Genomic DNA, 52380 nt, shown 5'->3' on the forward strand with positions numbered 1-52380 from the left:
CAGCCCCAACGAATACGAACGCCGACACCACACCGCTAAACTCACGCTCGCCGCGTGATCAATAACCGCGTGCCCACCTTCACGGGGGAAGGCCCGCGCTCTCAACCAGCAAGGCTGACCACGACCTGGCACCTCCCAAGTCACCGCGGGAAGCATCCTGGCTGCCCATGGCCCAGGGCAAGAAGCGGGAGGTACCCCCACCCCGACCTGAAGGCCGGGGCATCCTCGGAGGAACCCGGTGAATCCCTCGTTCCAGCGATCCCGCTACACCTGTTGCAATCGCTACAGTGAGCCGTACCGGCGCTGAGCTGTGCGAACGCTCCATATGTACGCCAATGCCACACGGGCAGCCCCAGAGAAGCCCCTGTGCCAGTGGTGCATGGCCCCCGTCCAGGAGAACTGGGGCTCCGCCGTCCGCTTCACCAGCACCCGCCCATAGGCGCCTGCTGCGACACAGCCGGCAGTCGGGCCGTACATGTCGGCGGCCGCTGCGCCGCCGACAGACGAGGCGCCCGTCCCCGCGACCAAGCACGCCGACTCCACTGCGGGCGGGCGGGCCCGCGGGCGCTGCAAGCCCGACAGCCACCTGCGCATCCTCGACTGACACCAACCAGAGCCGATGCCACCTCCCCGTTCAGCGGCAAGGCCTCGCCGCGCTCGGGCCTGCGACTGCTCCTAGGCTGAAGGCCTCGGGGCTTGTCACGGAGGTCTCCTATGCCCCGAACCATCTGGTCCGGCGCCATCTCATTCGGCCTGGTCACCGTGCCGATCCACGTGGTCAGTGCCCGGGAGGACCACAGCATCCACTTCCACCAGGTGCATCTGGAGGACATGGGCCGGGTGCGGAGCCGCAAGATCTGCGAGCTCGAGGACCGTGAGGTCGCGCAGTCCGAGATCGGCAAGGGCTACCAGTGGGGCAAGGACACGATCATTCCGGTGCTCGACGAGGAGTTGCGGGAGATTCCGCTGCCCACGGCGAAAGCCATCGAGATCGAGGCGTTCGTGCCCCTGGAGTCCATCGACCCGATCCAGATCGGGGAGGGCTACTACCTGGAGCCCGACGGTCAGGTGGCGGCCAAGCCCTACACGCTCCTGAGGCGGGCCCTGGAGCGCTCATCGAAGGTGGCCGTGGCGAAGTACGCCTGGAGCGGCCGTGAGCGCCTGGGCCTGCTTCGGGTCCGCGACAACGTCATCGTTCTGCACGCGATGCGCTGGTCCGACGAGATCCGCGACCCCGGCGAGCTGAAACCGGACGAGGTGGAGCTCACCGATGACGAGATCGCCCAGGCGGAGCAGCTCATCGACCGGCTGACCCGCGACGACCTTCAAGGTGAGGAGTTCACCGACCGGTACACGGAAGCGGTGGAGCAGCTCATCGACGCCAAACGGGAGAACCGCGAACCGCCCAGGGCTGAGGAGCCCGAGGCGCCGGCGCAAGTCGTCGACCTGATGGCCGCGCTCAAGGAGTCCGTGGCCAAGGCCCGCGAGTCCCGAGGAGAAGACGCCACCGTCCACGACCTGCCCAAGAAGAAGACCGCAGCCAAAAAGACGACGACCACAAAGACGGCAAAGAAGCAGCCCGCCAAGAAAGCAGCCAAGAAGACGACAGCACGCAAACCGCGGCGCAGCGCCTGAACCTGCTCACTGCTCGGTCTCCAGCAGCGTCTCGCTAGCTTGGGCTGGCCCGCGTGGGCGCGCGAGCAGGCCGCCACTGCCTGGCGCGCCCGGGCAGTTGTTCGTCAAGCTCACAACAAGAACGTGATCATGAGGCAGGCTGTCGGAATGTCCCAATCGTCGCCGCCGTGGGCCAGCGATCCCTGCGGTTCGCCGGTTCGGAGCGAACAACAGTCTCTTTCTGGCATTCGGCACCGCGCGTCACAGACCGGCGTGTCGCCAAGGCTGCGCGCCGCACGGGCTAAAGCCAACGTGCGGCGTCCTTGCACGGGAGGCACTCTGGAAGTGACCTGCCCGGACGCGGACGCCCGGCCTGCGGAACTGCTCTGCCCGCGCCGGAAGCGACGCATGGAAGGTGGCCATGGCACCGGATGACGCGCTGCTCGTCATCGACACAGCGGGTCTCATCGTCGGGTGGAGCCAGGAGGCCAGGTCTCTGTTCGAGCGTGGCACGTGCCTCACCATCGGCCGTCCCGTCGTGGAGCTGTTGCCCGCAGCATGGACCCTGGCTGGCGCCGGGCCCAGCGGCCGTTCTGCCACGATGGCGGCGATCCCTGGGCTCGTGGTGCGGCCCGTGACGTTGCGTGATGGCCGCTCGGGTTGGGGCGTCCACCTGCTCCGCTCGGAGGACGAGGATGCACGGGATCAGGCATTGCTGAAGGCGTTGTTCACCCAGTCGCCCATCGGGATGCAAGTGCTGGATCCCGATCTGCGCGTTCTGCGGGTGAACACAGCGGCATCGGGGATGAGCGCATCCGAGCCCGCAGACGTGCTCGGCCGCCGCCTCATCGACGTGCTCCAGCTGTCCGACCCTGAAGAGGTTGTGGCGATGGTGCACGACGTGCTCGCCACCGGCCAACCCGCGCTGGACAGGCTCGTACGCAGCCGCCCACCCAACGACCCCGCTCACGAGCACGTGTACTCCGCCTCCGTGTTCCGGCTCCAAGACGCCGACGGCCGGGTGCTGGGCGTATCCACGGCGGTGGTGGACGTCACCGTCCGCGAGCGGGTCCTCGCCCGCGCCCGCGTCCTCAACGAGGTGCGAGAACGGATGGGGCATACGCTCGAGCTGGACACCACCTGCGGCGAACTCGTCGACATCCTCGTCCCCGCCTTCGCCGACGCCGCGGAGGTCGACCTGTTCGACCCCGTGGTCCGGGGGGAAGACCCGCCGTCGGCACCCGTCGGACCCGGCATACCCCTGCGGCGGATGTCCTTCGCCTCGGCGGACCTTCAACAGAACTCACTGGGCAGCGGCACGGGCCCGTTCAGGTTTCCTGCAGCGTGGCTTCATGCCCTGACCGACACACGACCCCATCTGATCACATATCAGTCGGACGAAACCCCCGACCACCATCCACAGATGTTCCGCGCGCCACGCCCGCCGGGCTCACACTCTGCCATCGTCACCCCGATGACGCTGAGGAACGGCGTACTGGGAGTACTGAGTCTCTACCGTTCCCCCGACCGCGACCCGTTCGTGGACGAGGACCTCGACCTCGCGCTGGACGTCGCCGCACGAACCTCGCTGCACATCGACAACGCGCGCCGCTACGCCCGAGAACACACCATCGCCCTCACGCTCCAGCGCCGCCTCCTGACCCAGCTCCCAGCGCCGCAGGCAGCCGTGGAGAGCGCCCACTTCCACCATTCCGTCGATGCCGGCGGCGGCTGGTTCGACGTCTTTGCGCTGTCCGGCGCGCGCATCGCCCTCACCGTGGGCCGCGTCTCCGGCACAGGCATCCACGCCGCCATGGCGATGGGCCAGCTGCGCACCGCCATCCACACCCTGGCATCACTCGACCTGGAACCTGACGAACTGCTCGCCCGCCTCAACGGGACCGTGGCCCGACTTGCCGCCGAACGCGCCGGCCTGCCGACCAGCGACCCTCTGCGGAGCCAGGCACTGACCGCCGACTGCCTCTACGGGATCTACGATCCCCTGACCCTGAGCTGCACCATCGCCCTCGCCGGCGGTCCGCAACCGGTACTCGCCTACCCCCACGGGATTGCGGAGACAGCCGACGTTCCCGCCGCTCCCCCACTGGGCGGCGGCGAAGACACGTTCGCCAGCACCCGTCTGGAACTCCCCGAGGGAAGCATCATCGCTCTCTACACCGACACGTTCCTCCCCACGAGCGAGGCAGAAAGGAAGGCCGGCCAGGACCGTCTGCAGCAGATCCTCGCCCAATGCACGCACCCCCTGAGCGACCTGCGCGACGAGGCCGTGCACACCGTCCCAGCCCCCTCCCCCGGCACCGACGCGGTGCTGCTCCTCGTGCGGACCCAGACACTCCAACCCAGCCTCGTCGTCACCTGGGATCTACCGGCAGAGCCCGCGGCCATCGCCACCGCCCGAGCCCGCACGCGGCGTCAGCTGACCAAATGGAACCTCGACGAACTCTCGCTCACCACGGAGCTCATCGTCAGCGAACTGGCCACCAACGCCGTCCGCTACGGCACCCCTCCCATCACCCTCCGCCTGATCAATGGCGGCCGTACTCTCACCTTCGAGGTCAGCGACTCCAGCCCCGTCTCACCACACCTTCGCCATGCCCAGACCAGCGACGAGGGCGGACGCGGCCTTTTCATCTGCGCCGAACTCGCACAGAACTGGGGCGTCCGCTTCGGCGAGAGCAGCAAGACCATCTGGACGGAGCAGGAATGCCCCCGCCCGGCATAAGACACGCTCCCCCTCGCCTCCGAAGGCGTCCCTGCTTCTCCGCTTTCTCCGCCGCCCCCATCTGAAGACGATCTGGTGGCCGCCGCCCACCACTCCCTTGGTAAAGGCTCTCCTGCAGTTCTGACCGGCCGGGGTCGAGAACGGACCTGTAGGGGACGGGTCCGGGCCGCCTACCGAGGGGGCTGCGGCTTGCGATGCCTGCCGCTTCCGCTACCGAGAAACTTGGGGGCCAGCCCCTTGGGCTGCTCCGCCTCTCCAGCAGCCTCCGGGTACAGGAGGTGCTTCGCATCGTCCAAGTTCGCCGCGAACCCGTAGGGCTCCCAGGAGTGTCCATTCCACCGTTCGATGGCGCGCGGTGCGTCAGGGTTCACGTGCGCGCCTCTGGGGCCATTACCGGGAGCGATGGGGACGGCACGGAGTCGGCCGATCTTCGCGTCGCGGCGCTCGGCCCAATCCGACAGCGGTTCGTCATCCATCTGGCGTTCCTCACGGTGACGGTGGTTCTCCCGGAATGCTCAAGATCGTTCTTGCTCAATTGAGCAAGAACGATCTTGAGAGGTTCTACTTCCAGTTGTGCTCTACCAGCGTTCCCGCGTCATCGAGGTAGCCGCGCAGTCCGGCCTCGGGGTACTCGATGAGGTCTTCGGGCAGGTCGTGCACGGTGAACCATTCGAGGGCCATGCACTTCGCCGGCTCCCGGTTGACGGGAGTGCCGGTCCACTGGGTGGCCTCGAAGAAGAAGCCGATGCGGCTGATCTCCTTGCTCTGCTGGTGGTGCACGACCTGGACGAGCCGCAGGTGCGCGGGGTCGACCTCGAGGCCGGTCTCCTCGGACAGCTCCCGCGCCGCGCCGTGGCTGAGTTCCTCACCCTGGTCGAGCTTTCCTGACGGCATGTGCCAACGCCCGTGCCCGTATGGACCGCCTCGCTGGGAAAAGGGATCTTGTCGCCGTCGCGGACGATCACGTGGGTGTCGATGACGGGCTGTGCGGGTTCGCTACTTCGCTACTCATGATTCCCGAGGGGGTGGGAGGGCCTGTGAGAGCACCGACGGTAGCCGTCGGTCCGTGATCGCATCAGCAATTCGGCCGGCTACCCCCGATGGAGTGGTGGTCGACGAATCAAGTCGCTGTACATCGACACCGCGCTCTTCGAGGGCCGCCGCGGCCTCTTCATAGAAGGGCAGCTCCTTGGCTGGCCCGGTGCAACGCGGCGATCGTCGTCGCCTTCCCGACGCCCTTATAGCCACCGGAGTCACCCCCTCACAGTGTCGCCCGCTCCAGCGGGTCCTCACTGCGCGCCAGTTCACGGCGGACGCGCATGAAGGGGCGGGGGCGGTCGACCGCGCGCACCGCTGTCGTCCGGCCGGCACGCTCGCAGACGGCGAGGAAGCCGCCCTCGGCCGGTCCGCCGTCCTCGAGGGCTCCCTCGACGATCCGGACAGTGTCCGATTCCTGTCGTCGGCCCGCGAACTGCCGTCGACGGTGACGAAGAATCCACGGGTCACGCAGCGGCCTCCGGGGTCGGCTGGTTCCGCTCGTGCTGCGCGCGAGAGCGGCGTCGAGCCGGTCCGGGGGCTGATGAAGCCCACCAGGAGCGGGGCCGTATCGGAGGTCAGCGCCGGTGCTGCCGGTGCATGTTCCAGACCCGGGCCGCGGCCTGCATCGGCTGCGCCCATTCGTCAGGGTGTTGTTCCGCGATGGAGTCCCACAAGCGCTGTTGAATGCGGGCGAAGACGTCAAGCCCGGCGGGCGGGGCGAGCTTCCACGCCGGATGCGCGGCGGCCACGTCTTCGGCCTGCTTCGCGGTGTGGCCGTAAGCCATCAGCCACAGTAGCCACAGCGCGGGGTCGATCCACGCCGCGCCGGTCGATGCCCACCCCCAGTCGACGAACAGGGCGCCTGCCTCCGTGACGAGGACGTTGTGCGGGTTCCACTCTGTATGAAGCAGGCTGGGTGGATTCAACTGGTCGTCGCAACACCCTGATCTCGGAGGTGTGCGACGTGGCTACGGCGGACTGGAGTTTGAAGACCAGCGATGCCCCGGCGGGGCGGCGTCGGCAGTGGCGCGCTGACCGTGCGTTGCGGCCGGCGATGCGTTCGCCGGGGCGGCCTGATCCGTCTCGGGTCGTGCAGCGCCAGTTCTGGCGACTGATCGCCACGGGGGTCACGACGGTGGAGGCGTCGTTGGCGGTCGGCGTGTCGTGGCCGGTGGGTGCGAGGTGGTTTCGTCACGCTGGCGGCATGCCTCCGATCTCGTTGGCCGAGCCCTCGGGCCGGTACCTCACGTTCGAAGAGCGCGAGGAGATCGCGATCCTCATGGCGATGAGTAAGGGCGTGCGTGAGATCGCCCGCGCCCTGGGGCGAGACCCGGGCAGCAAAGAGCCAACCCCATCGGCATCTGTCACTGTCGCACCGTCACCGGGTCGACGTCTCCAACGATGGCATTGACGCGAAGAAACTCGCCGCGGCCTTCAGGATCTCGTTGGCCCGCTTCAGTTCGGCGTTCTCCTTCTTCAACGCCTTGAGCTGGGCGGACTCCTCCGTCGTCGTCCCCGGACGTGTCCCCGCATCGATCTCGTGCTGCTTCACCCAGTTCCGCAGCGTCTCGCGGGAGCCGATGCCGAGCTTCTCGGCCACCGCCTGCAGGGCGGCCGTCTCGTTCGGGTAGTCGTCGCCTACCTCGGCGACCATGCGCACCGCGCGACGGCGGAGCTCAAGCGGGTATCGGGAAGGTCGTGCCATGACTCGATCCTTTCATGAAATCGAGTCTCCATTCGAACCGGGGCGGTTCAGTCTTCTGGTGGCTGCCGCGGTCGGCCGAGGCTGGCCGCTGAAGGGGGACCGAACAACGGTTGGACGTCCCAGGGTCGGCACACAGCGACTCAACCGAATGTCAATTCTCCGAGGGAATCCGGGCGGCAATCTCACGGACCAACCGGTCGGCCTCGGCGGACACTGCCCCCCTTCTCACACGACCATGAGCAGCAGGCGGAGCACGTCGTGCGCCTCCTCGAGCTTGTGGCCGGGCGACCGCCTGGGGAACGGCCGGGCCCTACGGCCCGGCTCCAACAGGCGAACGACTGCAGGTCGGTGCCGTCACATTCCCCGCGGTGGCCCGTACCGGGTCTCCGGGCGCTCTCCCAGGTCCATGGGCAGCGCCCGCAGAGCTACGGGCCCGGGGTAGAAGGCAGAACCTCCCGGTCCTGTCACTTCTTCGCCAATGAGCCAGAGGTAGAGCCACTGCGCGAATGTGAACGAGTATTCGAAGAACTCTCCCTCGCCGTTCTCGACGAAAAGCAAGCCCGCACCACCATTCCCGGTGGGCGCATAAAAGATCGTCTCTCCTCGGTCGGTGCTCGCGATTGGAATGAGACCGTCCGGGCCGCCGAAGACCAAGTAAGTCAGTCCAAGCGAGTGTCGAGGATCACCTTCGATCTCCCTCCCAGCCCAATCGATCCGCGACCAGTCCTGCGCCGTACTATGCATCCACTCACCGAGATTGAATCGCTCGGTAGCCGGATGGCTCAGATACAGATGGCCGTTGATATGGACGGGAGCGTAGGCGTCGACGATCACTTTATAGTCGGCCGGGAGCGGGACCCCCAGATCACCTTCAAGCCTGAGCCAAGCCTGGGGGTCCCGGTACCGCTGCGACGGCTCACCGAGCATTTGCAGCACGCGGTCAAGATGGTTTTCCCTCATACCGGTCAACGCCTTCTACAGTCGGCGCTGCCGCGGGTGGTCCCCCCAGTAGGCAATTGAGTGATCACACAGTGTTTCATGGTTCCGTCTTCCACAATTCCGTAGTTGTATTCAATTTCCGTGGGGATGCCACTACCGCTGTTCCCGTAATGCGGTGTCACAGAGATCTCCAGGTGTTTGCCTGATTTGATGGCATCCCTGATATCTGCCTCTACCGTGTAATTAATGTATGGGGTGTTCGTTTTTTCGTACTCTGCGACCAAATTCCGCAGATCGATCCCGGACCCGCTCGCTGCAGCGGGGATCAGGTGACCATTAGCAGCCTTGTGCCCCTGATGCTCGATCTCTCTCATCCCGGGAGGCTGCGTGGAGTCGTTGGTGTTGGTCCCTGCTAGCTTCCGGCCCTTGTTGTAGTCGCTGTAGTCGAGCAGGCCGTACACTCCGGTCGCTCGGCACTGGTCGCTCTGCTCAAAAGTGTCGTAGTAGCGCTCACGAGGCAAGTACACCGCGTGTCCCGTCGCGCTCACGCCGGGGCCGACATCGCACCGATTGTCATCTCGTGTGCGGCCGTTGTTCTTTCCTCCGGGGTTGTTCGTCGGCACAGGCAGGGTTTCCAGGCTGTCGCCCGGCCTGTAATCGTCATCGTCGCTGAGGTCCAGCATCCTAAGGGCGCCGAAAATCAGCTGCCAGCCGTCGCCGGGCTTGTAGCCCCCGTTCTTGGGATCCCAATCCACCTTCGGTGCCGGTCGAGTGGGTGCGGGTTCGGGGTTCTTGCCGTTGTTGGGGTTCTGGTCGATCGGAGGCCGCGGCGGAACGACGACGTGTGGCACGGTGCCGGCACTGCTGCATGCGTATACGCAGCTGCGGATGCCCGATCCGGTGTCGACGAGTGCGGAGCTCCCCTGCCAACCGAAGTTGTCGGCCTGCGCAGCGATCCCGCCCGCGGAACCCGCGAAGGGGTTGGGGAAGGAGTAGGAGCCGCCGTAACTGCCTGTCGTCGTTCCTCCTGTCGACCGTGTTGCCTGGTCGATGACAGTGAGGAGGCCGCCGATGGCCGCCGTGATCCCGAATCCCTTGCCCAGGGCTTGGCCAGCGCCCGCGCCACTCCAGCCGCCAGCCGCAAGTCCTCCTCCGGAATCACGATAGGTGATGTGCCCAGTCGGGTCTGTTCCGCGAAGGGGGCTGCTGCCTACGTAGTTGTAACGGTTGGCCTCTCCCGAGGGAACTGGGTCGAGTTGCCAAGTGTCGCGCGAGGTGAAGGAGCCGGTCCCTGGTTGGTACCAGCGGGCCGACATGTTGACGCCGCCGCTTGTGGGGTCGGTCCAGCCGGACTGGTAGCCGAGGGCAGGAGTGGTGCCGGTGGCAGCGGTCTCCATACCAAAGGGGGCGTAGGAGGTCGAGCCGCTGACTTGCGTGGCGTCGGTGGTGAGGCCGGCGACGAGGTCGGTGTGCTGGTCGGTCAGGGCCCACTGCTTGGTAGTTCCGGTGGACAAAGAGAGCAGGCTGCCGTCGGGGGTGCGGTTGTACTTTGTGGTGCCGTCGTTGGCGAGGTTGTTGGAGCCCCCGTCGTAGGTAAATGTTGTACTGCCGCGTTGTTGAATTCTGTCGAGCGAGTCGTAGGCGTACGTCGTACTGCCGTCGCCGATCTTGCGGTCGAAGGCATCGTAGGTCGTGCTGGGTGCGCTGCCAGCTGAGGAGGCGGTCAGTGTGCCCCGTGCACTGTAGGTGAACTGTGATGTGCCGTCCGTCAGTTGCCGGTTTCGGGCGTCGAACGTCGCGGAAACGGAACCGGCCTTCGTGCGGTTACCGGCGGCATCCCATTCGTACGATGTCGCGCTGCCATCCTTCGTCCAGGCTTTCAAACGCTCGGCGTAGTCGTAGCTGTAGGTGTTGTTGCCGGCTCCTGTCGTGCCCGTTGTCTTCTTGGAGGTCAGGTTGTCATCAAGGTCGTAGCCGTATGTGATCGAGGCAGTGGTGACAGTGCCGTCGGGGCTGGTGACGTTGTCGCTCTCGAGACGGCCAAGGTTGTCATAGGCGTAGGTGCGCTTGGCTGTAACGGTGGAGGCTGTGGTGCCGTACTGCGCGAGGCTCAAGCGTCCGGCGGCATCGAAGTCGTACCAGATGCCGTTGTTGGTGATGGAGTCCCATGCCCAGTCGATGCGTCCGGCGCTGTCGTAGCCGTAGTTGGTGGTACCCGCCGTCGTCTGGCGCAGTGTCATTTTGCCATCAGCGTTGTAGGCGTAGCTCGAGGCACCGGTCGGCCCGTCTGCGGTCAACAGCTGGCCACGGTCGTTGTACGTAAAGGTGTTGCGGGTCAACCCATCAGCTGTGCCGGCTGAAGTGAGATGCCCTGCAAGGTCGTACGCCAAGGACCGGTCGGTGGTCTCGGCCTCCGCGCCGGTTCCGGTCTCGTGCGTGAGGCGGCCGAGGGCGTCGTAGGTGCGATCGCGCTCAATCCCGCCAGGCAGCAGATCGGTGACTGCCTGTCCGGCCTGGTCGTACAGGGTCGTCCAGGTGCGATCCGCGGTTGCGGGGTGTGCTGTGGTGGAAGGCTCCACGGTGGATTCGGGCAAGGCCCAGCTGTTGAAGGTGTAGACGGTCTTGTTGCCGCGTCCGTCGGTGAGTCGAGTGCGGTTGCCAGCTGCGTCGTAGCCGAAGGTGGTCGTGATCGACTCGCTGCCAGAGACCGGTTCGACCTGTGTCGTCATATGCCCCAGTGCGTCGTAGGCGAAGGTGGTACGCGCATTGGTCTGGGGAGAGATGACGGCCGTGCGGTTGCCATCAGCGTCGAACTCAGCGGCTGCCGTACGAAGAGCGGTAGTACCGGTGCCGTAGTCGGTGGTGGCCGTGACGTTGCCCAGCGCGTCGTAGGCGGTAGTCGTTCGGAGATTTGTAGCGTCGATGCTCTCGACTCGGCGGCCGAGGCCGTCGTAGCTCTGCCGTGTTGTGCCGGAGGGGCTGGTGAGGGTGTTGACCTCGCCTGCCGGGTTGAAGGTGCCCGTTGTGGTGTTGCCACCTGGGGTCGTTGATGCGGTCTGATTGTTCGCATCGTCCCAGGTGTAACGGCTGGTCAGGTTGGTGGGGCTGGGATAGCGCTCGACCGTGGTCGCGGTGAGCTGTCGGCCGAGCTCGTCGTAGGTGGCTTCGGTTCGGGCGCCTGTCGGGTCGGTGACTGCGAGCTGAAGTCCGGTGGGGGTCCATGCGGTGCGGGTGACGCCGCCGCCGTCGATGCTCGTGGCGGGGCCGAGGAGCAGGTCTGGATCGCTGTTCGTCAGCAGGGCGGTAGCGGCGTCGGCGGCGGGGTCTGTCTTGGTGGTCTGCTGGCCGAACTGGTCATAGCCGTAGCGGGTGATGTGGCCCAGCGGATCGGTGACGGTCTGTGGAAGCCCGAGCGGGCTGTAGCTGGTCCGGACGGTAGCGGACAGCGCAGCTGTGGCCCCTGGTGGGGTGTAGTCCGGCAGTGTTACAGCGACCGGCCGACCCAGCCGGTCGGTCTCTGTGCGAGTGATCTTCCCGCGGGGGTCCTTTGTTTCGGTGGCCTCGCCGAAGGCGTTGTAGCCGGTCAGCGTTGCCGGCTTGGCCGGGGCGGGTGTGGCCCCGTTCTCTTCGACCTGCATCGACGGCGCGGTCTCCTGCACGGGCCGGCCGAGCGCGTCGTACCGGTATGTCGTGGTGTAGGCGGACGGATCGGCACCGGTTACATTGCCGCGGGGGCTGACTTTAGTCAGGGGCAGGCTGCGGTCGTCGTAGGTGGCTGTGGTGGTGTGGGTGCTGGTGCCGTCGGTGATCGTCTGCTTGGTGACGTTGCCGGCCGGGTCGTATTCGGCTGTTGTTGTGAGCTTCTTGGTGCTGGTGATCGACTGCGTCTGTTCCTTGACTCGGTCGTCGTCGTCGTAGGTGAAGGTGTTGGTGCGGTTGAGGCCGTCGGGGTCCAGGACACTGGTCTTGGTGCGTCCGAGGGCATCCACGGTGAACGTCTGTGTGGCCGTGCCTCCGCCGGTAACCTGCTTGGCCGACTGTCCTGCGGGGTTGTAGGTGTTGGATTCCAGCACGATGTCGTGCTTGGTGCCGTCGGGCTGTGTCACCTGTTGGGCGGTGGTGGTGGCGGCCAGCCCGTCGTCGAAGTAGGTGTATGCGGTGGTGGCGCCCATGGCGTCGCTCGTGGAGGCGAGACGGCCGGCGGGATCGTAGGCATTGGACACCACGGTGAGGTCTCTTGTGGTGCCCGAAGGGTCGCCCGTCCAGTTGTTGAGGACGGTTGAGGCGTGCTGGCCGCGCGCCGTGTAGGTATAGGTGAAGTGGGTGCCTGCGGGGTCCGTCATGCCGGTGACGCGGCCCAGCTCGTCGTGTTCGAGCGTGGTGGTGTTCTGTTCGGCATCGGTGACGCTGTCGTTCAGGCCGTACGCGTTGTAGTGGTACGTGGCGCCGCGTTCGGGGTCGCCACCGGTGGTGTCCTTCGTCGACTCGGTCAGCATGTTGCCGTCGTCGTCGTAGGCGCGGGTGATTTGAGCGGTGTGAGTGGTGCCGGTGATTTCGTTCTTCACGGCTGCCCCGGTCTCGGTCACGAGGTGGGACGCCTTGTCGTAGCCGTAACTTGTAACCACGCCGCTCGGGACGGTATCGGAGACTTGGTTCTCGGACTTCTTGCGGCCCAGGCCGTCGTAGGTGTACGAGGTGACCAGCCCGGACGGTGCAGTGGCCTCCGCCATGTCGCCGTTGGCGTAGTACCGGTAGGACGTCCTTGCGCCGCCTGGCGTGGTCTGGGATGCCGCGAGGCCGGCTGGGGTCGTGCCGCCCCCGACCGCAGTCTCGGTACCAGCGGTGTACACGGTGGAGGCTGTGCTGTTGTCCGGACGGATTGTCGTGGTGGGCAGGCCCAGGCTGTTGTAGGAGTACGCGATACGGAACCGGTCGTCCTTGTAGTCGGTCGACCGCTGGTCGCGGTAGGTGAGTGGCTTGTCGTTGCGCGGATCCAGAGGGTCGCTGGCGTTGAGGTAGTACGAGGTGAAGCTCGTCCAGCACGAGTCGGCATCCTGGCAGGTCGTGCTGGACACGGCGTTGCCGCGTGCGTCGTGGCCCGTAACGGTGGTGTGGCCGTTCGGGTCGGTGACCGTGTGGAGGTTTCCGGCGTTGTCGTAGGCGTAGTCGGTGACCGCGCCGGATTCGTCGGTATGCGAGACCACACGCTGGCCATGCAGGGCGTCGTAGCTGGTGCTGCTCGTCTTCTGCCTGGGGTCGGTGACCGTCACGGTTGATGTCAGGCCGGAATCAGCGCCCTCGGCCTGGGCACGATAGTGAGCAGAGACCTGGTCGGCGGTCAGGGCACTTCGGTACAGAGCGACTTCGTCCAGATCACCTTGGAAGTAGTAGGTGTCCGAGGCGAGACCCATCCAACCTGAGCTTGCGTAGCCGCCACCAACGTAGGCGTAGGGACGCGACTGATCGACGATCGTGCCGGCAAGCGAGCCGACCTTGACCCCGTCGAGGTAGAGGGTCTGTGACGTGCTGGATCCGGAGAGCGCGACGTGATGCCACTCGTTGTCCGTGACAGTCTGCGTGGACACGATCGGTGTGGCACCTGAGACGCCGGACAGATAGAACTCGCCGCGGAGTTTGCCCGATCCGTCGATGTTCAGCGCAGGCCGCCAGGAGGTTGGCGTCTGGCCGATCGGCGCGTTCTGAAAACTCATCAGTACGGCGGACGCGGTGGAGGTACGGAACCACATCTCGGTCGACAGGTCAGTCGCGCCGGCGAGAACAGTGCCAGGGATTTGGATGTGACCGCTGTTGCCGAGGTGTACCGCGCGGTTGTCACCTGGCCCGAACACACCCGTTTGGTCCAGGGCGGACTGGTACACAGTGCCGCTGTCGCGGTGGAAGGTCGCGTCGAGGTCCGGGCCGCCGACCTCGCTGTGGAGGTCGGTGTCGTCGGCCTCGCCGATCCGCCAGTACGCGGCTGGAGCGTCCGCGATGACCACTCCCTGGTACTGATCGCCCGTGCCGCTGACCAGGGCTCTGCGTGCCTGGATGTGGCGGTTGGCCGTGTCTGTGTAGCCGGAGTACCGGGCGAACCACGGATAGGTCCAGGTGCTGCCGGTCTTGATGAAGGAAACCAGCGGCTTGTCGTAGAAGGCCGCTTCGTCGATCTGGCCGGTGAAGTTGCGGTAGCCGGACGGCTGGGAGTCCCAGCCAGGGGAGGAGTAGCCGCCGCCGATGAGGACGTGTGAATGGCGCACGGTCTCGACGCCGTCGCTCGACTGACTCTGATACTCGCCGTCCAGGAACAGAGCCTGGGCGCCCTCGTTCCCGGTCAGCAGGACGTGATGCCATTTGTCGTCGGTGACCGCGCCCTTGGACAAGATGCTGCTGGCGGTGGGCGCGAACCTTCCACGCAGTTTGCCGTCCGCATCAATCAGCAGCATCGGCCGCCAGCTGGTTGGCGTATCTCCGAATTCGGCATTCTGATTGGTAACCAACACTCCTGGATCCGTCGTCTTGAACCACAGCTCAACCGACATCGCAGTGGCAGTCCCCAGCGACTCGACCGGGACGTCGACTGCGCCCTTGCCGGTGAAGGTCGCAGCGGTATCGTCCCCGTCCGCGAAGATTCCGGCACCCCCCAAGCGGACGCCGTCCACATAGCTGCCGGCGAGGTCATCACTCAGTGGGCTGACTGCTTCGGCGCCACTGCGGTCGCCCAGCCGCCAGTATCCCGTCGGTCCGCTGCGCTGGATGACGTCCGCGTACGAGGAGGACGCCGTCGAGTATGTGGGCGCCGAGACTTTCCAGGTCCCGCCGTTCTCATCGGTGTGCTGGGTCAGACGCCCGCTGATCGGGTCATAGACAGCGGTGGCGTGTACTCGCCCGGAGGGCAAAGTGACGCTGGTCATCTGGCCGACTGCAGGCCGTGCGGCGTAGTGCTCAGAGACTGTGGCAGCGTCCAGGGTGTGGTTGTAGACGGCCACTTCGTCCATCTGACCCTTGAAGCGGTATTCCGCGTTCGCAAGCCCCATCCAGCCCGTGCTTCCGTAGCCGGCGCCGAGGTAGGCATAGTCACGGGATTGGTCCGTGATGGCGCCATCCAGTGACCCGACCTTGGCGCCGTCCAGGTAGAGGGTCTGGGCGGTGGCACCGGCGGAGAGTACCGCGTGATGCCAGGAACCGTCCGTCACCGTCTGCGACGACACGATGGGCGTCGCTCCTGAGACACCAGCCAGATAGAACTCGCCGCGGAGCTTGCCCGATCCGTCGATGTTCAGCACCGGCCGCCACGAAGCAGGCTTGTCGCCCAGTTCGGTGTCCTGGAAGCCCAGGAGAACACCGGAAGGCGTACTGGTCTTGAACCACAACTCGACCGTCGGGAACGCAGCGGCCTTTAGGGTGCTTGCGGGCAGCTCCACCACGGAGTCCGTGCCATCAAAAGTGGCCGACGTGTCGGCCGTTCCGGAGATCGCCGAGCTAGTGCCCAACTGGACGTCCCGGTAGACGGCCTCGTTCAGGCCAGTACGCGAGGCGGCCTCGCTCGACGCCTTGGAACCCTCGCTCTCGCCCAGGCGCCAGTACGAGGTGGGAGCGGCGTCGAGCACACCACTGGGGTAGACGGAGCCGTCGTCATAGTTGTACACCGTGCACTTGGTGGTCGACGACGGCGGACATACGGTGGCCAGCTGGCCACTGGTGTAGGTGTAGTTCCAGGTCAGACCGGGTGTGCTGGCATCAATAGCACTTGTGGTCACCGTATCGACGTGTCCACCGGCCCAGGTGAAGGCCAAAGAGCGCCCCGACAGATCGTCGGTCACCTTCTTAACCGGGCCGCCTGTCGCGGTGTCGTGGGTGATCGTCTGTCCCCTGCCAGCCACGTCTGTTATGCGGGTCAGCACCCCATCCGACAGGAAGCGATAGGTGGAGCCGGATCGCTCGCGCAGCGTCCAGCTGTCCGTCTGACGAGTCAAGGTGAGGGAACCGCTGGCAGGACCAGCGTAGGTTCCGTCGGTGTTCTTCCCAAAGCGGACCTGGGATCCTTCCGCCAGGGTCACGAGAACCGTCGAGGTATCGGTCTCCTCTCGCAGACGCATGTCCCAGCGAGTCGTCCAGCCGGTACCAAAGGCGCCGTCACGGCGGGGATCGAGAGAGTTGTACGTTCGGGTGAGCGACAGCTCGGGACCCACAGTGGAGATGGCCGCATCTGTGGCCGCAGTGACGTAGTTGCCTGCCCTCGCACCGATTTCCTTGCCGTCGTCCGCGCCACCGAGGTGGCTGGTGACGGCTGGTTGCGGAACCTGCGTGGTCAGCAGCGACGGGCCCGGTTGGACGGAGGTCGCGTCACCGTCATAGACGTAGGCATACCAGGCATAGGACTTCCCCCAGCTCAGCCAGCCGGACGGCACGGCCCACTGCTGTTCGCTGCTGCGAGCACCCTTCTTGCAGTTCTTGCGCAGGTTGTTGCCCTCGACCTCGCAGACCTCGAAGGTGTATTGCAGCGCCGTCTTCGGGTAGCTGTCCGAGTCCGTCCCCTTCGCCCACAGCGTCGGGGTCAGGGAGTCTGCGGTGACACCGCTGCCGGGCGACTCGGCAGTGAGCTGCGGTGGGATGTTCACCGAGGCGATCTTGATAGCCGGTCCCTCGACGCCGGCTGTGGTGAAGCGGCTGATGCCGTAGTCGTCCATCGTCCACTGCACGGTGTACGTGGCGGGAGTTAGCGGCGCAATCTTAGCGTCCAAGGTGACACTCTCACCTGGAGCGACGGCCTCTGGCATTTCCGTCCATGCGATCTTGGAACTGTCGGTGATCTCCGTGCCCTTGGAGTCATACAGGTTGTAGCGCAGCTTGTAGTTGCCGCTCTTAGGCCACGTCTCCTGCCCGCGGTTGGTGACGGTGACCTTCTCCACGCCCTGGGTTGTGGCGGTCACCGGCGCGGTGAAGTCGCCAAGTTTGTAGGTCGCACCGTATTTCGTCCACGTAACGTCCAGGCTCGGCTTCCCGTTCGGGTAGTCGTCCGACCCGAACTGCTTCCATCCCTTGGAATCCGTACTGGACGCCTTCACCGCCAGGCCGTAGTTCTTCTTCCGGCCGTGTGTCCAGTCGTCAACCAGCTTGCGCCCCGCGGTGCCCAGATTGATGCCCTCCCAGGCCGGCCCGCATGACCAGGTCTCTGTGCCTTCAGGACGCCAGCCGTGCGCGAAACTCTTCGACGCCAGCGACGCGCCGGTGGCGGGGCCGGGGTAGTTGGTCGTCGTGGACTCCGACCAGTTCGAGGTGATCGGGTGCACTGTCACCGGACGTGCCGTGCATGACTGCGAGAAAGTGTTGTACATGGCCAGGCTGGCATTCACCACCCAGGCGTTCTTCAGGGTGGTCTCCACACCCGTGAAGCGCAGGAACGCTGCGGCCTTGTGACTGCCTCCGTCATACGTGCCGACCTTCAGCACGGTGTCCGTGGCGAAGTTCTGGTTGTAGGGGTACTCCACGTACGTGCCCGAGGTGGCATCGAACGACTTGACTGACGGATCGACCCGCACGGGGAAAACCCGCTCCGGGGCGCTGAGCCAATCCGCGTCAAGCTTCATCGTCACGACCTGGCGCCCGTTCTCCTCAGTCAGGGTGTAGGTGACACCCGAAGAGACAGCACCTTCCTGGGAGCCATCGAGAGAAGCGGAATCCTGCATCCATCCGGCAGGCATCCATGCGCGCACCGTGCCGTCCGCTTCGGTGAACACGATGCCGCCATCACCGTCGGTCTGCGCGGTCAGGCCCTGCAGGTCCAGGGGGAATCGCCACTCGACGGGGGCGTCCTTGCCCTTAAGGACCACCGTCTCCTTCACCGAGGAGCCACCTGCGACGAGTTCAAGGTCGGAGCTGTCACGCAGATCCGGGTAAGTGACCGTACTGCCGTCGGCCCGTCCGCTGACCGCGCTCGCACCATCCACCGTGTACCCGACAGACAGCCCGTTACCCAACCCCATCTGCACCAGCGGATCAGCATCAGCGGTGTCCGCGAAGGAGATCGGAGACTGCGTCGCCTCCGTTTCCCAGCCCGGATCTTGCACGCTCATGGTCCGTGCACCGCCCGCCCCGTCGGCGTCCTTCGACCGCACCAGCGTGGTGTCGATAGCCTTCCAGCTGCCGCCCTTGGCCCGGAAGTTGACCGGTTCGTCGTAGAAGCGAGTCGTGAAGCTTCCGTCATCGTTGAGATAGGTGCGCTGCCGCGCCTTGCGCTTGGTCTTCAGCTCCTTGCTGTGCTCGGCACTGAAGGCCTTGAGGGCGGCCGCATCGGGCGCCGCGACGCGCTTCACAGGACCAGGCTTCGGGGTCTTCGCAGCACTGGCCAGGCGCACGGGATGTGATCCCCCGGCGGCGGGCAGCTCCCCACGCCCCTTCAACGGGCTGGCGTGTCCACCCTTCGCAGACGCATCCGTGGCATCCGCCGACGCGGTGTGGCGCCGCCCCGAAGCAGAGCCCCACCGCTGGTCCGGGGCCCTGGCGCTCCCCGCCGCCGGTCCGTCAGCGGCCAACGCAACCTGCTGCGTCCCGGCCAACACGGACATGGCCAAGGCAACAGCAACAACAAGCGGACGCGCTGGACGCACAGATTCCCCCACCTCAAACGATCAAGACAGGGGCAAGTTTTAAGCGTTTTCACGAAGAGTTCACAAGATCTCGCAAGGCTCCAAACATCTGAAGTGACATTAGTCATAAGCCATTTGATAACAACTCGCCCAAAGAACACGCGAAGGAGTCGGCACGAGCCGCCGAGCGGAACGTGTGAGACGGGCGTGTTTCGCGTGCAGAGTGAGGCTTCGCTTTTATCCCTGTGAGTGTCGGATCGCAGGTCTTGCGGCTGTTTTGACTGCGGGATGGCGGGTTGCTGGACCTCGTCGGGTGCCTTGTGGACGGCCTGCGGAGCGTCCGCAGGGTTGCGGCGGCTTGGCCGGTGTTCCCACTGCTGCCTGAACGTGACGAAATCGTCGGCGGACGCGGCCGGGTGTGAGCTGGGTCTGCGGCAAAGGCTGTTCCCAGGGCAGCCGATGGTCGGCCACCAGGGAGCGGGCGAGGCGGAGTTGGGTGTAAGTGCGTTGTGGCAAAGGGAGTCCCTGTTCGATGAGCAGGGGCTTCTTCGTGTGCGGGGCATGATCGCAGAGAGGTAGGGGCAGGCAGCGGACGGCTTGTTGTGGATCGAGGAGGGTGCGATGCCGTCGGTGCTGGGGTTGATGGAACAGCGTGAGGCGCGGGCGAGGCAGGATCTGGAGTCCTGGACGGAGGTCCTGGAGCAGGCTCAGGCAGAGGTGGATGCCGCGCGGGAGCGAGTCGAGCGGGCCCGGGTGGGGCGTGAGGAACTCGTGTCGGTGCTGGCTGAGGAGAGCCCGGTGAATACGCCGGTTTCCCTGCCGTCTGGTGGTCAGATGGCTGCCGCCGTGGGATCGAGCGGCTTGGGCGCGGGCCATGGCGAGCGGCCGCCGGTGTGGCGGTCGGGCATGGGCGAGGAGGTGCTCAGCGGCCTCTATCGGGAGGTGTTCGCCGCGGTGGTGGCCGCTCCGGGGCCGGTGAACGGAGTGGAGCTGACGCGGGCGGTGGGCCGGGAAGCGGAGATCAAGAACGAGGTGGAGAAAATCCGGCACCGTGCCTATGCGCTGGAGAAGCGGGGCTGGCTGGTGCGGGCGACGGACGGACGGTTCATGCCCGCGCCTGGAGCAGTCGGCCGGGACGCTTCTCCGGCCAGCGCGGAGCGTCTGCGGCCAGGCGCCGGGACAGCCTGATCGTGGCGGCCCACCACACCATCTGCTGGTGGTGGTCGGGGCGGCGTTCGTGGTCGCGGTTGAGGCGGCGTGAGCGGGAGAGCCAGCTCAGCGTTCGCTCCACCACCCACCTGCGGGCCAGTACGACAAATCCGCGCCGGCCGTCGGATCGGCGCACGACCTCGATCCGCACCCCGTGGCGGGCAAATGCCTTCGCCAGCGCCGGACCCTGGTAGGCACTGTCGACCCACACCAGTTTCAGCAGCCGGCCCGGCTGGTCCATGAACGTCTCCAGCAGTGCGGGGGCGGCCTTGGAGTCGTGCACATCGGCCGTGGTCACGGTGACCTCCAGGAGCAGGCCCTCGGTGTCGGTCAGGATGTGACGCTTGCGCCCGTCGCGTGACTTGCCGCCGTCGTATCCGCGACTGTCCTCGCCGACGGTCTCGGAGGCGTCCACCGACTGACTGTCGATGATTCCCGCACTGGGCTCGGCGTTGCGGCCTGCGCGTTCCCTCGCCGAACGTCAGCAGGCGTTCGTACAGCTCACGCACGTAGTCGCAGGACCGCCAGCGGCGGAAGAAGTCGTAGACCGCCCGCCAGTAGGAAATCGACCGGCATGGCCATCCACTTCACGCCGTTGTCGACGAGGTAGCGCACTGCATCGAGCATCTCGCGGTACATACAACACCCAGTGCTGCGGGGAATGCGGCGTAGCACAGGCAGGGGATGCGCGAACGCTGGCAATCGTTGTGGGAGCGTCAGATGGCTGCCATTTTGCTTGCTGTCGGGCGTGGTCGGCTTCGGTTGGGGCAGCCGTGCGAGGCCGCCCCAACCGAGGGCCCGCGGGCGCGGGTTAGGAGTAGTCGCCGTGTCCGGCCCGGCGCAGGATGTCGCGTTCCCGGCCGGTCTGGGTGTCGAGTGAGTCCTCGTGGTCGATGACCTGGGTGTCGCCGGCCGGCCGGGCTCGTACCTCGGCTCCGTAAGCGTCGGTCGCATGCACCAGGAGGGCATCCTGGTGGGCGGCGGGCCAGCTTTGGATCAGGTAGGACTCCACGATGTCGTCCGCGGTCTGGTCGACAGCTGTGTCCCTGCCGAGCGCGTGGACGCGTAGCCGGTAGGGGCCCGGGCCCTGGGATGCCAGGGAGGGCAGATCGGCGGGGTCGTCCATCATGGGCTTGACCAGCACTTCCCCGGACGGGGAATGGCATGGCATCTCAGCGATCTCTTCCCAGCCCGGAGCGGGGTCGGGTCGCTGGGAGTGCGTTTCGACCGTGACGCGGACGTTGCCGGTGTGGATCCCGGTCGCCACCTCGATGACGCCGCCGACAGCGGAGACGAGCCCGTTGTGGGTTGCGTCGAGGTCGTCGGCCACGGGGCCTTGGAGGTCCGTGATCTGGAAGAGGTGGTACTCGGCGCGTACCAGGGCTGTTGCTCGGGCTGGCTCATCGTTCACGGGGTTTGTCTTCCGGTCTCGTCCGCCTGGGGTCTACCTGATCCATACCAGGAACCGGTCTCCGTCGAGGACGCGGCTGTAGGTGTAGAAGCCGTTGAGCGCCCTGCCCGCATCTGTGTTCTGCGTGGCGTTGATCATCCGGCGGCTGAATGGGCCGCCGCTGTACCGGGCGCCCTGCCACGTGCTGGCGAAGGGGTACTCGTCGCACGATTTGCCCGAGGGGCGGGGCAGGCTGCTGGGGCAGGCTTTCCTGCGGTTCTCGGTGATCTTCGAGCCGTTGGTGAGTCGCGTCAGGTAGTTCGTCGTACCGTATTTGCCCGGCAGGCCGGTGGCCTGGGCGTCCTTGATGTGCTTGGCGAGCTCCGGCCACGGCCCTGTCAAGCTGTAGCTGATCACCGGAACGGCCTGGGTGTTCACGCAGCCGACCTGACGAGGGGCACCGGGCATGTCGTTGTCGCAGCGGACATCGACGGTGGGCAGCTTCGTGGCGCCTGACGGCGCGACCCATTCCGGGTTGCTGAACCGCCAGGACGCGGTGCTCCTGCCGGTCCCCCTCTGCTTGGCGGCAGCTGTGTTGATGGTGGTGTTCATGAAGAACTGCCCGTAGGGCTCGGCGCGCGAATTGATCGCCTGTGCAGGGAAGTCTTTGTGGGTGACTTTGCACTTGCCTGTGCAGGAGGCGCTGCCGTACACCTTGGTGCCGGTCACCGCGCGTCCCCACCGGGACACCTCCAGCATCTGGGTCTGATAGGCCCAAGTCTTGGAGTCCCGGGCGGAGAAGGAGTAGCCGATGACGAGGTACTTGATGCCACCGATCCGGCTACCGGTGCGCACATCGATGGCGTTGACCTCGGCGCGCCAGATGCCGCAGCCGCGGAGGCGTTCGATGTACCACGTCGAATCCACGCCCTCGTCGCGGCACCACTTCGGTTCTTTCCACGGGGACCTGGCCGCCGCGGCGGAGGCGTCAGAACCGTCTTCTGGTGTTGAGTTCGGCGTGGTGTCGTCCGTCGTCTCCTGGAGGGAGGCTTCCTGGTCGGCGGCCTGTCCGGCGTCTGGAACGGCGGCCAGGACAGCCGATTCGGTGGTTGAGGTGTCGGCAGGGGTGTCGCCTCGCGACAGGGCAGCACGTTCCTCGGAACTGATCTCGCCCGCCGGTTCCAGAGGCGTCGCGCAGGCCGTGTACTGGGCTTCGGGAGTCTGTGCGGCAGCCTTCACCTGGTCATCGCACGCGGCCTTCGGGTCGGTCTCCAGTCCGATAGGCTGTCCGTCCTCGGAAGTTGCCGGCGCTGCCGCGGGGTTGCGGACTGTGCCTTCGTTGCCCAGAGCGATGTCCTCTGCCGAGGGTGCGGTCTCCGGGTCGCTGTCGGTCTCGTCCGGTGCGGGTGACGGGTCATCGGTGACTGGATCGGTGGCGACTACGCCCGTGGTCAGGGAGGTGTCCGGAGTTGCTCCGGAGTCGTCCGCCGCCTGAGCACTGCTCAGACAGCTACCCAGCAGCCCTAGCGTGACGGCAGTCGTGGACAGCAGTTTTCTCAATCTCAAGTTATGCCCCCTGTGTTGGTCGCAGCAGCGGGGCTCGCAGCGGTCAACTTGCGTTCACCCCCGCCGCTTTCACGTCATCCAAACACAGCCACCACACAGACTGCATACCAATATGGACGTTTTCAGTCACAGTTGGACGCGCTTCCGTGGAGAGCAGCTGTTGGCCCGCCCACGGAGCACGAAGCTACTCACCCGCCTGGAATCCTGGCGGCAGGCTGGGCCTACGTGCTGGCTCAGCGGCTCACACAGCGCAGGCGAGTGCCTCGGCGTCGGCAGGCCTCCCGTACCGCTATATCGAGGGAATGTTCACCTGGATCGAACGCCTGGTGACGGTCAGGCCACGAGTGTCACGACCCTGTGATCAGGGGCGGACAGGCCCCCGGGGGAGCCGCCTGGCGGTGCATGATCGCGTCTCCGAGTCGCTGAAGGGAGACTTCATATGCTCACCAAATTCCGGGGCGCTTTGGCTGCCGTCGTCATGGCCGGCGCGCTGCTGGCGCCGGTGGCTACGGCCACCGATGCTGCGGCCGCGTCGTGCGCCCGGCACACGACGGGGGTCTGCAAGGCGAACTCGCCTCACCCGCGCGGGGCAATGGCGAAGTGCAAGGACGGCACCTACTCTTATAGCGCCCACTTCCGTGGCACCTGCTCCCACCACCGTGGCGTGAAGTACTGGTATCGGTAGAAAAGCGGGCGTCGCCCCCTAACCGTCGGGGGCGACGCCTAGATTCATGCTCAGAAGGGCGCTTTCGGCTGACAGGGCTCACCTGGCGGGTCTGCCCTCTGGGTGGCCGTCGATCCAGGACAGGCCGCCCATGTCCAGCCGCTGGCGAGTGCGTGTGACGGCTACATAGGCGAGGCGGGCCTCGCCGTCCTCGATCGGTCCGGGGACAGCCTGCCCGTTGTCGTCCCGTTGGTCGCTGTCCTTCGGCGGGGTGAAGTCGTCCGCGATCCTCACACGGTCCCATTCGCGCCCTTTGGCCTTATGGGCGGTCGAGACGATCACCTCGGCCGACTGTTCGGGGACGAACTGGGCGACCGCGTCGAGGATGGCTTCGGCGCCGTGGGTGTCGACGAGGTCGACCAGCGGCTGCAGGTCGCGTCCCGCTGGGTCGTGGGAGGCGTAGTCCTGCAGTTCTCCCCAGGTGGCAAAGAGGACGAGCTCGGGGTGGGTGGTGCGACGGCCGTTCTTGAGGTCGCGGGCGGCCAGCGCCAGGGCGCGCAGGCTGTCGCCTCCCCCGACCACCCCGACTCGTTGGCCGGCGGCGAGGAGGTTCATCGCCTGTGCCATGGCGCCGACGTTGGTGCGGCACAGAACCGCGTCGGGCAGGGCAACGGGGCCCAGGTCGGTGGGCACGGTCTCGGTACCAGTGAGACGGATCGGGGCGTCGGCGATGGCCAGCCACCGGTTGGCTTCCTCTGCGAGCTGAGGGCCGAAGCGGAAGGACTGGGACAGGGCGAGCTGGGTGCCGTCGAAGCCGGTCATGACGTCTTTGGCGCCGCGCCAGTCGTAGATGGCCTGTGCGGAGTCGCCGACCATGACCAGCTGGGCGTGGCTGCGTTGGGCGAGGAAGATCTGTTCGACGACGGGGTTGGTGTCCTGGGCCTCGTCGAGCAGGAGGAAGTCGGTGTCGATTTTCGGGCTCGTGAGGGCCCAGATTTTCAGGTAGTGGTCGTGGTCGAAGCGGACTGCACCGTCGTCCGGGTGTTGGAGGTCGCCCCACGCTTTGTGGGCGAAAGGGACGATATGGGTGGCGAGTTGGGTGTGCAGGGCGTGGTCTTCCAGGCCGCGCAGGCGTGGGACGTGGTGGTGGGTGATGGCGGTATCAGCGGTGTGGCAGAAGCGGGCCACGGTGCGTAGGGCGGCGTTGGAGAGGGTCTTTTGTGACAGGTCGCGTTCGCCGATGCGGATGGCTTTGGTGATGCCGAGGGCGTGTCCGGTCTGCCAGGCGGGGCGGCGGGGTGAGTTCAGGCGGCGGGTATAGCGGTGGCCAATGGCGGCGTAGGCCAGGGCGTGGGCGGTCTTGCATCTGACGGTGGGCGGGAAGCGGGCAGTGGCATCTTGAGCGATGGCCCGGTTGTATGCGAGGTAGCGACCGCGGCGCCGGGTGGCGCGGGCGAGTTGGGCGAGGGTGGTGGTTTTGCCGGTGCCTGCCCCGGCTTGCAGGGCCAGGTGCTCGCCGGCGTGGAAGGCGTCGGCTGCGGCTTGCTGTTCGTCGGTGGGGTTTAGCACGGCACGGCTCCGCAGGTGTGGGTGAGGATGCGCCCGAGGGATGCCAGGAGATGGGTCGGGGTGGTTCCGGTTAGCAGGTGCTGGAGTACGTGGTCGAGGCGGTCGGCTTCCTCGTCGGCGTGTTGGGCCAGGGCCCGGTGGATAGCCCCTTGCACGAAGAGGTGTAGTGGCTGACCCGTGTGTTCGGCGGCGGCGTCGAGGGCGGCATGTGCGGTGGGCGGGAAGCCGACGTTGAGCAGGATCTGCCCGTGTCGGTCGGGGTAGTGCGTGGTGATCACGTCGATGGGGAGCCGTCCGCCCATCTGGTGGCGCAGTTGGTTGAGGGCTTTGGCCGGGGTTTTGGCGCGTACGAGGGCCAGGAGGCGGGTGGCGTCGTGGTTGGCTGCGAGCGGCATCGTGCGGGCGGCCTGGCGGAGTTGGGCCAGCGGGAGGGCTCTGGTCAGGGTGATGTCCAGGGCGTGGTGCGGCATGGTCATGCCCGCTCGCGGTAGGCGGGCGAGGTGTGGGGCAGGCGGGTGTGGAGGTGGGCCGCGTGCAGGATGGGGTCAAAGACCTCCCATCCGGCCGGCGCGAGATCTGCGGCGCCGGGGGTTGCGGCATGGGCGGGGCAGCGCTGGGTGCGCCAGCGCAGCTGCTCGGCATAGGGCAGCCGGCTGAGGTCGTAGACGGCCATGAGCGTTGCCGGCAGGGCGAGTTGGCCACGCTGCGGGCTGGCGGGCAGTAGTGCCCATACGCCTCGGGGGCTGGTGGGATCGAGCACGCGGTGGGGGCAGCGGTGGCGCTGGCAGGTCTGGGCCACGCACCGGATGGCTCCGAGGGGTGCGTCGGCGAGGTAGCGGCCTAGCAGTAGCTGTACGACGGGCCGGGCGGGGTGGTCGCTGCCTGCGGGTGGCTCGCAGGCGGCGGGAGGGGTGGGGGTGAACTGGCCTGTGTCGATCAGACGGCGGGTGCGGACGGCGAGTTGGCGGCGCAGGGCTTCGATGTACGGGCCGGTCTGCACGGTGGGGGTGCGTTCTGGGCAGAGCGCATGGTGCGGGATGCGGCACCAGGGGCTGCCGTCGCCCTGGGGATAGGCGATGCCGCCGCTCAGGTGCCAGCGGCAAGGGGCGGGGATCTGGGAGGCGTCCAGTTCCGCGGGGTGCAGGGCGATGGGTTGCTGGTCGGCACACTGGTACCGGTCGATGCGGTGGCCGCACTGGCGGCAGCGGCTGCTCTGGCCGGTACGCAGCAGGCGGCTCGGACTGGTGGCGGTCACCCGCAGTGGGCGCCGGGGGTGTGTGGTGCGTGGGCTGCCGTCCCAGTGGCAGCTGGCGGAGGCGGTGTTGGGGTGCATGGCGGGACCGTGCCAGGCGACACCCCACGATTGCGGAGAAGGCCGGGCCGGGGTCGCCCGTACAGCCGAACGGCATCGAACATTCAGTCTGGTTGTGGCTGAAGTGTTCGATGCATGCTCGCCGGTTCGGGTGATTCGCGGCCCGGGCGCGAGCGGGTGTTGCGGTGCGGTCAGGGGTCCGGGGTGCCGGGCGGGGTGTGGTCGTCGCAGAGGGTGTTCAGCAGTTGCTCGATTGGCACGTCGAAGGTGTGGGCGAGGGTGTGCCAGGTGGTGAGGCTGCCGGTGGTGCGGCCGTGTTCGAGGTCGATGAGGGTACGGCGGGCTAGGCCGCTGCGGTCGGCGAGTTCATCGAAGGTCCAGCCGCGCTCGCCCCGCAGGCGCGCGAATTCGACGCGCAGCGCGGTGAAGTCGGGGTCGGGCGGCAAGATCGTCACCCCACCATCCGACGGTGCAGGACCCTGCCCTGTCAGTGCAGACTTCTGCACTATCTGCCGGTGCGGGAGTGACGTTCGTAGTGCAGGGATCTGCACTACGGTGCGTGCGTCCTGGGTGTCTCCATCTGGAGCTCCCAGCATGGAGGCGTAGACAGACAGGAGGACGACGGGCCGATGAGGCTTGCCAGCGCGCATCCCGCGGTGCGGCGTATCTGGACGGTGGAACTGTGTTCACGGGCAGGCGGCCCGAGGCTCGTCTGTCCGCACTGCACCGTGCACTCCCCTCCCCTGCAGGCCGCCTCCGCACGGTCTGCCGCCCTGGCGCATCTGGCCCGCCATGCGCGCGCCGACGCGCTGCCGGCGCATCTGCGCAGCTGCCAGTGCCGGGCACAGGGCTGCTCCTGGCATCTGCGCCATCGCGGCTGCGCCGGGCCGGTACTGCTCGCCCTGACCCGCGACCGCAGCGGCCGCGCCTGGCGTCTGTCCGACACGTGTGCGGCCTGTGCGGCCGCCACCAGCCACACCGCCGTCGTCCCGGCCACCCTGCTCGCACCCCGGCGGCCTGAACGCCCCGGCCGCCGCCCCCAACCGCTGGGCGGCCCGGCCGAGCGCACCCGCGTACAGGAGATGCTCACCTATCTGTCAGCCGTACTCCCCCAGTTCACGTCCCCCGCCACCCGCCTGCTCGCGCTGCAGTGCGCCCTGCGCGCCGACACCCGCGGCTGCGTCCAACTGCCCGCAGGCCTGCTGCGCGGCATGCGGCTGCACGACCGCACCGAACTGTGGGAGGAGCTGGAACACGCCGGCTGGCTGCGCCGCACGACAGGCAGGAATCCCCATGTGGGAGCCCAGTTGCTGGATGCCGCATTGCTCTCCCCAAGGCCGGGCGTCCGGGCACGGGCTCGGGCCGCGCAGTGGGCTGTGCGTCCTGTCCCGGTTGCCGTACCGGCCGGGCGTCCGCCCGCCGTGCGGTTGACCGCGCTGGCTCTGGCTTCTCACACCGCGGGTGACGCCGGCAGCACGGATCTCGATGTTCTCGCCCGTCTGTGCGGGCACGCACACGTGCAGACGGTGGAGCTCCTCGACCGGCTTGTGGCATCGCGGACCCTGGCCGCATGGAAGCACAGCCGGGAAACAGGCGAGGTCTTCTGGTGGCTGCCGCCACTGGCCAAACCCGGCCGTTGAGGAAGACCGGTGGGCAGCTGCAGTTCTGGAGAAAAGGGGAACGATGCTGGCAAAGAGGCAGCCCCGAGGAAGTCCGGGCGGCGCTCTCACGAGGCAGCCAGTCAGCCTCCGTGGATTCGGTCCCCCTCCTACTCCTCGATGAGAAGCTTCTCCCGGAGCTGGGCCAGCGTACGGGCCAGCAGCCGCGAGACGTGCATCTGCGAGATGCCGACCTCCTGCGCGATCTGCGACTGCGTCATGTTACCGAAGAAGCGCAGGAGCAGGATCCGCTTCTCCCGCGGGGGCAGATTCTCCAGCAGCGGCTTGAGCGACTCCCGGTACTCCACGCCCTCCAGGGCCGCACCTTCGGCGCCCAGGGTGTCCGCGACCGCGGGGGACTCGTCGTCCGTGTCGGGGACGTCCAGGGACAGTGTGGAGTATGCGTTGGCGGACTCCAGGCCCTCCAGAACCTCCCCTTCCGAGATTGCCAGCTTCTCGGCCAGCTCGTGGACCGTCGGGGAGCGGCCGTGGAGCTGCGAGAGCTCCGCGGTGGCTGTCGTCAGCGCGAGGCGCAGCTCCTGGAGACGGCGCGGCACGCGCACCGCCCAGCCCTTGTCGCGGAAGTGCCGCTTGATCTCGCCGACCACCGTCGGGGTCGCGTACGTCGAGAACTCGACACCGCGCTCCGGGTCGAACCGGTCGACCGACTTGATCAGCCCGATCGTGGCGACCTGGGTCAGGTCGTCCAGCGGCTCCCCGCGGTTGCGGAAGCGGCGGGCCAGGTGCTCGACGAGCGGCAGGTGCATGCGGACCAGCTGGTTGCGCAGCTCCGCGTACTCGGCGCTGCCGTCCTGCTGCTTGCGCAGCTCGACGAACATCGCCCGCGCCCCGCTGCGGTCCTGCGGGTCGTGCCGAATGCTGCGAGCGCCCGCCCCGTGCTGGACGGACGGCTCCTTCTTTACCTGTCGCTTGAGCCTGGCCAGTGCAGATTCGACGTCCTGAGCTGTGGCCAGCGCCTGGCCGACTTCCTGTTCGCACGCCATCAGGGTCTCGCTCAGTGCGGCGGCAGCGGCCTCGTCCCGGCGATCGTCCATCACTGCCTCCCTTCGCCCGTGTCGATGACGCCCAGTTCTCGCAGCTGCTCTCGTACGTCCTCCAGGGCCTGGCGTGCCCGGTAGAGGTGCACGCGGGCTGTGGCCACTTGGATGTGCATCTCCTTGGCGGCATCCCCCAGCGGCTGTCCGGCAATCGCGCAACGGCCCATCACTTCGCGCTGTTTGTCGCTGAGCTGGACGATGCGTTCCAGCACCATGCGGTAGGCGCCGCGGGCATCCATCCAGGACGCCCAATCGATCTCCGGGCCGGCGTGATCGTGTGCATCGGTGTCGAAGCCGACCGAACCGGTTTCCTTCTGCAGGCGCAGGACTTCGCGGACGACGGTGGTGCGTAGCCAGGCGGGCCAGTCCAGTACCGGTTCGAGATGTGTGGCGTGCCAGCGCCGCCAGCAGTGCAGGAAGGCTTCCTGGACGGCGTCGTCGGCTACAGCACGGCGCCCTCCCGAGATGAACATGGCCTGTGCCAGCAGCGGCCGGTACCGCTGGCGGAACAGGGCATCGAATGCCTCTTCGACGGGCGGCGACGTCATGGGAGTTCCTGGGTGCCCAGGCTGACGCGCCAGGTGGTGCCGTCCTGATCGCTCACCTCGGCGTGGCCTCCCCGCGCGGACAGTTCCAGGAGATCTCCTCCTCCTTGCAACTCGCCCTGCTAAGTCCGAAGATTCCGGGAGCGGTTGGGGTGCCGTCGAACCCACTTCAGTAAGTCAGGCCCGCGACCGGATCGGGTGACCGCAGAGTGCTACAAGGGTGGGGCCCGGTGCCGTCAAACGACACCGGGCCCCACTGTGGTTCCCCCAGATGGTCGTCACGTCCTCCAACGCGCTCCATGCTGGCGGCCGCCACTGACAGCAGAGCACCCAGATTCTCTTAACTCCGCTTTTTCAGGCTGAGTTCACACCAGCTGTTGCACGTCCCTGGTCACCGGACGGCACCTGAGCGTGTGTGCTCGCACGGCTGCTCGTGATCTCCGGAACCCGGCCGGGCGGTGGTTTCACCAGGGAGGCTGTCGGCCGGGCCCCGTCGATGGTATGCGCGGGCGGTCCATGCCTGTGGTTGATCACGCTGACGGGCCGCGGCGAATTCCGCCATTCTCCAGAAGTCGACCGCAGGAAAGGGCCGCGACGCCCGCTTCTGCGCTCCGCCGAACGGGTGTGTGGTCACCCCGGCTGGGTGCAGGCCGGGCAGGGTGCCCGGTCAGCTTCGGATGCTGCTGTCGAGGAAGCTCAGGACCATGCGGACCGTGTCGCGGGTGAACCAGGCGGTCTCGGGGTGCTGTTCGAGGATGTCCTGGATGTGGAAGGTGACTTTGGCCCAGTTGCGGAAGTTTCCGTGGCAGGCGGCGTCGTTGATCCACATCAGGTCGTCGGGGGCGACGTTCTGCCACAGGGCGTGGTAGGTCGGCATCAGGGCCAGGACTTCGTCGAGGGTGAGTGGTTGGTACTGCTGGTAGATCGGGATGCGGGAGAAGAGGCCAGAGCAGCTGCGGATGCGCTGGAGGCAGTTGTCGCCGCCGGCAAGGATGACGGTCAGCTGGGTGCGCTGGTTCTCCCAGAGAGTCTGCAGGTACTCCAGGGAGCTCCTGGTCAGGCCCTGGGCTTCGTCGCAGACCAGGACGCGGTGCTGCTCAGCGAAGGCCTGCACGAGGAGTTGGTCGAATGCGTCGCCTTTGGCAGGAGGGTCTCCGGGCAACGCCAGCGCGCGATAGAGGGCTGCTCGCAGGGTACCGAGCGGGGCTCCTTTGCGGCATTCAAGCCAGAGGGTGTTGTCGGGGGCGAGGTCGCGCAGGCTGGTGTTGACGGCGAAGGTCTTGCCGAGTCCGACATCACCGTGGACGCAGAACAGGGCGCGGGCCTTGATGACGGTGGCCAGGTGGCGTTGGGTCAGACGCGAGGCGGTGGTGGGCAGGAGGCGGGCTCCGGCGAGACCGAGGTAGTGGTCGTTGGCTGGGGCGGTGGTGTCAATCGTGTGGTTCATCGGTGGGCTCCTCGGACGGGGTAGGCAGCGGGGCGGGGTTCCAGGAGGCGGTGGGGTCGGGCAGCGGCGGGAGCAGGGGGTCAGTGGAGCCGGGGCGGCTTTCGGCGGGGCTTTGGGTGTTGTTCCAGGTGTTGGTGGGGTCGGGCAGCGGGATGAGGTCGGGGCGTGCTTCGCGGGCGAGTTCGTCCTGGCGATGACCGTCGAGGAATGCGGCCGCCTGTTCCTGGGTCATGTCGCTGACCGGGCGGGGGGTGGTGGCGACGGTGTCGCCTTCGAAGCGTTCCTCACGCTGGTCCTGCGCCTTGTCCAGTGCGGTGCGCAGGCGGTCGGCTTCGCGGTCGGCCGCGCGCCGTACCGCACGCCGTTCCCGGGGGCTGGCTGCGTTCTGCAGGACGGCCGGGCCGAGGTAGGTGCCGTCTTTGGCGTCGAAGAGTTCGACGGTGCGTTCCTGGCGGGGCATGTAGCGCAGCACGACTTTGGTGCCGGCGCGGCCTTGCATGTAGGGGGCGAGGTAGAGGCGTTTGCCCCAGTGGACGCCGTCTGAGTTGATCGTCAGGTGGGTGGGGTGGGTTTCGAGGGTGAAGAGGAGGTCTTCGGGGTCTGGGTCGTAGATGGGGGTGAGGTCGTCGTGCCACAGCTCGTAGGGGGTGCGGTTATCGCGGGTGCGGATGCGGTGCTCGTGGTTCCACTCGTGGACCCATTTGAGGAGGGTGCGGATGAATGCCTCGTAGGTCAGCAGGCGTTCGTCGGGGTCTTTTTTGGTTTGCCGGCTGGTTCGGGGGGCGTGGACGAAGCCGGGGAGGCCGGGGAAGTGCATTGTTTTGACGGCGCGGTTGAGGGCTTCGACGGTTCCCTTGAGTTCTGGGTGTCTGGGGGGCAGGTCGACGACGCGGACGCCGAGGATGCCGAAGGCGGTTTCGACGGTGTCGCTCAGGAAGTCTTTGCCTCTGTCGACCCGGACGAGGCCGGGGCTGCCTCCGAAGGGGCCGTGGTCGCCTCCTCGCAGAACGGCGGCCCGGATGGCGAGGAGGATGTTCTCCCGGCTGGGGGTCTGTGCGGAGACGGACAGGCCGCAGATGGCGTCGCTGGCGCAGTCGATGAACCAGGTGATCCAGGGTTTGCGGCGGTGTCCGTTGACGTTGACCCAGACGCTTGCTTCGACGTGGTCGGCTTCCCAGGCCTGGTTGCGGTGTCCGATGTCGCGGGTGAAGTGGACGTCGAATTTGCGGCGTTCCTTCTCGCCGCCGCGTAGGCCGGCGAGGAATCCGGGGGTGTAGGCGGTGGTGACGGCGCGGTGGAAGGTGGCGTAGGAGACGGGGTCGTCTCCCAGGTGGCCTCTTTTGTGCAAGTCCCGGTAGGCGGCGGCGATGTTGCCGCAGAAGAGGGCGACGGCGTCGCGCATCACCTGGGTGAGGGTGAAGGAGGCGGGGCGTTGTGGGGTGTAGCGGTCGTTGTGCTGGGCGGCGTTGTCGATCCATCGGCGCACACTGCGCGGGTGGACTCCGAAAGTCTCGGCGACGGTGGTGATGTGGTCGGTGGTGAGGCTGTTCTGTTGGGCGAGGAACATGAGCCTGCTGACGGCTGCCCTGCGCAGGCTGGTGTCGCGCAGCGGCTGCTCAATGGTCACGGAGGGTCCTCCCAGGGAATGGGTCTGCCCGCATGCGGTGGTGCTGGTCAGGCGGGGGCGAGGCTGAGTAGGCCCGCGCCGTAGGACTGGGCGCGGCCGATGCCGCGGCAGATGCTCTGGGCGAGGAGGCGGCCGTCGGTGATGCGGGCGTGCCCGTCGAACTGGATGAGCTGGTGGTCGAGGCCCGGCCGGTGGGGGGTGTGCGGGGAGCGTTCGAAGGCTTGGGGGGTGAGGCTGATGTCGGTGAGGGCGAGGCCGGACTGGCTGGCTCTGCGCTGCCACCACAGGGCGGCGTCGTGGCCGTGCAGGGCGGTGGGGGTGCCGCGGCGGCGCAGGAGGCGGCCGTCGGGTCGTCGGCTGCAGGGGGGTCCTGGGAGGTGGCGGACGGGGACGGCGGTGATGCGGTAGCGCACGTGGCGGCCGGGGGTGAGGGCGTGCAGGACGGGGGTGAGGTCGCGGGCTGCGAGAAGGGTTCCGTAGCGGGCGGGCAGGCCGGCCAGGTTGGGTGGCTGGGCGGTCTGGACGAGCAGGGTGGGCTCGTCCTGGTCGGTGTCGAGGCGGAAGAGGAGCCCGGCGTCACGGCGGGGGTGGGGGCTGGGGGTGCCGGGGGTCAGACGCATGAGGGTTTTGTGGAGTTGGACGCGGTCGGCCAGGTCGCGCCGTACGGCGTGGTGGGCGGGGTTGAGGCGGATGCGGGTGAGGGTGGCGGTGGGCGTCATGGCTGCTCCGGGTGCATGTAGTCGGCGAGGGTGGTGAGGGGGTCGGGGCCGGCGTAGAGGGCGGCAGACAGGGGGACGCGGGTGCGCCACACGTTGCGTGGGTGGTAGCGGCGGCGGCCGGGGGTGAAGTCGACGGGCTGGTCGCACAGTTCGTAGTGGTCGATGGCGGTGGTGGGGTCGGGTGGGGGGTCTTCGTGGATGAAGTCGACGTTGACGGTGGTGGTGTGGGGGCGGGGTGGGCGGGCGAGGCTGAGCGGGGTGCGGTGGGTGAGTTCGTCCAGGGGGTCGGTGACGGCGGTGGCCAGGACGAGGGGTTCGGTGGGAACGCAGGTGCGGCGGCCGAGGTAGGGGGCGTTGTGGGGGTGGCGGAGGTGGCCGGCGATGGTCTGCAGGAGTGGGGTGGGGCCTGTGACGGCGACGGTGAAGACCGGGTCGGCGAGGTAGTGGCGGTGGGAGACGAGGGTGGACTGCGCCTCGGGGCGTTGGGGGCCGCCGCTGGTGCGCAGCTGCTTATCGCGCGGGTGGCCGCCGCCGACGGTGTGGAAGTCGGTGTGGGGCGTGCCGGGCCGGTCGATGCGGATGAGGAATCCCAGGTCCTGGTAGCAGGGCTGGCCGGGCAACTCGGTGAAGGGGTCGAGGGCGTGGTGGGGTGCGCGTCCGGCGCAGTTGGCGAACATGCCGATCAGGGCGGAGCGGGTGGGGTGGGGGGCGGTGTCGCGGTCGTGGAAGGCGGCGCTGGTGCCGAAGGCGGCCAGGGGGCCCGCGAGGCGCAGCAGCAGAGCGCTCACGCGGCGTCCGCCGGCGTTTGGCCGGTGGCTTGCGCGGCCGCGTTGGTGAGGGCTGCGGCGATGAGGGCGTCGAAGCTGTCGTGCCGGGTGCCGAGGTGGGCTGCGTCGCCGGTCTGGGCGGTGGCGTAACCGTGGCCGACGAGGTCGCTGGTTCCGGTCAGTCGGTGCGTGATGCCGGCGCAGGTGTCCAGGGCGTGGTAGCTGGGGGTGAGGTAGCCGCCGCCGGGGGCGGCTTGCACGGGTTGTTCGAAGGCGCTGGCGTAGGTGACGGGGCGGCCGTCGCGGACGGCGTAGGCGACGAGGTCGGGCACGGTGTGCGGGGCGGTGGATGTCTGTTTCGCGGGGAGCACGGTCATGATGACGGCGCGCATGAACAGTCCGGTCAGGTGCAGCGCCTGGTTCTGGTCGTCGCCGAGTTTGCGGGTCAGGTCGGTAAGGTTGACCGTGGTGAACCGGTAGAACACTCCGCTGGTCAGGAACGCGGTGTCCATGAAGGCGCTGCCGCGGTCGCCCGCGTCCTGCCAGTCGTCCACTGCGGTCACGAAGTCCGGCTGCAGGTCGCTCTTGTGCGTGGTGAGGGCTGGGGCGGTCTGTACGGCGCTGGGGACGTCGGCGTCTGTCAGGCCGGCGAGCATGCGGCCGAAGAGGTGGATGGTGGCGGTGGGGCGGCTCAGGCAGGCGGCCACCTTGTCGGTGGGCAGCAGGGCGGGCGGCTTGCCGCGGCCGGGCTTGGTGTCGTCGCTGTCGTCGGGCTCCTCCTCCTTCTTCTTCTGGAGGCGGGCCAGGCCCTTCTCGAGGTCGGCACGGTGAGCGGTGCACAGCTCGGCCAGGTCCTCAACGATGGAGCCGGCGGCGACCAGGAGCATGACGTTGGTGCGGTGGTCTTCCTTGGGGTTGGTTTCCAGGCCCTTGGCGGTGGCGGAGCGGGCGATCTGCCCGGCGGCGAAGCGGGCCAGTTCCTCGGGCCAGCCTGCTGCGCGCAGCGCTTGGGCGACCTGCGGGGGGAGGTTGCGGGTGCGGGCGGCGGGTTCTTCGAGCGTGTTCTCCAGTGCCAGGCGCTGGGGGCGTCGTTGGGTCTGGGCGGGGACCATGATGCGTGTGGCGTTGCCGACGGTCATGGTCTTGGGCATGTTGTGCCGGTCCCGGTTCAGGCAGGACGGCGGCCGGTGTTCGAGCACGTGGATGTCGAGGTAGCGGGTGTGCATCACAGCTCCAGGAGAGTGTCGGGGACGGTCAGGTAGAAGGAGTGGCGCCAGCGGCCGGCGACTTCCAGCGGTTCGAAGTCCCATTGGGCGAGGTCTTCGAGCAGCACGGCAACGTCGCATGCCAGGCCGAGGCTGAGGAGGCGTTGGAAGGTGTGGGGCAGTCGGGTGTGCAGCAGGTCGGCGGAGAGCACGCCCATCACTTCCACTTCGCGTTGCCAGCCTGCTGCGGTGTGGGGGTGTGCGCGAGCGGCGTCGGCCAGGGTTTGGCCGAGGTTGGGACGTCGCGCCCAGTTGTCCGGCGGTGCCCCTTCACGCTCCAGCAGATCGTCCAGGGCGAGGCCGGGGCGCGGGAGTGGGACGGAGGGTGCTGTCTCGGTCCAGTCCGGAGCAGGACGTTCCAGGGCGATCAGGGAGGCGGTTGTGTAGTGGGCGCGGCGGGCGCCGAAGCCCTGGCAGGGTTTGACAAGGTAGGCGTCCATGCGCGGGCACTGGGCGGGGGGCCGTCCTCGGCCGTCCTCGAGGAGGCTGCGGATGCGCGGGGTGCGGCACAGACTGCGGACGTGAGCGACGAAGGCGTCGTAGTGGCAGCGGCGTTCGTCACGGCTGGGCATGCGGTCCTTTGGTCGGGCGGAGGGTGTCGTCGGGGGGTGTGCCGGCGCGTCGCAGGCTCTGCACGGCGCGGGCCAGGGCCGGGCCGGCCCTGGGCAGGCGGTTGAGGGCGTCACGTGTGGTCTCGGACAGTGCGGTGATGGCCATAGCGGCGAACACCCCGTAGGCAGACCGTGTGTCGTCGATGAGTTCCCAGAAAGCCTGCTCGGCGCGCGGCCAGTAGCTGGCGAGGGCCTGGCCGGCCCACAAGCTGGTGTCTCTTCTCCCGCCGCCCATAGCCGGGGGCGCGGTGAGGCCAGTGTCCTTCCATGCCTGGTCGGCTTGCCGGCGCAGGGCGGCGCCCAGAGTCTCCGCGGCGGCGCAGCACTCGACGATGCGGGAGGCCTTGACGGGGTCGTTCTCCTGGGCCAGCGGCCAGATCGGCGGGGTCAGGCTGGTGTACCAGATACGGTTGTTGACCTGCCCTTCCTGGTCAAATCCGCCCACCCACACGCGCAGGCTGGCACGCGTGTCCTTCGGAAGGCTGTTGATGGTGGTGAATGCCTCGGGCCGGCAGCCTGGCCGGTGTTCATCACCGGCGAGTGCCAGCGCGGGCAGGGCCCGGAACAGGGCGTGGTCGGCGTCCGCGCGGCGCGGGCTGCGCCGGCGTTCCGCGGGCATCTTGGGGTCGATGTCGTAAACGAGGTAGGGATCGGTGGCCTCCAGGGGCGGGTGCTGGGTAGCCCAGGTCAGGTAGGCGTCGGTGACGTGCTCGCCGCTGGCGTCCGGGACCAGGAGTGCCGCGTGCACGGAGCAGCCGGTCAGCAGCCGCTTGGGCCAGGTCACCTCCGGCGGTGCCTGCAGCGGATCGGCGGCGGGCTGTTCCCAGGGGCAGGCGTCACTGCCAGGAGCCTGGCCGTCACCGCGGTAGGGCGTCTGGTGCAGCAGCAGGGTTTCGTACAGGGTGCGGCCGCGGGGGTGGAAGGAGACGGTGGAGCGCAGCGGTCCGGCTTTCAGCTGGCCGCTTGTGACACCTTCGACGGTGCGGGTGGTGGCCCGCCCGGAGGGTCCGTAGTAGTGGTAGGCGAGCAGGCTCCACAGCGCTTCCCTGGTGGGCACGGGCTGGGGGTCGGTGTCGGTGTGGCGGGGGTTGAACCAGACCAGGTTGCGGCCGGCTGCGCGGCCGTAGACGAGGGAGTTGATCCCGCTGCGTTTGGGGCACTGGATGGCCAGTGCGGCGTCCTGCCACCACGGGCGCGTGGGGTGGAAGAGGTCGAAGGCGCCGGGGTCGGCATCGAAGTAGGCGTGCACGGCATCGGTATCGAAGCCGTCTTCGCATCTGAGGAGTTCTGCGCGGTGGTCCAGCCAGTCCTTGATCGGCTGGTCCGGGTCGTCGAGTTCGGTGACGGCGGCACATATCGCCGCCAGGGCCCGGTAGAGGCCGGACCGGGCGGGCGGCAGGGGCAGGGCCAGGTCGTCGATGCGGTGTGCGTCTGTGAGGAGCTCACGTAAGCCGACGTACTCGATGTGCTTGCCGCAGCGCACCGGGATGCAAGGTTTCAGGTCGATCCGGTAACTCGGCGGTGGCATCGCGAACACTCCCTCTTCGCCTCCTGCCGGGCTGTGCGGGGCCACGGCGAGGAGGCGGAACGACGCGCTCGGGCGGAGCGCTGCGGGCTGGATGCGGCGTGGCGGGGCGCGCCCGGGCTGGGTCCGTGGATGACGGGTGTCTGGGGCGGGAGGGATCGGAGGGGCCGCAGAGACGACAGAAGGAAACATTCCGTGACGCGCGATACGCACCGTCACATGGATCAAGGACAACATCCGCGGTGAACTGCCGTACAGAACCTGCGAACTAGTGTGATCAACGGCTGGCGTACGTGCCGGGCGCACGACGGGGGACGCTGCGCGCCGTGTGCTCCGCCGCGCGCTGTACCCGGATCGCATGTCCCTCAGCAGTACCGGACCTGAACGGGCAGGGTGAGGCCGACTGTGACTGCGTCGGGATTCTGCAGCCTGTGTGACGGCGGGCCTCAGTACGCCGCGGGGGCCGTTTCACCGTGGATGAGGCCGAGTTCGTTGTCCATGTGCAGCTGGTGGCGGCCGAGCTGGACTGGTTGCGGACAGTCCGGGTCGTGCGGGAGGAGGACGAGGTCGGCGAGCAGAGGGTGCTGTTGCCAGGCGTCCGGGCCATGGTGGTCCTGGGTAGCGGCGGCGGCCCAGGCGCTGGGGACCGGCACGGTGTGCTGCAGGACGGTGCGGATGGCGGCTGGGCGCAGGTGAGGTCCCTGGGGCAGAGGCAAGCGGCCTGCTGCGTCGAGGGTGGCCGGGTGGCCGGGGCGCTGGTAGGAGGCGAGGACGCGGCGGGGCCGGTCGTGCGGGCGGGTGGCGGCCTGGGCAGCGGTCAGTTTCTGGCGGTGCAGGTCGGACAGGGAGGTGACCCGGTCGTGTGGGGGGATGAGGTGGGTGTTGCTGGTGTGCTCCTGGGCCAGCTCGGCGGCCAGGTGTTGCTCGTGGAGGGCGGCGAGCGGGCCGGACCAGGTGGCCGGCAGTCCGGACTGGTGGATGAGTTCGACCAGGTTCTGGGCTTGCTCGGGCAGGGTGATCCGCTGGTGGCCGGGCAGGGTGAGCAGGTGGGCGCTGGCGTGCTGGAGGTAGGGGTGGTCGGTTGCGGCCCAGGCGTCGGGCAGCAGGGTGATGCGGTCGTGGTCGACGGGGTGCAGGACGGTGAGGCGGGGGCCGCGGGCCTGGATCCAGGGCGGACGTGGGGTGACGCCGGGGGGACGTTCGTTCTGCCAGGCTTGTTCGAAGCGCCACAGCCGTCCCGCGCGCTGGATCAGCCGGGCCAGCGAGGTGAGGTCGCTGACCACGAGGTCGGCGTCGATGTTGAGGCTGAGTTCCAGCAGACTGGTCGTGACCACCACCAGCCGTTCGGGGCGCGGCCCGAACGGGCCGAGCTGGGTACGGACCTGGGCCAGCGCCCGTTCGAGGCACTGGCCGGGGAAACGGGCGTGGACCAGCAGCAGGTCTTGCGGGCCTGCGGGCCATTCAAGGAACTGCTGCAGGTAGCGGTAGGTGTCCTGGGCATCGGCGACCGTGGCGCACACGATGACGGCGCATCCGCCCAGCCGTGCCACGGGGCCGACTGCGGCCGCGATACGGGCCAGCCGCTCACCCGTTCTGGCCCGGCGTGCCGGAGCCTCGAGGCGCCGGTAGCGCGCTGGGGTCAGCCGGAGTGTGATGGTGCGCTGCTGGGCGGCGGCGTGCTGCGTGCGTACGTCGGCAGGGATGACAGCAGGCTGGGCAGTGGCGGCGTCGGCGAACAGCCAGCCCGGGTAGGGCACGGTGAACTCGTCCTCTCGCGCGATCAGATCGCGTCTGCGATGTCCGGCACCGGTCAGGTAGGAGTACACGAGTTCGCGTGCCGTCTGTCCCGGCAGTGTCGCCGACAGCACAACCACCGGAGTGCGCAGGCTACCGAGCCAGTGCAGCAGCCGCAGCAGGATGCGCCGGCTGAACGCGGTGAGCGCGTGCGCCTCGTCGACGACAACGCACTTGCCCGACAGGGACAACATCCGCAGGGCGCTGTCGCGTACCGGGAGCGCGGCCATCAGTGCCTGGTCGACGGTGGCGACGGTGAACTGGGCCAGCAGTGCGCGGTCCCAGCCGCGTACCCAGCCGTCCGGGAGGATCCGGCGCCAGGTCCCGCTCTTCCCACCGTTGCCTGGCGGCCGGCAGTCGTCGTCATCGTGTTCGTCGGTGTGGGGGTCGTCGCCGGTGCAGGCGGGGACGTCGCCGGGGGCGAGCATCTCATCGGAGTAGGCGGCGTTCAGCCAGCTGTGGTTGTGCACGAGCGTGAGCACGGCCGGGGTAGGACGGTGCGCATGAAGGTAGCCGCACAGCGTGTCGTAGGCGGCGTCCGCGGTGGCTGTGGTGGGCAGCAGGAAGCACAGTCCCCGGCTGCCGCAAGCGTCGTTGAGGATGCGGGACGCCTCCAGGGCGGTGACGGTCTTGCCCGCGCCGGTACCGTCGGTGACCAGCACAATCCCAGCGCCCCGCGCACCGGCCAGCCGGGGAAGACTGTCCAGGATTGATGCCTGAAGGGGATTCGGGGCGCGCAGGTGGGGATGCGCGACGGTAAACGGCAGCACCGGCAATTCGATCCGCGCCAGCCGTGACTCCTCCACCACCTCACGGGCCTTCCACCGGGCCCAGGCGAAATGCTGGGCCGCACCATAGGCAGGCGCGTCCGCCCGCGGCGCCCACACCTTGCGCTGGCTGGCCAGCCGGTCGGCGGCCATCACCAGCCCGGTCATCAGTACCGCCGCCGTGACCGACATCTGCTCCGGCGCAGTTTCGGCACCTGTCAGATGCCGCACCTGAGCGGCGTAGCGGTAACGGATCTCCTGCCACAGCTGGCCGCCCAACTCGACTTGCACGCGCCGGACGCTGGCCGCGCCGTGCACATCGAGCTGAGGGAAACGTCCGTGGTGACCGCCGGCAATCTGCGCCATCCGCACAGCCGGGCTGGCATCACCGGACAGTTCGTAGCCCATCTCCGCAAGGATCCCAAGCAGGGCATGCGCGGAAGCCCGCTCGTGCCGCATCAGCCTCCACCGGCCCGCGTCAGCCCGCAGCTCATCACTGACCCGTGCCCACGCAACCGGCTCGCAGGCCTGAAAACGGCTCACCTTACCCAAGTCATGCAGGCCTGCAATGAACATCACCACACGGCGGGCCTGCACCCGGCTCATCCCCAGCCCCGCCGCAACAGCGGCACGCTGCGGCCCGGTCAGCAGCCGGTCCCACAACTCCCCCGCCACCGCAGCCGTATCGAGCATGTGGAACAGCACCGGATAGATCAGCCCGTGCCGAGCACAGTACTTACCCCACAGACACAACGTGAGTCCGCCGATCCGGCCGTCTTCCAGCACCCCCATACTCGCCCCTCCTGACAGCTGCCGAAACCGGACACGTCGCCCTCTACCCCGCCACGCCCCGGCAGGCGCCAACTGCTTCCCACAACCGCCCTCTTGAGTGAAATAGCCACAAAGACTGCAATATCAGCTCTGGAAACAGGACAGACTGCCTCAGTCACGCTGCCCACACCGACATCACACAACGACGAAGTCACCACACAAGCGCAGGTCAAAGAGAGTCCGTCCCGCACACGCGGAGATGCACCGGTACCGAGGAAGTCGGCCTCGGTGGTGTCGGCGTCTGTCCCGCGCACGCGGAGATGCACCGACCGTGTCGCACATCGCCTCGTAGGTTCCGGCGTCCAGCCCGCACGAGCGGAGATGCACCGTGATCGCCCGGGTCATCGACATCACCCATACCGGCCACCCCGCACGCGCGGAGATGCATCGATGACCGCCCCGGGAGCCCTCCTGGCCGTCCCGTCCACTCCGCACACGCAGAGATGCACCGGCCTCGTCGGGAATCTGCGCCACCCGGACTAATGCCTACACCGCACGCGCGGAGATGCACCGTACGACGCGACCTACCAGCGCGCCGAGGAAGAGCCCCACCCGCGCACACGCGGAGATGTACCGGTCCGTCCGCCCTGCCGCTTCCTCAGATGCGGATCCACCCCGCGCGCGGAGATGCACCGTTCGGGCACTTCGAGGCTGGTTGCGATGCCGAGTTCACCCCGCAGCGCAGCAATGCACCAACCGTGAGGCGGGGTAGGTCCGACTGGCGCACGTCCGCCCGCACACGCAGGGATGCACCGATCGACGGAACGAACGCGCGGATCGTTACCCTGTCCACTCCGCGCGCGCGGAGATGCACCAGACGTGACGGATGCACCCAAGAGCCCGCGCGCGTCCAGTCCGCACACCCGCAGAGATGCACCAGTCACCAGCACCTACACACCCCGGGGATATTTCGCCCATTCCGCACACGCGAAGGTGCAGCAGCGCTCGCCCCCATCACGGCCGGCCAGGGCGGGTTCGGGCTATGCACGCAGAGATGTACCGCGGCGGGACGCGATCCGCCGTCCCGCCTCGAAGGCCAGCGCGCGCACACGCAGAACGCACCGTCACCGAAGACTGTGACGTTCGCACACGCGGAGAGTAGTGATGTACCGCGCTTCACGCCCATAGGCCAAGACAGGTACTCCGGACGCACGAACCAAGATCAAAACTTCTACGCGATTCGCATCGGAATGTCCTGAACTTTTGCGTGACTTGCCACGATCACCTTTCACGCAATGTCACGTCATAGAACCAACACACCAGCTCAACAGAGCTTTCCAGGTGACATTCCGGTGAGAGAGATCTTGGACGTTTCAGTGCGAGACAACAGCCTGCACACCGCCATCGCCCGCATCCAGCAGGTCAACGCGGCCCTCGACTGCTCGATGGAGACCGAAACAGAACAGCTCATCAACGAGCTCCTGCACACCAGAGGCAAAGAGGAGCCAGCCTCATGACCGCGGCCGCCGGAAAGAACCGGCAGCGCACGAGCACGGGAACGGCATTCCCTGCCAGGCTCGGCCGCCCGCACAAACTCCTCATCGGCGTGGTCGTCGCCGGTGCACTCGTCATCGCCGGAATCGGCTTCACCGGTTCGTACGCGGCGGTCCGTGAGCTGGCGCTGAAGAAGGGGTTCGGGAACTTCAGTTACGTCTTCCCGATCGGCATCGACGCGGGCATCGGCGTCCTGCTCGCCCTGGACCTACTGCTGACCTGGATCCGCATCCCGTTCCCGATGCTGCGCCAGACCGCGTGGCTGCTGACCATGGCCACGATCGCCTTCAACGGCGCGGCGGCCTGGCCGGACCCGCTGGGTGTCGGCATGCACGCCGTCATCCCGGTCCTGTTCGTGGTCTCGGTCGAGGCCGCCCGGCACGCGACCGGCCGAATAGCCGACATCACCGCCGACAAGCACATGGAGGGCGTGCGCCTCACCCGCTGGCTGCTCTCCCCGCTCCCCACGTTCCTGCTGTGGCGCCGGATGAAGCTGTGGGAGCTGCGCTCCTACGAGCAGGTCATCAAGCTGGAGCAGGACCGACTCGTCTACCAGGCCCGCCTGCACTCCCGTTTCGGCCGCGCCTGGCGCCGCAAGGCCCCCGTCGAATCCCTGATGCCCCTGCGCCTGGCCCGCTACGGCGTCCCCCTCGCCGAGACCGCCCCCGCCGGACTCGCCGCGGCCAGCATCGACGAGTTCACGGACGACAGGCACTCGAACCCAGCCGCACTGCCTCACTACGTCTTCGAGCGCGACAACACCATCACCGCAGCGGGTGAACTCCCCGCCGCAGAGGACGTACAGGGCGCGGCGAGCGCCCGGCCCGACGACTTCGGCGACGGAGAGCCAGCCGCCGATGAACCATCAGCAGACCTCGCCCATCCCAAAGACGGTTTGGACCACGGCCGCGCTCCGGCACCACCCGCAGACGTAAGAGCGCACCCTGCCAAGGAAACGCGCAAGACGCGAGTGAACGCGGACATCGAAAAGCAGCAGGAACCTGAAGCGAGAAACGGCAGTGGTCTCTCCGTGGTCGACCGCTACTACCTCGCCTGGAAGGATTACCAGGGCCTGCACGGCGAACAGCCCTCCGGCAAGGAGCTCTCCGCACACCTCGCCGGCAAGGGCATAACAGGCCGCGGCGGCAGCCCAGTCAGCCCCTCCACGCTGCGCCGGTACTTCCTGCACTTCCGCATCTACGAGATCTGGGCGGACCACCGGCTCGAGAGCACGATTCCCTCACCGCACACCGTGGCTCAGATCTGCGCCCAGCGCGGAATCACCGCCCAATACAACCGGGCCATCACCACCGACGACATCCTCAACCACACACACGACTACGAACGCCGATGGCAAGCCATCAGAACGCACCAGCCAAAACCCAGCCCCGAGGGCTAGTGGGTACGTCACGTGGAGGCGCGGCACGACGTCAGTCGGTCCGGTCAATGCGCGCTTCGGTCGGTCGCTCTGTGCTCAGTGGCTGGTTGTGGTCGCCTTGCTGCTGTCGGGTATGCGGGGCAGTCAGTCGCCGAAGGTGGCGAATGTCCAGGAGCGGCTGGTGGATGGCATGTTGCAGGCGCCGGCCTACAGGGTCACTCTGCGGGCAGGGCGAGCGCGAGCTTGCCCGTGACGCGGCCGTCGAGAAGGTGTCGGATGGCTGCGGCGGTATCGGCGAGCGGGTACACACTGTCCACGACAGGGCTGAGCGTGCCTGTGTCGATGAGAACGGTCAGGTCGCGCAGCCCATCGGCGTGCTCCGAGGCAATGAAGGTGCCCAGGTGCTGTCCGGTGAATGGAGACAGCATCTGTGCGCGGAGCTGCCGGTCAGTACCGCCGAGCCAGGGGCCGTTCGCCTCGCCGCCGGTGATGACGAGCCTGCCGCGGGGCGTGAGGGCGCGGCGCAGATCCCGCAGGCCGCGATTGCCCGCGATGTCGATGACGGCGTCGTAGCGTCGCGGGCCGGCGAGGAAGTCCTCGCGCGTGTAGTCGATCACGTGGTCGGCGCCCAGCGCCCGTACGGCGTCGAGCTTGGGGGTGCTCGCGACGGCCGTGACCTGCGCACCGAAGGCGTGGGCGAGCTGGACGGCGAAGGTGCCCACGCCGCCGGCGGCTCCCGTGATCAGGACCTGCTGACCCTCCTGGACCTTGCCCTTGTCGCGAACCGCCTGGAGTGCGGTGAGCGCGCTGACGGGGACCGTCGCCGCCTCCTCGAAGGTGAGTCCGGCCGGCTTGGGAGCGATCCTGTCGGGGCGGGCGGCGGCGTATTCGGCGAACGCGGCGACTGCCGTGCCGTAGACCTCGTCGCCGGGCGCGAACCCGGTCACTTCGGGGCCGACCGCCTCGACGACACCGGCGATGTTGCGGCCGGGGTTGGGGAGCTTCGGCCTGCGCAGCCCGCTCACGGGGCGGATCGCGTAGGGCAGACCGGCCATCATGTGCCAGGTTCCCCGGTCCACGCTGGAGGCGCGCACCCGCACCAACACCTCGCCCGGCCCGATGCTCGGCCGGGTGAGCCGCGCCGGGCGCAGCACGGCTTCCGGCTCGGCGCCATAGCGTTCCTGCACGACGGCCGCCATCGTCTGGGTCCCATCGGTGGTCGCGATCGGCTCGCTCATGTTCCGCATCATCACTGCTCCCGGTTGCATATCCCGCGTACTTACGCCGTAAGTACAACACTTACGGCGTAAGCTGGTCAACGCAGGGAGACCACGAGAGGAAGTGACCGTCCACCGTGACCCGACGTACCACCCGGCAGCCGACCCGCGAGACGCTCAGCCGGCAGCGGGTGCTGCGTGCCGCCGTCGAACTCGCCAACGCCGGCGGCCTGGAGACGCTCAGCATGCGCAAGCTCGGCGAGGCCGTCGGAGTCGAGGCAATGTCCCTGTACAACCACGTGGCCAACAAAGAGGACCTGCTCGACGGCATGATCGACCTGGTCTTCGGCGAGGTCGAACTGCCCACGCCGGGTGACGACTGGCGACAGGCGATGCGGCAGCGGGCCATCTCCATGCGCCTCGTGCTGTCCCGCCACCGCTGGGCAATCGGGTTGATGGAGTCACGTTCCACACCGGGCCCGGCCACTCTGCGTCACCACGATGCCGTTCTCGGCTGTCTGCGTCAGAGCGGATTCTCCCTCACTCTGACTGCCCACGCCGTCTCGGTACTCGACAGCTACATCTACGGGTTCGCCCTGCAGGAGAAGACCTTGCCCTTCGACTCCCCGGAGGAGACCGCCGAACTGGCGGATTCCATCATGGGCGGTTTCGGCTACGGCGAGTACCCGTACCTGACCGAGATCGCAACCGCTCACGTCATGCGTCCCGGGTACGCCTATGGCGACGAGTTCGAATTCGGACTGGACCTCATCCTCGACGGCCTCCAGCAAGCGGCGGGCTGACGAGCCGGTGGCGTGCCCACCGCACAATCCGGTGCGCTGCAGTGCCGAACCGGTGAGGGCAGACGAGCGCAAGGCGGCCGGCGCACCATGAGCACCTCGAGCCAGGACACGGCCAGCCGTTCCGACCCTGAGCGCGATCATGTGGTGGCCAACTGCGATCCGAAACGCTTTGATTTCAGGCTCGTTGATGGTGTGTGAGTGATCTGGTGGGGGATGCGCGGGCCTGGTCACCGGACACGCAGGAGGCTGTGCGGTTGCTGTCGGCGCCGGTGGAGGGGCGGGATCGAGCCGGAGTGGGCAAGTACCTCAAGCGTTGAGGGCTGACCTTCCAGCGTCTGGACAAACGGTCGGTCGAGCAGGACACGGAAGCGGTGCGCGTCTGGTACGAGGAGACCTGGCCGGCCATCCGGGCCAAGGCGAAGGCGGAGAACGCCGAGGTTCTCCTCGGCGACCAGGTCGGGGTCCGGTCGGACCAGGTCACCGGCGGTACTTGGGGCGCGAGGGGTGCGACTCCCATCGTCCGCCGCGCCGGGAACCGCTTCTCCGTGAACGCTATGTCTGCGATCAGCACCCGTGGCCGGATGCGCTTCATGGTCTTCGCCGAGTCGTTCGACGCGAAGGTCATGTGCCGCTTCCTCGCCCGGATCATCAGACACTTCGACCGGAAGGTCCACCTCGACCGGCACTCGGCCCACCGCTCGAAGACGGTCCGGGCCCGGCTGGCCGGCCACAAAGACGAGATCGACCCGCACTTCCTGCCCTCGTACTCACCCGAGCTGAACCCGGACGAGCTGGTCAACGCCAGCCTCAAACGGAGCCTGCCCACACCCGCAGAGCCAAGAACCAGGCCGAACTCGCCACCGAAACCCGCAGGTCCTTCCACAGACGACCGCGTCAACCCCACATCGTCCCCGGCTGCTTCTGCCGCTGCCCGACGGGCACCATCGCCTCGCTCTCGCCCCAGCCTGTGTCCTGTCGGGGGGGCGAGGTGCCCGGTGGCCCGCCAGTACGACCGCAGTGCGGCCAACTTGACCTCTCACACCTCTTCGCCCGGCTCCTGTGGGTGGCGTGGTTTTCAACCTGTCTCGTCGTCGATCAATCCGTAGGGCGGCTGCGTCTCGTCTCGGCTGAAGCGGACAATCACACGGTCCTCGATCAGCTCGGGTGGGCTGTTATCGGCGACGATGACCTGCGCCCCGTTGCCATGGTGTGCCAGCCATTGTGTGAGGTGCCGATAGAAGTCGTCGGTGCTGACAGCATCCGCGATGAGGGTGTCGCGGCCGGTGCCGTGGCCGAGATTCTTTTGAGGACTGTCGATCATGAGGAAGCCGGGGTGCGAGGCGCCGCTCTCGAAGGCTGTTTCGAAGATAGCCAGTTGCCATGCAAGGGTGATGAGTGTCCTGGCTCCCGAAGATGCGCCCTGGTAAGGCTCACCACGCACAAAGGGAGTCAGGTCGCTCCCCACGTGAGCCTGGCTGAGTTTGGGGTAATGCCACTCATCGCACGGGAAGGTCGCCTGCCCGGGCGCGGCGTCGTCCAGGTCTTGGCCGACGGGAGCGAGCATCGCACCGGAATCTGGGTCGGGAACATGAAGGCCCGCCGCGACCGGCTCGACCAGGCACAGCTCGCCGCGCTTGCCGAACTCGGCGTCGACTGGGCGCAGTAGCTACGTGAGCGGGGGCTCTCGGCCTCTCAGGTCCACAGCAGCGGGGGCCGCCATCGAACCCGGTGGCGGCCCCCGCTGCTGTGTGGGATCCGACTCCTGCTCTAGCCGCCGCCATGAAAGCCCGCCGTACCTGCCCCACCTGCCGCACGGACCGCGGTTACGTCATCCCCGCACCCTCGGCTGCTGCTGGCCGTGCGCAGAGCCCACCGGCTGACCAGCCACCACCGAACCTGCCGCGGAGAAGAAGCCCTCAGACCAGTGTGGTCCGGGAGCTTCTCCGTCTTGTGTCGCACAAGTGCGAAATCAGGCGACCTTACCCAGCAGATAGCCCTGGAGCGGCCATCTGGTCAGTCCAGCCGTATTTCAGTTGGCCGGCCCGCTTCCGTTGCGGCAGTACCGGATCGCCCCGGTGGGACCGGATCGAAGACAGATGTCCAGGTGGACGGTAGTGCTCCCACTGAAGGAGACCGTGTGACCCGTGGTGCACGTACCGGCCCCGTTCGCGTCCTCGATGGACACGTAGTGCGTGCCCCCGCTGTCGGTCCACGAGGCTCGGCCCCAAGCGCGAAGTCCGTCAGCCTGGTTGTCGCAGACCCTGAACGTGTCCGGGCCTTCCCACTGAGCGATTCCGCCTGGGGCCCCAGAGTCGGTAGTGACAACCTGCCAGTCGGTGCTGGCCGAAGCCGGGCCGGAAACCATGAGGGCTGCCGCACCGGCAAAGAGCAGGACACCGAGTGCTTTCATCGGCTTGTTGCGTACAGATGACAGTTTGTTCATGACCTCACTTTCACCTGCGCGTACCTGATGGGCAACCAGCTTTTTCCAGCCAACAAGCTCGACCTCGTACTGCTCGCACATATGCGAGCCACGGGAAATGGGGAGAACTGCGCGCCGACGAAGACGATCGCGATCTGGGTCGCGGGCTCGTCCCACAGGTAGCGGAAGTACTCGAACGCCTCCCCGTTGAGCCACTGCGCCTCGTCCACGAGAAACGTGCGGGGCCTCTCGGACAGGGCGGTCTTCAGCAGGCGGTCGAACTCGCTGGGGTGGCGGGGCGGCTCCCCGGGCAGGCGGAGCGTCTCGAACAGCTCGTAGCGGACCGCGCGGGCGGTCGGACGCGCCCGGAAAGTAGCCCGGCAGACCTCCTCGCCCCGGGTGTCCTCCAGCTCGTGCAGACGCGTGTTGACTGCCAGGGTCTTCCCGAACCCGGCGTTGCCGTGGATGCACATCATCGCCCGCGCAGCGACGCTGTCCGCGATGTTCTCCCGCGCGGTGAGCAAAGCCCTCGTGGTCACGATGGAGGCGTCGGGCAGGTCGACGTACTGGTACGTGGGTGCAGTCACCGCGCGGCACCATCCTGCCCGCTGCCGCCAGCCTGCGCTGCCGGCCCGCCCTCCTCAGGAGCCTGGGGTTCGGGGATCTGGCGGGTGCGGGCGGCGAGCGACGGCGGAGTACGCCAGCCCGGCGGGGCCGCAGCCGGTGGAATCAGGTCCGGCAGCGCCAGCCTCGACAGATCTGCCCGGTCAGTCGCCGCCAGCTCCGCCCCGGCCTCCACCGCGGACACCGCCCCCAGACGTTCCGGCTTCCCTGGCCGCGTCACGGCGGCGTAGCGCTCACGCTGCGCCGCCGTCAGGTCCTTCCGCAGACGCCGACTCCGCGCGGCCCGCGCTGTACGGACCGCGGTGATCTGCTCCGGGCTTGCCTCATCCGAGACGGTCGCAGGCCCCAGGTAGCGCCCGGTCGTGGCGTCGAAGACCTCGATCCGGTGATCGTGGTACGGCATGAACCGCACCCTCACCCCCGTACCCGCCCGGCCCGTCATCCACGGCCCCACATAGTCCCGCCGCCGGAACCGGACACCGCAGGTAGAGATCACCCTGATCCGACCGTCGTCCTCCAGCGTGAACGTCCACAACTCCTCCGGGCTGACCTCCCGCAACGGAGTCGGACGGCCTCCCACACTGCAAGAGGAGACCGCCCGCCCAGCGGCTGGGGCCGGTGGCAGGTGTTCCACCACTCCACCCAGCCCAGCAAGCGAGCGGTGAAGTCCTCGAACCCGAGGAGCACCTCGTCCTTCGGCCGCGCCCGGCGCTGGCCCGGGCGCGGCTGGCGCACATAGCCAGGCAGCGCCGCGAGGAACATCGACTCCACCGCCCGGTTCAGACCCTCCACCGTGCCCTTCAAGTGCGGGGTGTACGCGGGAAGGTCCTCCACCTCCACCACCAGCGCGCCGAACGCCGCCGCGACCGTCTTCGACAGGAAGTCCTTGCCCCGGTCCACACGCACCTTCTCCGGGAGCCCGCCCTGCGGCCCGAACGGCTCCTCACGCAACACCGCCGCCCGCAACGCGGCCAGCACCGACTCCCGCGACGGATACCCGGCCGTGACCGCCACACCCATGACCGTGTTCGTCGCACAGTCCACGAACCAGGTGACCCACGGACGGCAGGCAGCGCCCTCGACATCCACCAGGACCGGGGCCTGGACGTGATCGGCCTCCCACACCTGATTCCGCCACCCACGCGGCCGGGCCAGGAACACATCATGCTTACGGGCCTCACGCTCACCACCAGCAAGCCCCGCCCGCTCCCCCGCAGTCAGATCCCGCCCAATCGCACGATGCAGGGTCTGAACCGACGGCGGCGGTTCACCCTCACCCCGCGCCGCGCGAGCGGTCAGCTCACGATGGACAGCGGCAACATTCCCTTTCCAGAGCCCGAGCAGAGACCGGACCTCCGGAGTAACCGTGAACCTCCCGTAATACCGGTTCCGCTCTCCCAGGGCCGCGGCCCCGTCTTCCTCGGCGGCCGCCAACCACCGCCATACCGCCCGCTCCCGCACCCCGAACGTCTCACCCACCGCCCGCACGTGCCCGGTGGTGAGCTTCCCCTCCCGGCGCAGAGCCAGCAACCGGCGCACCGCCGGCCCCCGCAACGCCCGAGCCGACACTGCCGACAACACCCCGCCCGAACCCTCCGAAGCCGGGAGCTGTAGTTCCTCGTCCACTCACCCATCACACCGACCCCGCTCAGCCGATGGATCAGAACTCACGAAACTGAGACAGCGTCACTCCTGGAGCGATAAAGGCCCAAGACAGCGATCCCCCACCGATCTCTCACGTCCATGACAGTGACACCAGAGCCCGAAACAGGCCCCGACCAGCATCAACACCCCATAGACTCACTGTCTCTCACACCACTGTCCCCAAACCGAGAGATCGCACGCTGCCCCGTGACGAGAACGAGAGGGGTGGCGGTTAGGACCACGCCGGAAAGGCGGAGTGCTCAAGTGTCGTACGTGCCGTCCCACGGGGCGGAGAACCCCAGGCGGTCGGGGTAGAGCTCGGCCCAGTCGTCCTCTCCCTCGCCCTCCGCATGGCGTTCGGTGACCAGCCCGAAGAGCACGCCGTCGACGCTCAGCTGGAAGGGGCGGATCGCGATGTCCCCGTACTCGAGCCCGGGAAGGCCGTCGAGCAGCTCTGCCAGCCGGGCCTTCGCCCGCACCCGCACGGAGTCGTTCCCATGGGGATGACGCTGCTGCTCGGCCCATGTTCCGGAACACCAGATGTCCGAGTGGAGGTGCCGCCCCTGGGGGTCGAACCGGTGAAGCACGGCATAAAGGCGCTTCTGGTCCTCCCATCCCTCGCCACGGCTGAACCCGCTTGGGAATGCGTAGGTGACCGAAGCGAGGAACTGGCCTTGGGTGTACCGGCCGATGGTCGCCGTCCGGTAACCGGGCTCGTGGATGATCGGAACGATCTCGGGGACTGCCATGGTGGAACCGTAGAGGGGACCACTGACACCCTGGTGAGCTGGACGTAACCCGGACAGCAGTCACCCGCATGAGGGGCCAGGGGCGTTCAGCGGGCGGCCGGGGTGCGGAGCGGTCGACTTCATCGGATGGTGCCTCGCGGTGGGTTGAGCCTGTGCTGGTATGCCAGAAACGTCGAGCCGGTACGCGACGCTGAGAGGCGGGCACCGCCTGGCCGGCAACCGCTGAAGGCCGGCCAGGCCGACGTCATCCGAGCGGGACAGGCCCTGCAACCCGGGGACCAGCGTTCAGATGAGCTGTGATGCGCGTAATCGTCCGGGCGTTGTCCTCGAACAGATGCGCCTGCATGCCCGCCGCCTGGGCAGCCTCAACATTGACTGGGAAATCGTCGATGAACAGACAGCTCTCCGGCCGCACCTCCAGGCTGGCACATACGGCCTCGAAGGCACGCGGGTCCGGCTTCTCGATGCCGATCTCGTGCGAGTACACGATCTGCTCGACCAGTTCGTCGAAGTGGTACAGCCCTGTCTCCCGCTCCCGGGCGCCAACGAAGCTGTTGCTCAGGATGCCCAGCCTGCAGCTTCCTCGCAGCCCTTGCACATAAGCGATGAGTTCCTCGTTCGGCTTTCCCAGGTATTCCGCCCAGAGATCAGCCATGAAGCCTTCAACCTGGGGCGCGTCGAGCCCCAAGCGTGCTGCCACCTGCTCGTGAACCTCTCGTTCACTGATGCTCCCGACGCTCCCGGCTTGCCACACGTCGCGCAGCCGCTCATGCACAGTGCCGAGCGGCAACTCCAGCCGCTCTTCCCACCGCTGCACCCACCCCGTTTCCGGCGTGATCTCCAGCACGCCACCGATATCGAGAATGACGCAGGTCGCCGTCACTCGAACTCCCCCTCTCCGTCCTGCCCTGCTGGCGAGCGCACACCGCTCGCTCGTGTGATCTACGGAGACACTGTCGCCCTTCCCTCTGGGGCAAGGTCAAGCGATCTTGAACCCTTGTGGCAGCCTGAGGTTCCCCCGAGATGCGGGGAAAGGTGACAGCAGGTCAGATGGGTCTCATGAGAGGAGCCCAGAAGATGCCTGCCCCGAGGAAGTACCC

39 protein-coding genes and 3 pseudogenes are annotated in these 52380 nt (G+C 67.6%); 11 read left to right on the top strand and 31 right to left on the bottom strand.

The window, feature by feature from the left end; translation table 11 throughout:
- Window positions 1-714: 714 nt before the first annotated feature.
- Both ku and ACZ4N5_RS40235 read left to right on the top strand, forming a co-directional pair.
- Complete coding sequence (ku, locus tag ACZ4N5_RS40230) at window positions 715-1635, top strand: non-homologous end joining protein Ku (protein WP_467761929.1); 921 nt, start codon at window positions 715-717, stop codon at window positions 1633-1635.
- Between the two features lie 400 nt (window positions 1636-2035).
- The gene (locus ACZ4N5_RS40235) at window positions 2036-4357 is read left to right on the top strand and encodes a SpoIIE family protein phosphatase (protein WP_467761930.1); all 2322 of its coding nucleotides are present in this window, start codon (window positions 2036-2038) and stop codon (window positions 4355-4357) included.
- A 170-nt stretch (window positions 4358-4527) separates the two neighbouring features.
- On the opposite strand, the gene ACZ4N5_RS40240 is transcribed toward ACZ4N5_RS40235, so the two are convergent.
- The 3 genes from ACZ4N5_RS40240 to ACZ4N5_RS40250 all read right to left on the bottom strand — a co-directional run bounded on the left by ACZ4N5_RS40240 (window position 4528) and on the right by ACZ4N5_RS40250 (window position 6321).
- On the bottom strand, window positions 4528-4833 hold the full coding sequence (locus tag ACZ4N5_RS40240) for a DUF6087 family protein (RefSeq protein ID WP_467761931.1): 306 nt from the start codon (window positions 4831-4833) through the stop codon (window positions 4528-4530).
- Between the two features lie 85 nt (window positions 4834-4918).
- Window positions 4919-5251, bottom strand: a complete 333-nt coding sequence (locus ACZ4N5_RS40245) for an NUDIX domain-containing protein (protein WP_467761932.1) — start codon at window positions 5249-5251, stop codon at window positions 4919-4921.
- A gap of 719 nt (window positions 5252-5970) precedes the next feature.
- Window positions 5971-6321: a phosphotransferase gene (locus tag ACZ4N5_RS40250; RefSeq protein WP_467761933.1), complete on the bottom strand. Its 351-nt coding sequence runs from the start codon at window positions 6319-6321 to the stop codon at window positions 5971-5973.
- 59 nt (window positions 6322-6380) lie between these two features.
- Between ACZ4N5_RS40250 and ACZ4N5_RS40255 the strand changes: the two are divergent.
- Window positions 6381-6734 (top strand): annotated as a pseudogene (locus tag ACZ4N5_RS40255) (helix-turn-helix domain-containing protein); the annotation flags it as partial.
- A 78-nt stretch (window positions 6735-6812) separates the two neighbouring features.
- On the opposite strand, the pseudogene ACZ4N5_RS40260 reads toward ACZ4N5_RS40255, so the two are convergent.
- From ACZ4N5_RS40260 to ACZ4N5_RS40275, 4 genes and pseudogenes are all read right to left on the bottom strand, one after another.
- Window positions 6813-7100, bottom strand: a pseudogene (locus ACZ4N5_RS40260) (transposase); the annotation flags it as partial.
- A gap of 151 nt (window positions 7101-7251) precedes the next feature.
- On the bottom strand, window positions 7252-7329 hold the full coding sequence (locus ACZ4N5_RS40265) for a DUF6417 family protein (RefSeq protein WP_467761964.1): 78 nt from the start codon (window positions 7327-7329) through the stop codon (window positions 7252-7254).
- 125 nt (window positions 7330-7454) lie between these two features.
- Window positions 7455-8060 carry an SMI1/KNR4 family protein gene (locus ACZ4N5_RS40270; protein WP_467761934.1) on the bottom strand — a complete coding sequence of 202 codons (606 nt, stop codon included), beginning with the start codon at window positions 8058-8060 and terminating at the stop codon, window positions 7455-7457.
- A gap of 5 nt (window positions 8061-8065) precedes the next feature.
- On the bottom strand, window positions 8066-18604 hold the full coding sequence (locus ACZ4N5_RS40275; RefSeq protein ID WP_467761965.1) for a LamG-like jellyroll fold domain-containing protein: 10539 nt from the start codon (window positions 18602-18604) through the stop codon (window positions 8066-8068).
- Between the two features lie 642 nt (window positions 18605-19246).
- Between ACZ4N5_RS40275 and ACZ4N5_RS40280 the strand changes: the two genes are divergently transcribed.
- Window positions 19247-19813, top strand: coding sequence for a hypothetical protein (locus tag ACZ4N5_RS40280; RefSeq protein WP_467761935.1), 567 nt, complete (start codon window positions 19247-19249; stop codon window positions 19811-19813).
- On the opposite strand, the gene ACZ4N5_RS40285 is transcribed toward ACZ4N5_RS40280, so the two are convergent.
- The 4 genes from ACZ4N5_RS40285 to ACZ4N5_RS40300 all read right to left on the bottom strand — a co-directional run bounded on the left by ACZ4N5_RS40285 (window position 19731) and on the right by ACZ4N5_RS40300 (window position 22790).
- Complete coding sequence (locus tag ACZ4N5_RS40285) at window positions 19731-20249, bottom strand: transposase (RefSeq protein ID WP_467761936.1); 519 nt, start codon at window positions 20247-20249, stop codon at window positions 19731-19733. The genes ACZ4N5_RS40280 and ACZ4N5_RS40285 overlap by 83 nt on opposite strands.
- An 86-nt stretch (window positions 20250-20335) precedes the next feature.
- The gene (locus tag ACZ4N5_RS40290) at window positions 20336-20461 is read right to left on the bottom strand and encodes a hypothetical protein (protein ID WP_467761937.1); all 126 of its coding nucleotides are present in this window, start codon (window positions 20459-20461) and stop codon (window positions 20336-20338) included.
- Window positions 20462-20645: 184 nt separating this feature from the next.
- The gene (locus tag ACZ4N5_RS40295) at window positions 20646-21245 is read right to left on the bottom strand and encodes a hypothetical protein (RefSeq protein ID WP_467761938.1); all 600 of its coding nucleotides are present in this window, start codon (window positions 21243-21245) and stop codon (window positions 20646-20648) included.
- A gap of 33 nt (window positions 21246-21278) precedes the next feature.
- Window positions 21279-22790 carry a NucA/NucB deoxyribonuclease domain-containing protein gene (locus ACZ4N5_RS40300; protein ID WP_467761939.1) on the bottom strand — a complete coding sequence of 504 codons (1512 nt, stop codon included), beginning with the start codon at window positions 22788-22790 and terminating at the stop codon, window positions 21279-21281.
- A gap of 478 nt (window positions 22791-23268) precedes the next feature.
- Here ACZ4N5_RS40300 and ACZ4N5_RS40305 point away from each other — a divergent pair, with 478 nt between their 5' ends.
- Complete coding sequence (locus ACZ4N5_RS40305; protein ID WP_467761966.1) at window positions 23269-23475, top strand: DUF3761 domain-containing protein; 207 nt, start codon at window positions 23269-23271, stop codon at window positions 23473-23475.
- Between the two features lie 78 nt (window positions 23476-23553).
- Here ACZ4N5_RS40305 and ACZ4N5_RS40310 read toward each other — a convergent pair whose 3' ends face one another.
- From ACZ4N5_RS40310 to ACZ4N5_RS40325, 4 genes are all read right to left on the bottom strand, one after another.
- The gene (locus ACZ4N5_RS40310; RefSeq protein ID WP_467761940.1) at window positions 23554-25023 is read right to left on the bottom strand and encodes a UvrD-helicase domain-containing protein; all 1470 of its coding nucleotides are present in this window, start codon (window positions 25021-25023) and stop codon (window positions 23554-23556) included.
- Window positions 25017-25499, bottom strand: a complete 483-nt coding sequence (locus ACZ4N5_RS40315) for a hypothetical protein (protein WP_467761941.1) — start codon at window positions 25497-25499, stop codon at window positions 25017-25019. The genes ACZ4N5_RS40310 and ACZ4N5_RS40315 overlap by 7 nt, the downstream gene beginning before the upstream one ends.
- Window positions 25496-26356: a DUF6083 domain-containing protein gene (locus ACZ4N5_RS40320; protein ID WP_467761942.1), complete on the bottom strand. Its 861-nt coding sequence runs from the start codon at window positions 26354-26356 to the stop codon at window positions 25496-25498. The genes ACZ4N5_RS40315 and ACZ4N5_RS40320 overlap by 4 nt, the downstream gene beginning before the upstream one ends.
- Before the next feature lie 170 nt (window positions 26357-26526).
- A complete protein-coding gene (locus tag ACZ4N5_RS40325) occupies window positions 26527-26790 on the bottom strand; it encodes a helix-turn-helix transcriptional regulator (RefSeq protein WP_355846218.1) in 264 nt (87 codons plus the stop codon).
- Window positions 26791-27063: 273 nt separating this feature from the next.
- Here ACZ4N5_RS40325 and ACZ4N5_RS40330 point away from each other — a divergent pair, with 273 nt between their 5' ends.
- The gene (locus ACZ4N5_RS40330; protein WP_467761943.1) at window positions 27064-27975 is read left to right on the top strand and encodes a hypothetical protein; all 912 of its coding nucleotides are present in this window, start codon (window positions 27064-27066) and stop codon (window positions 27973-27975) included.
- Between the two features lie 128 nt (window positions 27976-28103).
- Here ACZ4N5_RS40330 and ACZ4N5_RS40335 read toward each other — a convergent pair whose 3' ends face one another.
- The 10 genes from ACZ4N5_RS40335 to ACZ4N5_RS40380 form a co-directional block, all read right to left on the bottom strand.
- The gene (locus tag ACZ4N5_RS40335; RefSeq protein ID WP_467761944.1) at window positions 28104-29048 is read right to left on the bottom strand and encodes an RNA polymerase sigma factor SigF; all 945 of its coding nucleotides are present in this window, start codon (window positions 29046-29048) and stop codon (window positions 28104-28106) included.
- Window positions 29048-29599 carry an RNA polymerase sigma factor gene (locus ACZ4N5_RS40340; RefSeq protein ID WP_467761945.1) on the bottom strand — a complete coding sequence of 184 codons (552 nt, stop codon included), beginning with the start codon at window positions 29597-29599 and terminating at the stop codon, window positions 29048-29050. The genes ACZ4N5_RS40335 and ACZ4N5_RS40340 overlap by 1 nt, the downstream gene beginning before the upstream one ends.
- 664 nt (window positions 29600-30263) lie before the next feature.
- The gene (locus ACZ4N5_RS40345; RefSeq protein ID WP_467761946.1) at window positions 30264-31043 is read right to left on the bottom strand and encodes an AAA family ATPase; all 780 of its coding nucleotides are present in this window, start codon (window positions 31041-31043) and stop codon (window positions 30264-30266) included.
- Complete coding sequence (locus ACZ4N5_RS40350; RefSeq protein ID WP_467761947.1) at window positions 31027-32670, bottom strand: transposase; 1644 nt, start codon at window positions 32668-32670, stop codon at window positions 31027-31029. The genes ACZ4N5_RS40345 and ACZ4N5_RS40350 overlap by 17 nt, the downstream gene beginning before the upstream one ends.
- 47 nt (window positions 32671-32717) lie before the next feature.
- Window positions 32718-33389 carry a type I-E CRISPR-associated protein Cas6/Cse3/CasE gene (gene cas6e, locus ACZ4N5_RS40355; protein WP_467761948.1) on the bottom strand — a complete coding sequence of 224 codons (672 nt, stop codon included), beginning with the start codon at window positions 33387-33389 and terminating at the stop codon, window positions 32718-32720.
- Entirely contained in the window at window positions 33386-34177 is a 792-nt protein-coding gene (gene cas5e, locus ACZ4N5_RS40360) for a type I-E CRISPR-associated protein Cas5/CasD (RefSeq protein WP_467761949.1), read from the bottom strand. The genes cas6e and cas5e overlap by 4 nt, the downstream gene beginning before the upstream one ends.
- A complete protein-coding gene (gene cas7e, locus ACZ4N5_RS40365; protein ID WP_467761950.1) occupies window positions 34174-35382 on the bottom strand; it encodes a type I-E CRISPR-associated protein Cas7/Cse4/CasC in 1209 nt (402 codons plus the stop codon). The genes cas5e and cas7e overlap by 4 nt, the downstream gene beginning before the upstream one ends.
- Complete coding sequence (locus ACZ4N5_RS40370; RefSeq protein ID WP_467761951.1) at window positions 35382-35993, bottom strand: type I-E CRISPR-associated protein Cse2/CasB; 612 nt, start codon at window positions 35991-35993, stop codon at window positions 35382-35384. The genes cas7e and ACZ4N5_RS40370 overlap by 1 nt, the downstream gene beginning before the upstream one ends.
- Window positions 35980-37560, bottom strand: a complete 1581-nt coding sequence (gene casA, locus ACZ4N5_RS40375) for a type I-E CRISPR-associated protein Cse1/CasA (RefSeq protein ID WP_467761952.1) — start codon at window positions 37558-37560, stop codon at window positions 35980-35982. Before casA ends, ACZ4N5_RS40370 begins: the two co-directional genes overlap by 14 nt.
- A 443-nt stretch (window positions 37561-38003) precedes the next feature.
- Complete coding sequence (locus ACZ4N5_RS40380) at window positions 38004-40910, bottom strand: CRISPR-associated endonuclease Cas3'' (protein WP_467761953.1); 2907 nt, start codon at window positions 40908-40910, stop codon at window positions 38004-38006.
- A gap of 1355 nt (window positions 40911-42265) precedes the next feature.
- On the opposite strand from ACZ4N5_RS40380, the gene ACZ4N5_RS40385 reads away from it, so the two are divergent.
- Both ACZ4N5_RS40385 and ACZ4N5_RS40390 read left to right on the top strand, forming a co-directional pair.
- A complete protein-coding gene (locus tag ACZ4N5_RS40385; protein ID WP_467761954.1) occupies window positions 42266-42406 on the top strand; it encodes a hypothetical protein in 141 nt (46 codons plus the stop codon).
- Window positions 42403-43842, top strand: coding sequence for a DUF2637 domain-containing protein (locus ACZ4N5_RS40390; protein ID WP_467761955.1), 1440 nt, complete (start codon window positions 42403-42405; stop codon window positions 43840-43842). Before ACZ4N5_RS40385 ends, ACZ4N5_RS40390 begins: the two co-directional genes overlap by 4 nt.
- A gap of 194 nt (window positions 43843-44036) precedes the next feature.
- Here ACZ4N5_RS40390 and ACZ4N5_RS40395 read toward each other — a convergent pair whose 3' ends face one another.
- Window positions 44037-45059: an NAD(P)-dependent alcohol dehydrogenase gene (locus ACZ4N5_RS40395; protein ID WP_467761956.1), complete on the bottom strand. Its 1023-nt coding sequence runs from the start codon at window positions 45057-45059 to the stop codon at window positions 44037-44039.
- A 116-nt stretch (window positions 45060-45175) separates the two neighbouring features.
- On the opposite strand from ACZ4N5_RS40395, the gene ACZ4N5_RS40400 reads away from it, so the two are divergent.
- Both ACZ4N5_RS40400 and ACZ4N5_RS40405 read left to right on the top strand, forming a co-directional pair.
- Complete coding sequence (locus ACZ4N5_RS40400; RefSeq protein WP_467761957.1) at window positions 45176-45841, top strand: TetR/AcrR family transcriptional regulator; 666 nt, start codon at window positions 45176-45178, stop codon at window positions 45839-45841.
- 371 nt (window positions 45842-46212) lie between these two features.
- Window positions 46213-46947, top strand: coding sequence for an IS630 family transposase (locus ACZ4N5_RS40405; protein WP_467761958.1), 735 nt, complete (start codon window positions 46213-46215; stop codon window positions 46945-46947).
- Here the strand turns inward: ACZ4N5_RS40405 and ACZ4N5_RS40410 are convergent.
- Window positions 46917-47306 carry a hypothetical protein gene (locus ACZ4N5_RS40410; RefSeq protein ID WP_467761959.1) on the bottom strand — a complete coding sequence of 130 codons (390 nt, stop codon included), beginning with the start codon at window positions 47304-47306 and terminating at the stop codon, window positions 46917-46919. The two genes, ACZ4N5_RS40405 and ACZ4N5_RS40410, sit on opposite strands and share 31 nt — an antisense overlap.
- A 24-nt stretch (window positions 47307-47330) precedes the next feature.
- Between ACZ4N5_RS40410 and ACZ4N5_RS40415 the strand changes: the two genes are divergently transcribed.
- Window positions 47331-47507 (top strand): hypothetical protein, encoded by a 177-nt coding sequence (locus ACZ4N5_RS40415; protein ID WP_467761960.1) that lies wholly within the window; start codon window positions 47331-47333, stop codon window positions 47505-47507.
- 773 nt (window positions 47508-48280) lie between these two features.
- On the opposite strand, the gene ACZ4N5_RS40420 is transcribed toward ACZ4N5_RS40415, so the two are convergent.
- The 4 genes and pseudogenes from ACZ4N5_RS40420 to ACZ4N5_RS40435 form a co-directional block, all read right to left on the bottom strand.
- Entirely contained in the window at window positions 48281-48850 is a 570-nt protein-coding gene (locus ACZ4N5_RS40420) for an AAA family ATPase (RefSeq protein WP_467761961.1), read from the bottom strand.
- A pseudogene (locus tag ACZ4N5_RS40425) lies at window positions 48847-50426 on the bottom strand (transposase). Before ACZ4N5_RS40425 ends, ACZ4N5_RS40420 begins: the two are co-directional and overlap by 4 nt.
- 365 nt (window positions 50427-50791) lie before the next feature.
- Window positions 50792-51280, bottom strand: a complete 489-nt coding sequence (locus tag ACZ4N5_RS40430) for a hypothetical protein (protein ID WP_467761962.1) — start codon at window positions 51278-51280, stop codon at window positions 50792-50794.
- A 244-nt stretch (window positions 51281-51524) separates the two neighbouring features.
- Entirely contained in the window at window positions 51525-52163 is a 639-nt protein-coding gene (locus ACZ4N5_RS40435) for an HAD family hydrolase (RefSeq protein WP_467761963.1), read from the bottom strand.
- Window positions 52164-52380 lie beyond the last annotated feature (217 nt).

This window comes from Streptomyces sp. NPDC026500, assembly GCF_055567635.1.

Coding starts and splice junctions, on each gene's coding strand:
- ACZ4N5_RS40395 (WP_467761956.1), bottom strand. CDS start 45,059: ATGAGCGAGCCGATCGCGACCACCGATGGGACCCAGACGATGGCGGCC.
- ACZ4N5_RS40415 (WP_467761960.1), top strand. CDS start 47,331: ATGCCACTCATCGCACGGGAAGGTCGCCTGCCCGGGCGCGGCGTCGTC.
- cas6e (WP_467761948.1), bottom strand. CDS start 33,389: ATGACGCCCACCGCCACCCTCACCCGCATCCGCCTCAACCCCGCCCAC.
- cas7e (WP_467761950.1), bottom strand. CDS start 35,382: ATGCACACCCGCTACCTCGACATCCACGTGCTCGAACACCGGCCGCCG.
- ku (WP_467761929.1), top strand. CDS start 715: ATGCCCCGAACCATCTGGTCCGGCGCCATCTCATTCGGCCTGGTCACC.
- ACZ4N5_RS40270 (WP_467761934.1), bottom strand. CDS start 8,060: ATGAGGGAAAACCATCTTGACCGCGTGCTGCAAATGCTCGGTGAGCCG.
- ACZ4N5_RS40340 (WP_467761945.1), bottom strand. CDS start 29,599: ATGACGTCGCCGCCCGTCGAAGAGGCATTCGATGCCCTGTTCCGCCAG.
- ACZ4N5_RS40305 (WP_467761966.1), top strand. CDS start 23,269: ATGGCCGGCGCGCTGCTGGCGCCGGTGGCTACGGCCACCGATGCTGCG.
- casA (WP_467761952.1), bottom strand. CDS start 37,560: ATGCCACCGCCGAGTTACCGGATCGACCTGAAACCTTGCATCCCGGTG.
- ACZ4N5_RS40245 (WP_467761932.1), bottom strand. CDS start 5,251: ATGCCGTCAGGAAAGCTCGACCAGGGTGAGGAACTCAGCCACGGCGCG.
- ACZ4N5_RS40290 (WP_467761937.1), bottom strand. CDS start 20,461: ATGCTCGATGCAGTGCGCTACCTCGTCGACAACGGCGTGAAGTGGATG.
- ACZ4N5_RS40315 (WP_467761941.1), bottom strand. CDS start 25,499: ATGACCATGCCGCACCACGCCCTGGACATCACCCTGACCAGAGCCCTC.
- ACZ4N5_RS40430 (WP_467761962.1), bottom strand. CDS start 51,280: ATGGCAGTCCCCGAGATCGTTCCGATCATCCACGAGCCCGGTTACCGG.
- ACZ4N5_RS40345 (WP_467761946.1), bottom strand. CDS start 31,043: ATGAACCACACGATTGACACCACCGCCCCAGCCAACGACCACTACCTC.
- ACZ4N5_RS40335 (WP_467761944.1), bottom strand. CDS start 29,048: ATGGACGATCGCCGGGACGAGGCCGCTGCCGCCGCACTGAGCGAGACC.
- ACZ4N5_RS40370 (WP_467761951.1), bottom strand. CDS start 35,993: ATGCCCAGCCGTGACGAACGCCGCTGCCACTACGACGCCTTCGTCGCT.
- ACZ4N5_RS40275 (WP_467761965.1), bottom strand. CDS start 18,604: ATGTCCGTGTTGGCCGGGACGCAGCAGGTTGCGTTGGCCGCTGACGGA.
- ACZ4N5_RS40235 (WP_467761930.1), top strand. CDS start 2,036: ATGGCACCGGATGACGCGCTGCTCGTCATCGACACAGCGGGTCTCATC.
- ACZ4N5_RS40320 (WP_467761942.1), bottom strand. CDS start 26,356: ATGCACCCCAACACCGCCTCCGCCAGCTGCCACTGGGACGGCAGCCCA.
- ACZ4N5_RS40240 (WP_467761931.1), bottom strand. CDS start 4,833: ATGGATGACGAACCGCTGTCGGATTGGGCCGAGCGCCGCGACGCGAAG.
- ACZ4N5_RS40280 (WP_467761935.1), top strand. CDS start 19,247: ATGCCGTCGGTGCTGGGGTTGATGGAACAGCGTGAGGCGCGGGCGAGG.
- ACZ4N5_RS40380 (WP_467761953.1), bottom strand. CDS start 40,910: ATGGGGGTGCTGGAAGACGGCCGGATCGGCGGACTCACGTTGTGTCTG.
- ACZ4N5_RS40390 (WP_467761955.1), top strand. CDS start 42,403: ATGACCGCGGCCGCCGGAAAGAACCGGCAGCGCACGAGCACGGGAACG.